This window comes from Caulobacter vibrioides OR37 (genome assembly GCF_000372645.1).
Taxonomy (GTDB): domain Bacteria; phylum Pseudomonadota; class Alphaproteobacteria; order Caulobacterales; family Caulobacteraceae; genus Caulobacter; species Caulobacter vibrioides_E.
In genome coordinates this window covers 1-55795 of the sequence record NZ_APMP01000029.1, presented here as the reverse complement: position 1 = coordinate 55795, position 55795 = coordinate 1, and the positions used below count along the sequence as shown (strand labels likewise).

Sequence of the window (55795 nt, the reverse complement as noted above, 5' to 3'; positions counted from 1 at the left end):
GAGGACGAGGCCTCGCCATTGTGGGCCTCGCGCACCGACAGCAGCATCTTCTTGAGGTCGGATGGGCCGGCGACCGACACCGCGCAGCGATAGACGCCGCGATCCAGCGTGGCGCCGGCCAGGGCCGCGTAACCGCCATAGCTGGCGCCGACGATGCAGACGCGCTTGGGATCGATCGTTCCCTCCTTGGCCAGCCAGCGGACGCCGTCCGACAGGTCGGTCTGCATCTTCTTGCCCCACTCGCCGAAGCCGGCCTTGACGAAGTCCCAGCCAAACCCCTCGGACCCTCGGAAGTTGGGCTGCAGCACCGCGTAGCCGCGCGAGGCCAGGGCCTGGCTCCACCAGTCGAAGCCGGGCGCGTCGCGGCCTTCCGGCCCGCCGTGCGGCAGCACGATCAGCGGCAGGTTCTTGGGATCCCTGCCGCGCGGCAGGGTCAGGTAGCCGCTGATCTCCAGGCCGTCGGCGGCCTTGTATTTGATCGATCGGACGGGGGAGATCAGTTCGGGGGCGAGGTTCTTGTAGACCTGGACCAGGAACTCGGCCTTGCGGGCGTCAAGATCGACCAGGGCGTAGGCGGGGCCCTCGGTCGCGGAATCGGCCAGGACCACCACCTTGCGCCGGTTCTGGGACCACGACGACAGACTGATGCGCTCCGAGCCGAACGCCTTGGCCACGGCGTTCCAGGTCTTTTGAGCTTCCGGATCGAAGAAGGTGTATTTGAGATCGTCGCCCTCGAGCTTGTAGCCGCCCAGAAGCGCCAGGGTCTGAGGGTCATGGATAAGGCCCGACAGATCAATGTCGCTGGGCAGATCCGCGCGCTGGCCGTCCGCGCGATATTCGCGCAGAAGGTCGTTGTTCTTCTCGTCGGTGCGCCAGACCAGGATCGTTTGGCCGTCACGGCCGAAGCCCGAGAGACCATACGAACCCATGGGGGCCTGGGCCTCGTCGACCTTTCGCCAGTTCATCCCGGTGCGGATCTTCAATCCCCAGCGGCCGGAGTTTTGATTGTACAGCGACTGGGCGACGGCTTGTCCCGAGGCGTCGACCAGCCAGCCGTCGGTGTCATTCTCGGACCCGAAATCCAGCATCCGCGTCGTCTGCTTGTCGAGATCGATGCGATACAGCGTGTTACGGCCGTAGTTGTTGACGAAGTGAACGCCTTCCACGAAGGCGAACGGCCGTCCATCGATCATCCGCACCATCGGCCAATCGAGAATGACGTTCATCGATTCGGCTTGGTTGCGCAGCAGGCCGGTCTGCTGGCCAGTCGCGACATTGTAATCCAGCGCCATCAGGTATTCGCGCGAGCGGCCCAGCACGCCGCGGACCTCGGCGGTTCTCGAAGACACCACCAGCAGGTGATCGCGACCCGCCCACTCGACGCCGCGCAGCTTCATCGCGCCGGCATAGATGGTCTTGAGAATTGAACCGCCGATCTGCCGGATGACGACAAAACGTTCGTCGCCATTGGTCGCGACGAAGGCCAGTTTCGTTCCATCGGGCGAGATCTCGACGCTCTCGACGGACGGCAGCTGGCCGTAGATCGCCAGGTCCGGCTTGGCGGCGGCCTGGGCCGTTCCGCACAGCAACGCAAAGCAGGCCGCGCTCGCGGCGATCAAGGTCTTGAACACGCAGGAATCCCCCAGCCCCTCTAAACTCTACCAGAGAGTGCGAAGCTGTCGAGCGCTTGCGGAGCGGGATTTGGAAAACAAAACGCCCCGGTCGCGATGACCGGGGCGCTTGCTGTTCGTCCGGATTGACAGAGCCTAGCGCGGGGCCAGGATCATGATCATCTGCCGGCCTTCCATGCGCGGCTCGTACTCGACCTTGGCCACTTCGTCGAAGTCGGCCTTGACCTTGAGCAGCAGCTTCATGCCGAGTTCCGGGTGGGCCATTTCGCGGCCGCGGAAGCGCAGGGTGACCTTGACCTTGTCGCCTTCCTCGAAGAAGCGGTGCATCGACTTGGCCTTCACTTCGTAGTCGTGAATGTCGATGTTCGGGCGGAGCTTGATTTCCTTGAGCTCGACGACCTTTTGCCGCTTGCGCGCCTCGTTCTTCTTCTTCTGCTCCTGGAACTTGAACTTGCCGTAGTCCAGGATCTTGCAGACGGGAGGATTGGCGTTCGGAACGATTTCCACCAGGTCCAGGCCGGCTTCCTCGGCCGCTTCCAGGGCGGCGGACGTCGGCATCTCGCCTTGCTTTTCGCCGTTCTGGTCGATCAGCAGGACGCGGGGGACGCGGATTTCATCGTTGATACGCGGCCCATCCTTGACGGGCGGCGTTTGCATAGGACGGCGAATAGGGGCGGCTCCGAGGCAGTTGACAGGAATATAGCTGAACGCGTGCGCGCCGCGCTGGGCGCGCCGCGAGAACCCGATATATGACGCGCCGACCGCGTCGTATCAAGCGAAGGCTCTCGGAGAGACGGTCTCCGGGGCTAGTTTTTTCCATCCAGGCGCGCGAAGCGGCGCTTGGCGCGCCTCAGCGCGGCAGCAGGGCCACCGCCGCGCTGGCCACGGTGCTGACGGGCAGGGCCTTCAGGTCCGGTGAGCGGATCACCGCCACATGGCCGCGCGGACCGCACAGGTCGGGGTCCGAGGCGTCCGAGAAAAGGGCGATGGTCGGCGCGCCGGCGGCGGCCAGCAGGTGGGTCGGACCGGTGTCGTTGCCCACGGCCAGGGCCGCCTTGGCGCCCAGCACCGCCAGCTGCGCGAAGTCGGTGCGGCCGGTCAGGTCGCGCGCCCCGCCGACGGCCTTCTGGATTTGGCGGGCCATGGCGCTTTCCTGCGGCCCGCCGATAATCACGATATCCAGCCCGCGCGCCTTCAGTAGCGAACCCAGCTGCGCGTAGCATTCGACCGGCCAGCGCTTCTCGGGCCGGTGGGCCGAGCCGCCGGGCACGAACAGGACATAGGGCTTGGGCGCGGCGGCGCCGGCGACGGGGCGTGGCTCCTTGTGCTTGCGCAGGATCCACGACAGGTCCGGCGGCGGGGCGCTGCCCGGCTCGGTCGGCGCGTCCGGCCAGATCCCCGCCGCGCGCAGCTGATCGGCCTGCCGCTCCAGCGTATGCATCCGCAGCCGGGCCTGCCCCCTCTGGGGCAGGGCGCAGCCGACCGCGATGCCGTTCCACTGCGGCGGGAAGGGGCGCAGCAGCTGGAAGTACCAGTTGGTGCGGCTATTGGTCTGCAGGTCGTAGATCCGGTCGTAGCGCGCCTTGCGGATGCGGCCGATCATGGCCAGCGTCTCGCCGAAGTCGCTGGGCCGACCATCGGTCTCGACGGCGTTGAAATAGGGGCTGAGCTTGGCCAGGGCCTCGAAGGGCGGGGTGGTCAGGAGCGTGATCTTGGCCTTGGGGTGGGCCGCGCGGATCTTCTTCATCGCGGCCAGCGCCAGGACGAAGTCGCCCAGGGCGCCCAGCTTGATCACCAGGACCTTCTTGATCTCCTTGCTCAAGACGAACGCTCCGCAACTCGGGCCCGCAACACGCGCGCATAGACCTTGAGCGTCGCTTCGCACATCGCGTCCACGGAATACAACCGTCGAGCACGTGTTCTGGCCGTCAGGCCCATGGTTTGCCGGCCGGCCGCGCCGGTGTCGCCCGCCCGCGACAGGGCGTCGGCCCAGGCCTCGGCGTCGCCCGGCTTGACCAGCCAGCCCGTCTCGCCGGGCAGCACGGTCTCGCGAGCGGCCCCATGGTCGGCGGCGATCACCGGCCGGGCCATGATCTGCGGTTCCACCGCCGTGCGGCCGAAGGCCTCGGGCTCCAGCGATGGGGCGACGGCCACGTCCGCCAGCAAATAGGCAGCCGGCATGTCGTCGCAATGGCCGACCAGCTTGACCGCGTCTTCCAGGCCGGCCTCGGCGATGGCGGCGGTCAGCTCCGCCCGATAGCCCTTGCGGCCCTGGTCGTCCCCGGCCAGCAACAGCAGCACCCGGTCCTCGCCGCGCGCCTTCAGGATCTTCATGGCCTCGACCATCAGGCCCTGGCCCTTCCAGCGGGTGAGCCGGCCGGCCAACAACACCTTCAGCCGCCGCTCGCCATCGGCCACGCCCCAGGCCTTGCGCAGCGCCTCGACGCGGTCGGCCCCGACCACGCCCGGCTCGAAGCGCGACAGGTCGACGCCGCGCGGGATCGCCACTACCTTGTCGGGCGCGATGTCGTGCTCGCGAATGACGTGGTCGCGCGTGTACTCGGAATTGGCGATGACCAGATCGCCCTTGGTCATGACCGCGTTGTACCAGCGCTTGAGATTGGATCTGGCGTTGTAGACGCCGTGATAGGTCGCCACGAACGGCGTCCCCGTCGCGTGCGCCGCCCACAGGGCGCTGAAGGCCGGCGCGCGCGAGCGGGCGTGGACCAGGCTGACCTTCTCGCGCCGGATCAGGTCGATCAGCCGCGCGGCGTTGCCCAGCATGACCAGGGGGTTCTTGGACTGAGCCGGCATCTGGGCCAGGCGGCCGCCGTCGGCTTCCAGGCGCGAGGCCATGCGGCCGCCCCGGGTCGCGACCAGCGCCTTGCCGCCTTGCGCCACGACCGCGTGGGCGACATCAATCGTCGTCTGTTCCGCCCCGCCGGTTTCCAGTTCGGGGGTGACCTGAAGCAGGGTGAAATCGGCGGGCAGGTCGGGCACATCACTCTCGGCGAAATGAACGCGTTTTAGTTAGCGAAAGGAACGAGGCGACGCCATGACCGAATCCCGGGGCGCCCTGCCGCGCGAAGACGGCTCCAACCTCGCCTTCCGCCGGGTGGAGGGCGAGGGACCAACGGTCGTCTGGCTCGGGGGTTTCCACAGCGACATGACCGGGACCAAGGCCGAGGTCCTGGCCGAGCAGGCCAAGGCGACGGGCGGGGCCTATGTGCGCTTCGACTATTTCGGCCACGGCGAGTCGGATGGTCAGTTCAAGGACGGAACCATCAGCCGCTGGCGCGCGGACGCCCTGGCGGTGATCGACGCGCTCACCGACGGCCCGCTGGTGCTGGTCGGCTCGTCCATGGGGGGCTGGCTGGCGTGTCTGGCGGCGATCGCGCGGCCGGACCGGGTCAAGGCCCTGGTGCTGATCGCGCCGGCGCCGGACTTCACCGAGAAGCTGATGGCGCCCGAGTTGTCGGACGAGGCCAAGGCGGCCATCGCCCGCGACGGCTTCTGGATCCGGCCTTCGGAATACGACGACGGCGGCTATCCGATCACGCGGGCCTTGCTGGAGGACGGCGCGCGGTGGTCGATCCTGCCCGGGCCCGTGCCGATCGACGTTCCGGTCCGCGTGCTGCAGGGCGGGGCCGATCCGGACGTGCCGTGGACCCACGCGCTGGAACTGGCCAACGCGCTGACGTCCGACGACGTCGTCTTCAGCCTGATCAAGGACGGCGACCACAGGCTGTCGCGTCCCCAGGACCTGGAACGCCTGGTCGCGGCGGTGGCCGAGGCGCGAGGTTTGGCCGAGCCGGAGGAGGGCGATCTGGTGAGCCGCCGCCTGGCACGCGCCGCGCGCCTGCGCAACGCGGCCGGTCTGGACGCGGTCGGGATCACGCCAAGGCTGCCGGCGATCGACGACGAGTAGGGGCTCCTAACCCCCCGCCTCCAGCACCGCCGCCAGCCCCTCGCGATAGGTCGGATAGGTCGGCCGCCAGCCCAGCTCCGCCTTGGCCAGGGCGTTCGAGACGCGCTTGTTCTCGGCGTAGAAGCGGCGGGTGGCCGGCGACAGGCCCAGTTCGTTGAAGGGCAGGTCCGGCGGAACCGGGACGCCCAGCAGGCGGGCAGCGTATTCCATCACGTCCTGCGGCGGCGAGGGTTTGTCGTCGACCAGATTGTAGACGCCGCCGGCGCGCGGGCGGTCCAGCGAGGCCAGCAGACCCGAGACGATGTCGTCGACATGGATGCGGCTGAACACCTGGCCGGGCTTGACGATGCGCCGCCCCTCGCCGGCGCGCAGGCGGTCCAGGGCGCTGCGGCCGGGGCCGTAGATGCCGGGCAGGCGGAACACGGCGACCGTCAGGCCCATGCCGGCGCCCACCTGGCGCCAGTCGCGCTCGGCCCCGACCCGACGCGCGCCCTCGATCGACTGGGCCTTCAGCGGCGAGGTCTCGAACACCCAGCGGCCCTCGAAATCGCCATAGACCCCGGTGGTGGACAGATAGCCGATCCAGTCGGGGAAGGCCTCGGCCTGGGCCAAGGCGGGAACCAGGGCGTCGAGCGCCGGGCAACCCTCGGGACCGGGCGGGGCGGTGATCAGGACGGCGTTCACGCCGGCCAGGGCGGCGGCCATGGCCTCGCGGTCGCGCGGATCGGCCGGCGTGATTCCCTGGGCGCGCAACCGCTCGGCCTGACCCTCGTCCCGCGCCGTGGCGGCGATCTCCCAGCCGCGCGCGCGCAAGGCGCGGGCGAACGCCGCGCCGACATAGCCCAGACCGAACACGAAAAGACGCAACGCTTGGAACTCCGCCCCCAGGGAAAAAGCCGATCGAAACCCGTCCGGATCAAGCCTCCGAAAAAACCCGCTTCGCAACCCCTCAAAGGGCGCTTGCAAAGCGCGAAGCGCTCTGCCATAAGCCGCCTCCTCGTCGCGGGGCGCTCTTCGAAGCCCCTCCGATGCGGGCGTAGCTCAGTGGTAGAGCGCCACCTTGCCAAGGTGGATGTCGAGAGTTCGAATCTCTTCGCCCGCTCCATTCCTCCCGGTCTTCGGGATGCGTGGATGAGACCATATCTCGCGAATAGCGCGGGCGTAGCTCAGTGGTAGAGCGCCACCTTGCCAAGGTGGATGTCGAGAGTTCGAATCTCTTCGCCCGCTCCATTCTCGGTTTCTTCCCGAATATTGGACGCCTTACGACGACCGGTCACGCGACCGGCTGCTGTCGATTCGGCTGTCGCGAGACCGGTGACGTTCGCCTAAGCTCCTCGTCCATGACTCACCTCCGCTCCTGGCGCGCCGGTCTGGCCGGCGCTTGCATCGGCGTTTCCCTGGCCGTGCTGGCCGCTTCGGCGGCTTGGGCTTCGCCTTCCGACACCCTGACGGGCCTCGTGGCGCGCTACGAGGCGCTGGGCGATCCGGGCGAGGATCCGGATTCCGGCGGCGCGGCCGACGCCCGCTGGCGTCTGCCCGACGTCTCGCCGGCCGCCGACGCCGACCGCGCGGCGAGGCTGAAAACCATCCAGGCCGAACTCACGGCCATGGGAAGCAAGGGCCTGTCCGACGAGGAGCGGCTGACCCGCGATCTCCTGCTCTACAGCCTGAAAGACCGAATCGAGGCCGCGGCCTTCGACGAGGCGCGGATGCCGTTCAGCAGCGACGGCGGCTTCGACGTGATGATGCTGTACCGCGCCAGCGGCATGACCTTGAAGACCGAGGCCGAGGCCCGGCGTTGGATCGGCCTGCTGAACGCCATGCCCGGCTGGTACGCGGCCAATATCGACAACGCCCGGCGGGGCGTGAAGACCGGCTTCGTCCAGGCCGCGCCGACCGCCCAGGCGGTGCTCGAACGCGCCCAGCGCGCGGCCGCCACGCCGCTGGCCGACGATCCGCTGCTGGCGCCGCTGCGCGCCCTGCCGGCGGGCCTGGCCAACCGCGCCGCCCTGATCGCCGAGGGCGAGAAGGCCGTGACCGACAAGGTCGCGCCGGCCCGCGCCGGCTTCGTCACGTTCATGGCCGAGGAGTACGTCCCCCACGCCGCCAAGAGCCTGGCCGCCTCGGACCTGCCGGACGGTCGGCGCTATTACGCCTTCCTCGTGCGCCGCCACACGACCACCGAGATGACGCCCGACCAGATCCACCAGCTGGGCCTGTCGGAAGTGGCCCGCATCCGCGCCCGGATGCGCGACGCGATGAAGGCCGCCGGTTTCCAGGGCGATCTTCCGGCCTTCATCGCCATGTTGCGCAAGGATCCGCGCTTCTACGCCACCAGCCGTCAGCAGCTGCTGGAAAAGTCCAGCGAGATCGCCAAGCGCGCCGACGATCAGCTGCCGGCCCACTTTGGCGTCCTGCCGCGCCTGACCTATGGCGTGCGGCCGGTGCCGGCCAGCATCGAGAAGGGCTACACCACCGGCCGCTATTTCGGCGGCGACCCCAAGGTCGGCCGGGCCGGCGGGCTGATGATCAACACCTCCGAGCTGGACCAGCGGCCGCTGTACGAACTGCCGGCCCTGGTGCTGCACGAGGGCGCGCCCGGCCACCACATCCAGACCTCGCTGGCCCAGGAGCAGACCGGCGTGCCGGCCTTCCGCCAGACCCTCTATTTCAACGCCTATGGCGAGGGCTGGGGGCTCTATTCGGAGTGGCTGGGCGAGGAGATGGGGATCTATCGCGACCCCTACGAGCTGTTCGGCCGCCTGTCCTACGAGATGTGGCGCGCCTGCCGCCTAGTGGCCGATACCGGAATGCACTGGAAGGGCTGGACCCTGGACCAGGCCCGCGCCTGCTTCACCGACAACACCGCCCTGTCGCCGGTCAATATCGAGGTCGAGCTGAAGCGCTACGTCTCCTGGCCGGGCCAGGCCCTGGCCTACAAGGTCGGCGAGCTGAAGCTGCTGGAGCTGCGCCATCGGGCGGAAGCCAAGCTGGGCGATCGGTTCGACGAGCGGGCCTTCCACGACGCGGTGCTGCTGCACGGCTCGCTCCCGCTGTCGCTGCTGGAGACCCGCATTGACGCCTGGATCGCCGAACAGGGCGGCAAGGCCCGGTGAGCCGGGCCACGGTCTCGCGACCGTGTCGATTCGGTCCGCCGCCTCCTGGGGCGCGACGGCCTCTATGCCCGTCCCGGCTTGGGCGTAAGGCGAGCGATGCGGGGTTAAATCAAAGCCTTAGTCACCCGAGGCATGTCGAGGATAGGAATATCTTCCTCTGTCTGGGAAAATAAACCTATAGTGGCGCCAACCGGGAATACTCGCTGCCCGGAGGAGAGGACGCCATGCTGGTTCAAGCCCTTGAGGACATCTGGGCGGTCACGCCCGATCCCCGACGCGACCGCCTGACGGTCGGCTTCGTCACCCATCTCGTTTCCCTGGCCACCGGCGTGCCGGCCGGCGAGATCAACGCGCCCAAGCGGGTCTCCAACACCGCCGTCCGCGCCCGGCAACTGGCCATCTATCTGACCCACATCACGTTCCACTGGTCGCTGAACCGGGTGGCCTATGCGTTCGGCCGCGACCGCACCACCTGCGGCCACGCCTGCCGCAAGATCGAGGACCTGCGCGAGGACGCCGCCTTCGATCGCCGGCTCGCCGAGCTGGAGGCGTGCCTGCGCCAGGCGCCGATCCATGTCGAGGACCTGCCGTGAGCGCCGCCGCCTTCGAGGCCGAGCTGGAGGCGCGTCGCCAGGCCGAGCGCGCGATGCGGCTGCTGGCGCGCCCCGGGGCCGTGATCGAGGCGCGGGAGACCGGCTACGGCGTGCGCCTGGGCGCTAACCGCCGGCGCGCGGTGATGCTGAGCCTGGACGAGGCGGCCTTCCGGGTCCTGGCCCGCGAGGCGACGCTGAAGCCGCGCGCGCAGGGCGGCTGGACCTTGGTGGCGCGGCCCGAGCCGACGGTCCCGCCCCCGCCGCCCGGGCGGCCCGGCGTGATCGAGGAAACGGTGGCCGCCCCGGCGGGCGAGGGGACCGCGCGGCGCAATCTGGGAGAATCGCCGATCGCCTGGCTGGCCCGCCGACGCGACCGGGAAGGCCGTCCGTGGCTGACCCCGATCGAGGCGGCGGCCGGCGAACGCCTGCGCGAGGATTTCGAGAGCCTGGGAACCCAGGGCCGGATGACCATGGCCTGGGACGCGGGGCCGCGCGTGGAGGGCGGGCGGCCCGGCCTGGCGCCGGCCGAACGCGACACCGCGGCGCGCCAGCGGATCGCCAAGGCCCTGGACGCCGTGGGGCCTGGCCTGCGCGGCATCCTCGAAAACGTCTGCCTGCTGGGCTCGGCCCTGGAGACGGCCGAGCGGTCGCTGAAGCTGCCGCGCCGGGCCGGCAAGACGGTCCTGAAACTCGCCTTGCAGAGCCTGGCGCGGCACTACCGGATGGTTTGAGTTAGCGGGCGCCGCCCGACACGGCGATGATCTCGCCGGTGATCCAGCCGCTGTCGGGCGAGGCCAGGAAGGCGGCGACCGAGGCGATGTCGGACGGCTGGCCCATGCGGCCCAGCGGCGTCATGGCGACCAGGCCGGCCTCCATCTCGCTACCGATCATGCCCATGGCGTGGGTGCCCTCGGTCTCGACGGCGCCGGGCGAGATGGCGTTGACGCGGATCTTGCGCGGCGCCAGCTCCTTGGCCAGCACGCGGGTGATCGAGTCCACCGAGGCCTTGGTCGCCGTGTAGATCGACGACTCCGGCATATCCAGCGTGGTCACGATCGAGCTGATGTTGATGATGTTTCCGCCGTCCGGGCCAAAGCGGCGCGCGGCTTCCTGGCTCGCCAGAAGGACGCCCAGCACATTGGTGTCGAACTGGCGGCGATACTCGGCCTCGGTCACGTCGTTCAGCGCCCGGAAGGCGTAGACGCCGGCGTTGTTGACCAGGATGTCGACGCCCCCGAAGGCCTTCTGGGTCTCGTCGAACAGCCGCGCGACGTCCGCGCCCTGGGCCACGTCGCCCTGGACGGCGATGGCCTTGCCGCCGGCCGCGACGATCTCGGCGACCACCTTGTCGGCGCCCTCGCGGCTGGAGGCGTAATTGACTGCCACCGCCGCGCCCTCGGCGGCCAGCGCCTTGGCGATCGCGGCCCCGATACCCTTCGACGCGCCCGTCACCACGGCGGTCTTGCCCGTAAGCTTGCTCATTGTCTCTCTCCGTTCGGCCGACTGTGGCGAACGGTTAGATATTTAGACAATCGTCGAATTGATTGAAGGGGCGGGGGCGGAATTTCTGGGCTGGAGCTAGCGTTTTGGGATTGGGGCTCACTCGGAAGCAGGCTGGTGTTGCAGTTAGCATTCATTCGGGCGTGATATCGCCATTCGTCTTCGGGAGGCTTCCGTGCCTTGCTTCATCCGCGCCGTGAGTCCACAGAATATGGAAGAGGCTTGGTATATTGATGATGAGATTGCCTACGACATCCTAAATCGCAACGGATTGGCACGTGAGTTTCGAGCGCGTCCAGGTGAGACTGCTCTTGATCGTATGCGGGCAGAAACACCTTGGTTTGAAGACGGAGATCCATTCCATCCAACCCGTCTAGAAATGGGCCAATTCTATAGGCGCATTGCCCGCCCCCTATTTGGAGCGCGCGATGGTGATCGTTCGTGGTGTCCAAGTTTAAACCTGGAGCCTGTGGTTGTGGCTGGCTCACATGGACAAGCTTTATCTTTACTTAGGCAACTTGAGAGGATTTGCCAGACTGTTCATCCTTGTCCTAAAAATCTCTGCACTTTTGGTCACGATATAAGAAACTTGCTTATACTTGCGTGTACTGAAGTGGAGGCTCAATGGCGTGGTGTTCTGACATCTAACGGTGCCCAGAAGAAATCGTTCAGTACAAAAGAATATGTGAATTTGGCTAATATTATGCGGCTTCGTGAGTTTGCCGTCAGTTTTCCCTCCTTTCCCGAATTGGAGCCAATATACCCTTTTAAGGGTTGGGGATTGGGTTCTAACCCTACCGCCGATCTGCTGTGGTATGCTGATTATAATGCTGTTAAGCACAATCGAGAGCAGGAATTCGAACGCGCAAATCTGGATGGCGTATTTCAAGCATTGAGTGCTGTTGCGGTGATGTTAGTGGCCCAATATGGGGAATATGGTCTCGGATATAGGTCTGATCTTTCTCGATTTTTTATAATATCACAGAAGCCAACTTGGCCATCTTTCGAATCTTACATTCCGAACCAAAGTCTATCTATCAGCAATTGGAGTCATGACCTTTTCGCGCCAATTAATCATTCGGACCTTGAAGTTCTAAAGGACAAGTAGAGCTGCTTAGCCGCTTCCCCCTCAAATCTCCCCCAGCCGCGCCAGGTACGCGTTCAGCACGTCCCGCTGGAGCGTCAGATAGGCGAACTTCCCCTGGCGGTTGATCTGGATCAGGCCGGCGGTTTCCAGTTCCTTCAGGTGGTGGGACATGGTCGCCGGGGTGATCTCGTAGCTTTCCAGCAGACCGCTGCACGCGCAGGGCGCCGACTGGGCGCCGACGTCCTTGAGGATCTGGCGGCGGCGGGGCTCGGCCAGGGCCTTGGAGATCAGGTTCACCTGACGCTCGTCGAGAACCATGCGGGGCGCGTGTTCCATGGTCCTCATATGCGGTGTCGCGGCGCGCGACGCAAACGGTCGCGAAAAGGGCGGGACCTCGCGGTCCCGCCCGTCGTAGATTCCGCGCGGCGCGCTTAGTGCTTGAGGGTGTGCTTGATGTCGCGCATCTGGTCGTGGCCTTCCTTGACCGAGGCCCAGGCCTTTTCGATCACGGCGCGGGTCTGGGGCTGGACGTCGCCGTCTTGCAGGGCCTTTTCGTACTTGGCCTTGATGTGGTCCTCGCCGGCCTCGACCTCGTTGATCACGGCCTCGTCGCCCTTGGTCATGGCGTCCTTCAGATTGACGAACACGCGGTGGGCGGCGGCCAGCATCGTGCCGTCGTCCTTGGCCTCGCCGCCCAGGCGGCGGACCTCGTCCTGCAGTTCCGAGGCGATCGAGCGGCGCTCTTGGGCGCGGCGCTGGAAGAGTTCCTTGTAGCGGGCGCCGTCGGCGTCCTTGGCGGCGGTCTCATAGCCGTCGGCGCTGTCGATGGTGGTCTCGACCAGGCCGTTGACGAGCTTGATGTGGTCTTCGTTCGTGTGCATCGCGGGGCGCTCTCTCTTGGGGAGGGGAGCCGGGTCAACGCGAGGCCGCGGCGATGGGTTCAGCTTGACCGCGAAGGTAATTTCGCGCCGACGTGGTCGATGCCCAGCGCCTCGCAATGCAGGGCCTGGCGGTGGCGTTCGGCGGCGCGGGCCTTCTGGTCGTCGGTGCGCTGGTCGTGGCAGGCGGGGCAGGAGACGCCCTCGACATAGAGGCTGGAGGCCTGGCCCTCCGGCGAGACCGGCGCCCGGCAGCCCCGGCACAGCACGTGGGTCCCGGCCGACAGGCCGTGGCCGACCGCGACCCGCTCGTCGAACACGAAGCATTCGCCGCGCCACAGGCTCTCCGGCTCCGGAACCTGTTCCAGATAGTCGAGCACGCCGCCCTTCAGGTGGAAGACCTGCTCGACGCCCTCGGCCTTCAGGAAGGCGGTCGACTTCTCGCAGCGGATGCCGCCGGTGCAGAACATGGCCACCTTCAGCGGCGGGGCGTCGGGGCCGCGCTCGGCCTCGACGGTCTCGCGCCAGTCGCGGAACCAGGCGGGGAAGTCCGAGAAGCTGGCGGTCTTGGGGTCGATCGCGCCCTCGAACGTGCCGACGGCGACCTCGTAGGCGTTGCGGGTGTCGATGACCACGACGTCGGGATCGCTGATCAGGGCGTTCCAGTCGGCGGGCGCGACATAGGTCCCCGCGTCGGTCGGGTCCAGGTCGGGCTCGCCCAGGGTGACGATCTCCTTCTTCAGCCGCACCTTCATGCGGTGGAAGGGCGTCCGCTCGGCCCAGGCGGTCTTGGGCGACAGGTCGGCGCAGCCGGGCAGGGCGCGGATGTGGTCCAGCACCGCCGCGATGGCGGCGTCCTCGCCGGCGATCGTGCCGTTGATCCCCTCGCGGGCCAGCAGCAGGGTGCCCTTGACGCCCAGGCGGTCGCAGAGGGCGGCCAGCGGTCCCTGGATCGCCGCCGGGTCTTCGAACCGCGTGAAGCGGTACAGCGCCGCGACGCGATAGCTAGCCAAGGGCGGACTTCGCGTCGTGCTGGATGCGGGCGACCATCGACTTCAGGCCGTTGGAGCGCTGCGAGGACAGGGCGCCCGAGAGGCCCAGCCGGTCCATCGCGCCCTTGGCGTCGAAGGCGACGATGTCGGCCGGCGCGCGGCCCGAATAGAGGCGCAGCATGATGGCCACCAGGCCGCTGACGATGTGGGCGTCGCTGTCGCCCCGGAACTTCAGCGTTCCGTCGGCCTGGGGTTCGGTGACCAGCCACACCTGGCTGGCGCAGCCGCGCACCTTGTTCTCCTCCGAGCGCTCGGCGTCGGTCAGGGGCGCGAGGTCCTTACCCAGCTCGATCACGTAGCGATAGCGCTCTTCCCAGTCGCCCAGCAACTCGAACTCGTCGGCGAGGTCGTTCAGGGCGGTGTCGATGGCGCCAGGGGAGGAAGTGCTCATGGCGGCCAATTAGGGGGCCGCCCGCGGCTTGTCGAGGGGGAGGGCGGTCCGGCTCCCCGCCTCAGGCCGCCGTCAGGATCAGCCGCGCCAGGAAGCCCGCGCCCAGGCTGGACGACAGCTTCAGGCGTCCGCCCATCGCGCGCGACAGGAGGTCGACGATCGGCAGCCCCAGGCCGACGCCCTCGTGGCCGCGGGTCAGGATGGCGCCGCCCTGCTCGAACGGTTGCAGCAGGCGCGGCAGCTCGGCGCTGTCCACGCCGGGTCCCTGGTCGCGGATGGTGATCTCGACCTCGCCGCCGATGCGGGCGGCGGCGACGTGCACGACTCCCCCAGCGGGCGAGTGGGTGACGGCGTTCTGCAGCAGGTTCGTCAGCATGGTCCGCAGGCCCCGGCTGTCGGCCAGCACGGTGGGCAGGGTCCCCTGGGCGACCACGTGGACGATGACCTCGCGCTGGCGGATCTGGGCGTCCAGGGCGTCGATCACGTCCTCGAACGCCTCGTCCATGTTCTCGGGCGTCATCTCGATGTCGGTGACGTGGCCCTCGAGGCGGGCGATCTCGACGATCTGGTTGACCAGCTTCAGCAGCTTCAGGCCGCTGTCGTGCACGATCGTGGCGTATTCCTTGTACTGCGGGCTTCCCAGCGGTCCGTACAGCTCCTTGGACAGGATCTCGGAGAAGCCGATCACGGCGTTCAGCGGGGTGCGCAGCTCGTGGCTGACCATGCGCAGGAACGCGCGCTTGCGGTCATCGAGCGCTTGGCGTCGACGTTCGATCGCGGCCGTCCGGCGCTCCGCCGGAACGGCATCCGCCAGCGGGCGAAGCGTCGATGCGTCCAGGGACGCCGGTTCTGGCATAGCGGGCTCCCGGACGTTCTATCCGTATGGATCAGGTGCGACACAATGCCAGCTCGCGCTTACGATTCCGTTTCCGTCCACAACGCTTCCACGAGGAAAGGTCGCTTAACGATTGTGCGGCCTTGGAGGGAGCGGTCACTCCGCGTTAAGGTTTGGCGACGGTGACCCCCCGCCGCGCAGAAGTCGACCGCCCTTGGAATTCGAGACGCTTCCAGACCCGATCCGACGTCCCGCCGCCCGCGCGGCCGGGATGGATCCCGCCCAGGCCTGGCGCCTGGGCTGGCTGGCGTCCGTCTGCCTGGCCGCCGCCGCGGCCCTGTTCCTGCGCGACGCCGCTGGCTGGCCCGTCTGGGCGGCCCTGGGCGCGGGCGCGGTTCCCGCCCTGGCCAGCCTGGCCTTCACGCGCGACGACGAGCGGACCCAGTCGATCCTGCTGGTGCTGTGGGCGATGGGCGGCTCGCTGGCCGCCGTGCTGACGGGCGGGGTGTCCGGCGCGATGGCGGCCTGGTGCCTGGCGCCGGTCGCGGCGGCCTCGACCCTGGACCAGCCCAAGCGTCTGGCCGAGGGCGCGGCCCTGGCCCTGATCGGCGGCTGCGTCGCCGCCCTGACCCAGCTGTCGGGCCTGGCGCCGTCGACGCCGGCCGGACCCCTGGCCTTCGTCCTCGGCTTTCTGGCGCTGGTCACCACGGGCCTTGGCCTGGCGGCCGGCCTGCTGATCGGCCATCGCCGGCAGGGCGCGCGCGGCGACCGCTACGCCTCCGAGATCATCGCCCTGGAGACCCTGCTGGACGGCCTGCCCAGCCTGGCCATCGCCGTGCGCGGGCAGGGCGCTGTGACCGCCGTCCGAGGCGCGCCGCCGCCTGGCGTCACGACCGTCGACCTGTTCAATCGCGGCCTGACCGCCGCGGCCGCGCCCGGCGACCGCCAGCGCCTGACCGCCGCGATCGCCCAGGCGCTCCGCGACGGCGCGGCCAGCCTGACCTTCAATCCAGCCCTCGGCGTCGAGCGCGTCGTGGCGCTGGACCTGCAGCGCGTGGCCCCCAACCAGCTGGTCGGCCTGCTGCGCGACGTCACCGCCGAGCGCAACCGCGAGAGCGCCCTGGACCAGGCCCGCGCCGACGCCGAGGCCCTGGCCGCCGGCCGCGCCCGCTTCCTGGCCAATATGAGTCACGAGCTGCGCACGCCGCTGAACGCGATCATGGGCTTTTCCGACATCATGCGCGCCAAGATGTTCGGGCCGCTGACCGACCGCTACGCCGAGTACGCCGAGCTGATCCACGAAAGCGGCGGTCACCTGCTGGACCTGATCAACGACGTGCTGGACATGTCCAAGATCGAGGCCGAGCGCTTCGAGCTGCAGCGCGGCGTGTTCGACGCCCGCGAGGCGGTGCAGGCGGCGATGCGGCTGCTGCGCGTCCAGTCCGACACCGCCGGGGTCCAGCTGCGCGGCGTGCTGCCGCCCGGCGAGCTGGAGGTCGACGCCGATCGCCGCGCCTTGAAGCAGATCGTGCTGAACCTGGTCTCCAACGCCCTGAAGTTCACGCCGCGCGGCGGCCAGGTGACGGTGACCGCGCACGGATATGACGGGGTGCTGGAGATCGTCGTCGCCGACACCGGCGTCGGCATCAGTCCCGAGGATCTGGAGCGCCTGGGCCGTCCCTACGAGCAGGCCGGCGGTCCCGACCAGCGCGCCAGGGGCACGGGCCTGGGCCTGTCGCTGGTCCGCGCCTTCGCCAAGCTGCACGGCGGCGAGATGAGCATCGAAAGCCGCCTGGGCGCGGGCACCAGCGTCTCGGTGCGCCTGCCGGTGCTGCTGGCTCCGCTGAAACCCGCCGAGGCGACCGACGCCGCGAACACCGAGCCGCGCCCCGCGCCGACCGAAGCCCCGAAGCCGGCGGCCAGCCTGGGTGACAACGTCATCGCCTTCGCCGCGCTGAGGCGTGACTGACCAGCTTTCCGAAGCGCGCTGTCCTAACGCAGAAAGGCCCGACCGGCCGCGAAGTCCCCGACCTCGACATAGGCGCGGCGGGTCATTTCGTCGCCGCGTCCGGGAAAGGCGAACTCGACGGTCACGGCCTCGCGGGGGTCCAGCTCCGACATGGCGTCGGCGACAGCCGTGGGGAAGCGGAACGCCAGGCCGGTCTTGGCGCCGACCGGCAGCAGGGTGGCCGGCGCCTCCTCGCGGGTTTCGGCGGTGAAGACCAGGCTGGCGTTGCGCGGGGCGACCTTGGCGCTGAGGGCCCGGCCGCCGCGCGGGTCGATATAGGGGCCCTGGGTGCGATTGGTGTCGCGCACGATGATCCGGGCCGCGTAGGGGCGCTGACCGTTCTCGAAGGTCGCCACGGCGGTCACGGCCTTGGCGCGCCCGGCCAGGCCGAACATCAGCCGATCGGCGCCGAAGGCCGACAGCTGCGACAGACGCCAGACGGGGATGGTCGCCGACACCGCCCGCTCGGCCTTCCAGGAGGCCACGTCGCCCGGATAGGTCATGGTCTGCATCTGGGCGTAGCCCTCGAACGCCTTCTTCACGCGGGTCGCGGCCGTCGTCAGGTCCGGCGAATTGCAGGCCGCGCCGTCGGCCTTGGCTCGGGCGCGCTGCTCGAGGGCCTGGACCTGCTGCTCGCTGGCGCCCGAGCGCAGGGTCGCGCCGCGCGCCTGGGCTCGCGCCGCGTCGAGAGCGGCGGAAATGGCGGGGGCGAAGAGGCGGCAGCGACCGTCGGCGGCCGTCATCAGGGTGCGCTCGTACAGCTGGTCGCCGGCGTTGGCGGCCATCGACGCGGCCGGCGCGGCCAGGGCCGAGAGGCCCAGCGCCGCCGCGATCCAGCGGCGCGCGCGACCTTTATGATGCTGAACGGACGTCATTGGCCTATGGGTGAAGCTCTTCGAGGAAGCGGGTTCTAGACGAGCTCGGGTTGCGGTTCGGTTATCATGCTACTTTCCACGGACATCTGGGTCGGGGCGCTGATCCGCCGGGCCGAGCTGGGCGGCGCCTTCGCCATGGTCGCCCGCAAGGGCGACGCCCGCGCTGGCGCCGTGCTGGTGAAGGTTGTCGACCGACGGGCCGGAACCGCGCGCCTCTACAGCGAGGCCACGCGCGGCGATGGCGAGCGCTTCTGGATGCAGCCGGTTCGGTCGGAATTCGAGCCCGACCTCGACGCCTATGCCCAGCGGGCGGCGCGGATCGACCCCGACCTCTGGATCATCGAGATCGAGGACAAGGACGGCCGTCATTTCCTGACCGAGGCCGTCGAGGCCTGATTCACGTCTTTCAGGTGGAACGCCTGTGGACGGCGCCACCCATGCGCGGCGTTAACTCTGTTCCTACACCGGACCTAAAGCGCGCCGGGGCATTCTGGGCGGGTTCCTGAAACGCGCCCGCCGCGACGCACAGCCAGTCCAGTATCCATCATGCTTTTCCTGATGAATGACGTCGTCCTCAGCTTCGACGCCAACGAACTGACGCCGCCGATGACGCGCGATCGGTTCGCGAAGCTTTCGCTGAACTATGTCTCGGAACTGGGCCGGGAGCTGTTCGCCGCCGAGCCGCTGCTGCATCACAAGGACGTGGAAAAGGTCTCGCGGCTGGCGGCGCTGATGGTGCTGAAGGCGCCGGACATCAACGCGGCGCTGTTCGTCGCGCCCGGACGCGGCTGCCGGGTCGCGGACGTGCAAGTGCGTTACGCCCAGCTCGGCATCGAGGTCATGGGCACGCTGCTAGAGCGCCAGAAGTCCGGCGCCCTGACCAATCTCGAAGCCGATCGGCAGGTCTGGCGGCGACTGGCCGCCTGACGCCGTCGTCCGGCGCTTGCGTTCGATTCGCGCTTACGAGCCGACGAACGTCATCATCCAACTGAGCACGACCGCCAGGGCGGTCAGGCCGGCCAGCGTGAGGCCGATGCACAGGGCGCTGCCGGCTGGGTGTTGCCGGCCGTGAGCACGATGATGGTCAAGCAGGGCCATCTTTCCATTTCCTCCATCCGCTCGACGATCTGACGCCGTCGATACGCGATCCGGGAAGCATGACTCCAAACCCACTCTTCGAATAGGGGGATTTTGACGCATTCCTTGGCGTCGTTTGCCCGCGAAAGCGGCTTGGTGTTCGGAACTTCATCGAACCGTCGCCGATCCGACAAGCACGCTCGTTACCCCGCGCCGAAGTTCAATTGCTCGGGGCGTCCGATGAAACTGTTGTCTACCGTGGCTTGGGGCGTGCTCGCCCTGGCGATCTCCAGCCAAGTCCAGGCCCGCGAAGCCGCTCCGGCCGCCGCGCCCGAGACGGCGGAGACTCAGGTCGACACCATCGTGGTCACCGGCACTCGCCGGGTCGACCGCACCGCCTTCGAATCGACCGCGCCGGTCGACGTGGTCAGCCAGGAGGCGCTGAAGAGCATCGTCTCCGACGAGATCATGGACAAGCTGGCGGCGACGACCCCGTCGTTCAACGTCCAGCGCCTGCCGGCCGCCGATGGCCAGGCCTTCGTGCGTCCCGCCACCCTGCGCGGCCTCTCGCCCGACCAGACCCTGGTGCTGGTCAACGGCAAGCGCCGCCACCGCTCGGCGGTGCTGGGCGGACGCGGTCAGCAGGGCGTCGACCTGGCCGCGCTCGGGACCAGCGGCATCGACCGCATCGAGGTGCTGCGCGACGGCGCCTCGGCCCAGTACGGCTCGGACGCCATCGCCGGCGTCATCAACATCATCCTGTCGGACAAGACCGGCTTCGACGGCTACGCCCAGACCGGCCGCTACTACGCCGGCGACGGCCAGAAGACCGAGGTCGGCGCGCGCTACGGCGTCAAGCTGGGCGACAAGGGCGGCGTGCTGGTCGGCGCGATCGACTACACCAACGCCGACGCCACTTCGCGCACCCGCCAGCGTCCGGACGCCATCGCCTTCCAGGCGGCCAATCCCGGCATCAAGGTTCCCAACCCCGTGCAGCGCTGGGGCCAGCCCGACCGTGAAGTCTGGCGCGGCTCGTTGAACCTGACCCTGCCGATCACCGACGCGGTCGAGGCCTATGGCTTCGCCACCTACAGCGACCTGCACGGCGTCACCGACTTCAACTGGCGCAACCCGTCCAACGACACCTCTTACAAGACCAGCCCGGTCTTCCCCGGTTGGTCGCTGAGCCAGCTCTATCCGGCCGGCTTCTCGCCGAAGTTCGGTCAGGACGAGACCAACGCCTCGGTCAACGGCGGCGTGCGCGGCGACGCGCTGGGCTGGGCGTGGGACCTGTCGGCCGGCTGGGGTCGGGACAAGGTCGACTATTTCCTGAAGAACAGCATCAACGCCTCGTTCGGTCCGCAGTCGCCGACCCGCTTCGACGACGGCTCGCTGATCCAGCAGGAAGAGACGGCCAATTTCGACGTCTCGCGTCCGCTGGACCTGCCGACCCTGGCCAAGCCGGCCAACCTGGCCCTCGGCCTGGAGGCCCGCAAGGAGACCTACAAGATCGAAGCGGGCGACCGCTATTCGTGGGACGTCGGCCCCGGCGCGCCCGCGGGTCTGCCCAGTGGTTCGAACGGCTTCCCGGGCTACGCGCCCAGCCAGGCCGGTTCCTGGAACCAGACCAGCTACGCGGCTTATGGCGATCTCGACCTGCCGTTCAGCGACCGGTTCGACGTCGATCTGGCCGTGCGCCACGAGCACTTCTCCGAGTTTGGCGACACCACCGACGGCAAGGTGGCCGCGCGCTGGGAGTTCGCTCCGGGCTTCGCGTTCCGCGGCGCCGCCTCGACCGGCTTCCGCGCCCCGACGGCGGGTCAGATCAACAACACCCGCACCTCGCAGGGCCTGAACACCACGACCCTGCTGCTGTTCACCTCGGGCCGCCTGTCGCCGGTCAATCCGATCTCGGTCGCGCTCGGTGGCAAGCCGCTGAAGCCGGAGACCTCGCGAAACTATTCGTTCGGCTTCGTCTTCCGGCATGAAGGCGTGACCGGCTCGATCGACTATTACCACATCGACGTCGACGACCGCTTCGCCGTGTCGCCGAACTTCCCGGTGTCGAGCGACCTGCGGGCGCAACTGGTGGCGGCGGGGATCCCCGGCGCCGACAGCCTGACGACGGTCAGCTACTTCACCAACTCGTTCGACACCACCACCCAGGGCGTCGACGCCGTGGTCTCGTGGCGCGGCGCGTTCTGGGGCGGCCATGGCGGTCTGACGGCGGCCTGGAACTGGAACGACACCCAGGTGACCCGCTCCAAGGCCACCGAGGTCTCGCGCCTGGCCCGGATCAACATCCAGGACGGCCTCCCGGAACACGCCGCCAATCTCAGCTTCGACTATGCGCGCGGTCCGATCAGCGGGCTGGTCCGCGTCCGCTGGTCGGGCCGATGGACCGACGCCCAGCAAAACGGCGCGGCCGACCTCATCCAGACCTTCGGGGCCAAGACCCTGGTCGACCTGTCGGTCAGCGCCCAGCTGACCTCGGCGCTGAAGCTGACCGTGGGCGCCGAGAACCTCTTCGACACCTATCCGGACGAAGCGACGTTCCAGGCCTCGCGCGGCCTGATCTACTCGCGCAACGCCCCCTACGACACCGATGGCGGCCTCTGGTACGCGCGTCTGTCGGCCAAGTTCTAAAGGGCCGCGACGCGGCGGAAGGTGACAAAACGGGCGCGGGAAGCTAACCCCGCGCCCATGACCTCTCCCACCGCTCTTCAGGCCGCCCGTCGGCGCACCTTCGCCATCATCAGTCACCCCGACGCCGGCAAGACGACCCTGACGGAAAACATCCTGTTGGCCGGCGGGGCGATCCGGGCCGCCGGCGCGGTGCGCGCGCGGGGCGAGAACCGCCGCACCCGGTCGGACTGGATGAAGATCGAGCGCGAGCGCGGCATCTCGGTCAGCGCCTCGGTCATGACGTTCGACCATGACGGCAAGATGTTCAACCTGCTGGACACGCCGGGCCACGAGGACTTCTCGGAAGACACCTATCGCACCCTGACCGCCGCCGACGCGGCCATCATGGTGCTGGACGCCGCCAAGGGCATCGAGCCCCAGACCCTGAAGCTGTTCGAGGTCTGCCGCCTGCGCGACATCCCGATCATCACCTTCATCAACAAGATGGACCGCGAGGCCCAGGATCCGATCGAGCTTCTGGACGAGATCGCCTCGAAGCTGGCCCTGGATCCGGCGCCGCTGTACTGGCCGGCCGGTTCGGGCGGGCGCTTCAAGGGGATGCTGGACTTGCGCGAGGGCGCGTTCATCCCCTACGCCAAGCGGACCGGCGGCGCGGCCGACGACGAGGGCCATCCCGAGCCGGTCGCCTTCGACGGCAACTCGATCAGCCAGTTCCTGGAAGACGCCGAGAAGGCCGAGCTGGAAGAGCAGGCCGAGCTGGTCGGCGGCGGCTATCCGTCGTTCGACCTCCAGTCGTTCCTGGAAGGGCACATGACGCCGGTGTTCTTCGGCTCGGCCTTGCGCCACTTCGGGGTCAAGCAGCTCTTGGCCGGCATCGGCGCCTACGCCCCCGCTCCCAAGACCATGAAGGCCGAGAAGGGCGGCGAGCCGGCCGAGGTCGAACCCGGCGACAAGGAGGTCTCGGGCTTCGTGTTCAAGGTCCAGGCCAACATGGACCCCAATCACCGCGACCGCATCGCCATGCTGCGCCTGACCAGCGGCAAGTTCACGCGCGGCATGAAGCTGAAGGCCCAGAACACCGGCCGCCAGATGAGCGTCAACGCGCCGATCATGTTCTTCGCCTCCGACCGCGAGCTGGCCGAGGAGGCCTATGCCGGCGACGTCATCGGCATCCCGAACCACGGCGTGCTGCGGGTGGGCGACAGCCTGTCCGAGAGCGGCCTGCTGCGCTTCGCCGGCCTACCCAACTTCGCGCCGGAAATCCTGCGCCGCGTGCGGGTCAAGGACCCGCTGAAGGCCAAGCACCTGAAGAAGGCGCTCGAAGGCCTGGCCGAGGAGGGCGTCACCCAGCTGTTCCGGCCGATGATCGGCAGCGACTTCATCGTCGGCGCCGTGGGCCAGCTGCAGTTCGAGGTCATGGCCGACCGCCTGGCCAACGAGTACCAGCTGGAAGTGATCTTCGAGAACAGCCCTTACGCCGAGGCCCGCTGGCTGGTCGGCGACCGCGCCGACGTCGAGGACTTCGTGAGCAAGCACAAGTCGGCCATGGGCCAGGACATCGACGAGGCCCCGGTCTTCCTGGGCAAGAGCGCCTGGGAGATCGGCTATGTCGCCGAGAAGTACCCGAAGGTCCGCTTCGAGCGGACCAAGGAGCGGGCGTAGGGGGGGCGTCAGCGGCAAGGATCTGGCGCCGGAGAGCGGACGCTTTGAGGGGCGAGGCGGGGGGTCGGGGACGCCCCGAAAGTTAGGCTTGACCGATGAGCGATAAGCCTCGAGGTGCATCGAGGACGGGAGATTTCGCATGGACGCGGCGCTAAAACTACAAACGTTCGCGCGTCGCACCTGCATGGAGCGGTTCGACCATTGGGCCGACATCTATTCGCTGATGGTACGGGGCGACCGTGATCGAGACGGGCCCGACTACACGGATGAGGCCTATGCGGTCTTTCCTCGCTATAATGTCGCACAGACGGTGCTCGACCATATTGAGACGCTAGACGCCGACGCGCTTCCCGACTGCGAACAACTTCGCACGCTTCTCGTCCATCTCGCGCGCAATGCGACCTCGGATCGAACAAGACCGATGGCAAACCCAATCCAGCAACGCGCTATGGCGGACGAGCGCGAGGTCCTGGCGTCGCTCTTCATGAGCGTGACCGCGTCGGAACTGGCCCAGGTGAAGCCGCTATTCTACCGCCGCGTTCTAGATGCTAGGGCGGTCCATCAATGGCGTGAGGCGATCGCAGCGACTTGGGGAGCCCCCGACGGGTATTGGTATCCGCTTTCCGAAAAGACCCATGCTTCCCTTGTGGCCCTAGAGTTGGACCGTGTCGACGACGTTCAATTGCAGGCGCGGATCAAGAAGTTCTTTTCCGCGAACGCCGTTAGGCGGGTGATCGAGCTTCGCGAATACGACGAGAGCTACGAGCTAGACGGAGCGGCGGCAGTGCTCTCCTACACCGGCGCAGAGGGCTTCTGGACCGCTCCTGGAAATGAGTGGATCGTTTACTGTTCGCACGAAGGAACAATCACCCTTGGCGGCGCCATCGCGCGTGAGATCGGACCGGAATATCAGGTGACCCAATACGATCCGTCGCGCTCCCCACATTGGCTCGCGGACAGCCACTAGCGAGAAGTCTAAACGTGCTACCCGGGGGTCGCGAACAGTCTCTCGCCTTTCCCAAAATCCGACCTTCCCGGCGAATGCCGGGATCCAGATCGAGCCCGCCGGTCGCCGTCCGACGCGCGCCGCGCGACGTCGCCTCACCTACAGCCGCCTCAGATGAATCTGGGCCCCGGCATTCGCCGGGGAGGTCGGTCTTTGAAGTATCCGACCAGGGTCGGCTCCCTAAAGAGCCCCTTCTCCCCCTGCGGGAGAAGGTGTCAGCGAAGCTGACGGATGAGGGCTTGAAAGGCCCTTCAGCTGACGCAACGCGCCCCCTCGCGCGGCCCTCCGGGCCACGCAAGGGGAGCGGGATCGAGGCGCGTCGCCCCTACAGCGTCGCGTAATAGTTCAGCTCGGCGTGCTGGACATGGTCGCCCAGCGCCATCGGCTTGGCGGCCATCACCTCTTTGAACGCCACCTTGAACTTGGCCATCTCCTCTGGCGTGCCGACCGAGACGCGGACGGCGTTGGGCCAGATCGGCCAGGTGCGGCCGATATAGACGCCCTTGGCCTTCATGGCCGCGATGACGCCGCGCCCGTCGCGGCCGGTGTCGATCATGAAGCAGTTGGTCCGCGGGTCGCCGATCACCTTGAAGCCGTTCGCCTTTAGCCAGCCCAGGGTGTCGCGGCGGGTGTCGCCGATGATCTTCTTGCGCGTCGCGACCAGGCCGGGCTCCTCCAGCGAGGCGCGGGCGGCGGCCGAGGCGGTGACCGGCATGGCGTTCTGGCCGAACGGCGCCAGCTTGGCCAGGAGGTCGGGCCGCGCCACGGCGAAGCCGCAGCGAATGCCGGCCATGCCGTAGATCTTCGAGAAGGTGCGCAGGACGATCAGGTCCTTGCCCGCCGCCACCAGGTCCAGCGTGTCCGGCGCGTCGGTCAGGTGGATATAGGCCTCGTCGACCAGCAGGATCGCGCCCGCCGGTTTGTTGTCCAGCGCCCAGACGATGTCCTGCTTGGTCGTCAGGGTGCCGGTCGGATTGTTGGGGTTGCAGATATAGATGACGCCGGCGTTCGGATCGGCGGCGACCATCGCCTTGACGTCGTGGGCGCAGTCCGCCGTCAGGGGAACCTTGACGATCTTGGCCCGGCTGGTCATGGCGGCGTACATGCCCGCCTCGTAGGACGGATCGGCCGTGACGAAGCTCTTGCTGGGCGAGGTGAAGGCCAGGACGCTGTAGTGCAGCGGCTCGGACGAGCCGGCATAGACCGTGACGTTCTCGGGTTTGAGGCCGCTCTGGGCCGCGAAGGTCCGCGCCAGCAGGTCCGTCTCGCCGTTGAGATCATAGCGCCCGGCCAGCGGCGCCACGCGCGCGATCGCCTCGAGCGCGGCCTTGGACGGGCCCAGCGGGTTTTCATTGGCGTTGATCAGCACCGAGCCGGGCGGCGGGACGTTCGGGCTCTGGCCGTGCAGGGCCATGCCCGACGGCGGGGCCTTGGTCTCCGCCGCCAGGGCCAGATGGGTTTCGGTCAGGATCGGCGCCGCCGCGGCGACGAAGGCCGCGCCGCGCAGGAAGGATCGGCGTCCCAGCGCCGTTTCGCCAAAGGTTTGCTTGGTCATCGCCCTCTTCCCCTCGTGTTCAAGGCCGGTAGGACGAACCTTCGCCGCGCGCTATGCAAGGGGAGGGGGCGCGGAAAGTCGCGCGCCGCGTCCCGTGCTCAAGTCGCGGGCGCCGCCGGGCGCCCATTATCGCCGCGCGGGCGCGCCTTGACCGCGCGGCCGTCCTGTTTCGGAGTCGTCCATGTCCCGCCCCCTCGCCATCGGTCTCGTGGCCCACGACGACAAGAAGGCCGCCCTGGTCGCCTGGGCCGAGGCGCACGAAGGCTTTTTGAAGGACAAGGCGCTGTTCGCCACCGGCACGACCGGCGGCCGGATCCTGGAGGCGCTGCCGCACCTGAACCTGGTGCGCCTGAAGAGCGGTCCCCTGGGCGGCGATCAGCAGCTGGGCGCGATGATCGCCGAGGGGCGGCTGGACGTGCTGGTCTTCTTCGTCGATCCGCTGTCGCCCCAGCCGCACGACGTCGACATCAAGGCGCTGATCCGGCTGGCGACGCTGTACGACATCCCGTTCGCCTGCAACGCGGCGACGGCGGATCTGATCGTGCGATAGGGGGCTTCAGCCCGGGAACTTCAGCAGGTTCGGCTTGGGGATGGCGGCCTTGAAGCTGCCCCGCGACCGCGAGGTGTCCAGGCCGAACTCGGCCCAGGCGTTCAGGAAACCGCTGGCCGGTTCGCTGGGCGCGGCCGGAACCATCTCCAGCATGGGGCGGGCGGCGACGGCCTGGCGGGCGGCGCTCCAGGCGTCGGCCTCGGCGGTGGCGTAGTGGCCGTGGGCGTCGACCAGGTGGCCGGCCAGGTCCGGATCGAGAAAGCGCAGGGTCACCGAGGCGTCGGCGGGCAGATCCGACAGCGCCGCCAGCGCCTCGGTCAGGGCCGTGAGGCTCATCCGCGCGCCGTTCGTGCGGCGCTCGCCGCCGGCCGCGCCCTTGATCGCCGCCGCGCCCGTCTCGCCCTCGGTCCTGCGCACCCAGGACCAGCCGCCATAGCCCGGATCGGGACGGCAGAGGCTGGCGATCCAGACAGTGACGGCGGCCATGAACAAGCTCCGGACGTGGGCGATGCGCCCGCCTTCTAGCGTGCTTCGCCGGTCAGGGGAGAGCGCCGCGACGATTCGCCCGTGAACGAAAAGTAAACAGAATCCTAAAACTTATGGTTAACGTCATTTTTAGTTCGATGAACAAAGTTCTAACGAACGGAGTTAAAGCGGGGCTTTATCTGTATTGGTCAAAGCAAGAACCGTGCCAGTTCAGCACATCGTCGCCCAAAATGGCCGACCTTGCGGACCGAATGTAAAAATATGGGAAATATTTATGGTTAATGCCCTATAAACACCTGTTAACCACTTGTTAAAATGACTGGCTCCGGTTTTGCTCCTCGAGCGTTGAACCTTCGTCGGACGTCCCGGCGTGGGACGATCCGTGAGCGGAGTGCGCGAAGCGATGTTCGAATTCGGGCGGGACCTGAAGCGACTGTTCGGCGGCGAGGCCGAGGGCGGTTTCAAGGGCGGTTGGCGCGAGGGCCTGACCGGCGGCGACACCTCGCTGCTGGAGCTGCTGGATGTGCGGCTGCTGACCAACGAAGCGCGCTCGGCCGATATCGTCGCGGGCCGGATCGGCGCCAAGGATCGCGGAAGCCGCCTGCTGGAAGCCGCCGTCGTCTGGCGCGAGCTGGCCCGCCGGGTCGGCGACGCGGCCGCGTTGAGAAAGGGCGCCGCCCAGGCCGAGGCGGCCGCCAAGATTCTGGAAGCCGAACGCCGTCACGACCTCCTGGCCGCCGTCCGCTGCGAACAGGCGGTCCTGGCGATGCTGGGCGCGGACCTGTTCGGCGACGAGGGGCTGATCGCCGCCGCGTCGGCGACCCTGGCTCTCACGCCGGCGCAACATCGCGGTCCGCTGTGCCTGGCCCTGTCGGCCGGTCTGGAGGGCCGCGCCGCCCTGGCCGCCAACGATCTCGACCGCGCGCTGAGCGCCCTTCAAGCCTATGAGGCGCCGCTGCGCGCCCTGGCGGCGGCCAAGCGCGTCAAGGGCGGACCGGCGCGCCTGCTGCTGGCCGAGCAGCGCGCGGCCCGCGTCGACCTGATGCTGGCCTGCGCCGCGCGGCTCAAGGACCGCGCCCTGACCGAAACGGCCATCGCCGAGGCCAAGGCCGGCGCCGCGGCGCTGGATCCCGATTTCGAACCCCTGGCCTGGTCGCGGCTGGAAGGCCTGCGCGGCGCGGCCCTGGTCCAGCTGGGCGAGCTGGACGGCGAACTGTCGCGCATCGCCGACGGGATCTCGGCGCTGACCGCCGCCGCCGAATGCGTCACGCCGGACCACAGCCCGATGGACTGGGCGCGGACCCAGGCCGCGTTGGGCGCGGGGCTGCAGGCGCTGGGCGAGGCCTCGACCAATGAGCGCGCCTACGAACAGGCCGTCTCGGCCTATGACCGCGCCACTCACATTCTGAGGGTGCAGCCGGCCCTGGCCCTGCGCGCCGTGGTCGCCAACAACCGCGCCCTGTGCCTCGCGCGCTGCGCGGAACTGACGGCTGACCTCGCCGTGCTGGACGCCGCCGAACTGGCGTTCAAGGCCGAGCTGGCCAGCGCGCCGGGCGGCCGCGATCCGGCCAGCTGGGCCGTGGCCCAGATGAACCTGGCCCGCCTCTACGAGGCTCGGGTCGAGATCACCGGTCGCGACGATGGCCGCCTGGCCCGGGCCGGGGCGGCCTTGGCCGGCGCGTTCGACGTGTTCTCGGAATTGGGCCTGCGCTCGCTGACCGATCTGGCGGCACAGGGCCTGCAGCGTCTCAAGCAGGCCCACGCCGTCTGATCCGAAATGGAACACGCGGCGGGCGGGGCTCGCCGAAAAAAGACAAATAAAGGGATGAACACGTGATCGCTTCGCTCGCTCTCGCCGCCGCCGTCGCCAGCGCCGCGCCGGCAAAGGCCCCGTCGGACCTGCTGACCCCGGTCTCCGAGCCGAAGATCGCCGTCGCCCTGCTGAACTGCTACGTCAAGAATGACGGCCGCCTGACCGCCTGCACGGTCCAGGACGAGACCCCCAACGACCTGGGCGTCGGCCAAGCCGCCCTGTCGATGGCCTCGCAATTCCAGGTCGACCTGCTGGGCCCCGACGGCAAGAGCCGCGCCGGCTCGTACATCCAGGTCCCGGTGCGGATCCGGATTCGCTAGAAGGTCGGTCCCACGGGAGAGGGCGTCTTGCGGACGCCCTCGCGGCCGAGCGTCGCGCCCGGCGTTGGAAGCCGCTCGCGCGTCAAACCCCTAACGCCCTGTTAACCATATTTCGCCCATCTTCCAGCCTCGACTCCACGCGGCCCCCGCGGCTGATTCCAACGAGGCTTTTCATGACGGGCGCCGAGGTTCTTGATGTCGGCCGGGACGCGATCTGGCTGACCCTGCAGCTGTGCGCGCCGTGCCTGATCGTGGGCCTGGTGGTCGGCGTGGCCATCGGCCTGTTCCAGGCCCTGACCCAGATCCAGGAACAGACCCTGGTCTACGCGCCCAAGATCGTCGCCATCTTCGTCTCGCTGCTGATCTTTCTGCCGATGATGGGGGCGCTGATGAGCGGCTTCATGCGCCAGATCGCCGCGCGCATCGCCGGCCTCTAGGCGAAGGCGGGCAGGGGCCTAGCGGTGAACTCCTTCGCCACGGCGTTCCAGGTCTATGTCGCCGCCCTCGTGTTCTCGCGGGTGGGCGCCATGGTCATGACGATGCCGGGCATCGGCGACCAGTCGGTGCCTCCGCGCATCCGCCTGTCGTTCGCCCTGCTGATGGCCCTGATCCTGGGGCCGCTGGTCCAGAACACCGTCCCGCCGATCCCCACCACCCTGGGCGGGCTGGTGGGCGGGGTGATCCACGAGCTGCTGATCGGCCTGATGATCGGATCGGTGCTGCGCCTGTTCATGACCTCGCTGACCACGGCCGGCGAAATCATCTCGATGCAGACGACGCTGTCGTTCGCCCAGAGCGTGAACCCATCGATGACCGGGGCCAGCACCGCGGTCGCCAGCTTCCTGTCGATGCTGGGCCTGACGCTGGTGATGGCCACCGGTCTGCATCACCTGTTCATCGGCGCCATCGTCAAGTCGTATACGATCTTCCCGTTCACCCGCGCCGTGCCCGTCAACGACGCCGTCACCCTGGCGGTGCGGACGGTGGCGCAGTCGTTCTCGCTGGGCGTGCAGCTGGCCGCGCCGGTGATCGTGTTCTCGCTGGTCTTCAACCTGGCTACGGGCCTGGTCGGACGGGTCATGCCGGCCTTCCAGATCTTCTTCGTGGCCTCGCCGCTCAGCGTCATCCTGGGCCTGTCCCTGCTGGCGCTGTCGCTGGGCGGCGTCGCCATGGTCTGGACCGACCGCTACCGCGAACTCCTAGAGATCTTCAGCTAGGGGGCGCGCGTGGCGGACGATACGGATCCCGAGTCGAAAACAGAAGAACCGTCAGCCAAGAAGCTTTCGGACGCGCGCGCCAAGGGCGACGTCGTCAAGTCGGCCGACATCCCGCAGCTGGCCTCGCTGCTGGGCGTGGTGTCGGTGGTGCTGCTGGCCGGCGGCTGGATGACCCGGGACCTGGCCAACGCGCTCGTTCCGTTCATCGCTCACGCCGGCACGACCGACCTGAGCAGCGGCGGGGCGATGGTGGTGATGCGGCGAGCCGTCGACGCGGCGCTGCCGCCGCTGATCCTGGTGATGATCGTGGCGGGCGCCGCCGGCACCGCCGCCAACGTCGCCCAGACCGGCTTCATGCTGACGCCCGAGAAGCTGAAGCCAGACTTCAGCAAGCTGAACGTCTTGCAGGGCCTGGGCCGGATCTTCGGCGTCGATGGCCTGATCCAGTTCGGCAAGTCGGCGGTGAAGGTGCTGGTCACCGCCCTTATCGCCTGGATGGTGCTGAAGCCGCATGTCGGCGAGGTGCGCGATCTGGTCGGCATGGATCCGGCGGCCATGCTGCCCGAGGCCATGAAGCTGGCCAAGTCGGTGCTGCTGGCGGTGATCCTGTTCCTGGCGATCACGGCCGGCTTCGACTGGTTCCTGCAGCGCCAGCGCTTCATGAGCCGGATGCGCATGACCCTCCAGGAGGTCAAGGAAGAGTTCAAGCAGTCGGACGGCGACCCGCACATCAAGGGCAAGCGGCGGCAGATCCAGATGCAGCGATCGCGCCAGCGGATGATGCAGGCGGTGCCCAAGGCGACCGTGGTCGTCATGAACCCGACCCACTACGCCGTGGCGCTGCGCTACGAGCCGGGCGAGACGCCCGCGCCGCTGTGCGTGGCCAAGGGCGTCGACGACCTGGCCCTGAAGATCCGCGCCGTGGCCGAGGAGCACGACGTGCCGGTGCTGGAGGATCCGCCCCTGGCCCGCGCCCTCTACGCCAGCGTCGAGGTCGACGCGGAAATCCCGGTCGAGCACTTCGAGGCCGTCGCCAAGGTCATCAGCTTCATCATGAATGGGAAGAAGCCGCGGGAGCGTCAGACCGCCCGCGCCCGTCCCCTTTAGGCGACAGTCTGGTGAAAACTGACCTAGCGTCGCGAAAAGGCTATCCTTTCTCTGATCGCGGGTGAGTCGCTGACTCGCCGCAACATAGGTATCAAGCCGCCCATGGCCGATTTCCAGCTTCAGGACCGAGCTTCCACCGACGCCCCGCGTCGGCGCCTGGATCCGTGGCTGGTCGGCGCGGCGGTGTTTTTCGTGGCCGCCGCGGCGTTCTCGGCGGCGCCGGCGCTGAAGGCGGGTCCCGCCACGCTGGCCGGACTGCTGCTGCTGCTGGGCGTCGCCGGCGTGGCGATCCTGGGTCTGGTGGCGATCAAGGGCTCGGCCGCGTCCGGCGGCGACGCCGACCAGGCCGAGGGCTTCATCGAGGCGCTGGGCGAGCCGTCGGCCCTGGCCGGCGCCGACGGTCGCCTGCTTGCCGCCAACGCGGCCTGGCGCGAGCTGATGGGCGAGGCCCGCCGCCTGCCCAAGGGCGTGGCCGGCTCCAGCCTGTTCGCGGCCCTGGTCCAGGCCCGCAAGGGCGAGATGGCGCAGGGCGTGCTACGGGCCGGCGGCGTCGATCATACGGCCAAGGTCTCGCGCCTGGCCGGCGGGCGCCTGCTGATCCGCCTGGCCCCGCCCGCCGAGGCCGAGCCCGCCGCGCCCGTCGTCGCCGCCTCGGGGGCCGTCGCCGAGCCGGCCGCCCCGCCGCCCAGTTCGCTGGACGCCTTCGCCGGCGCCTCGCCGTTCGGCGCCGCCCTGCTGGAGGGCCTGGAACCGTTCACGTCGCGCGTGCTGGAGACCAATCCGGCTCTCACCGCCATGACCGGCGGCAAGGCGGGCATGGTGTTCGGCGACCTGATCGATCCGGCCTCGCGCGTCGAGGCCGAGACTCGCCTGAAGGAGGGCAAGGCCGGCCCGTTCGAGGTGCGCCTGGCCCAGGACGCCAGCCGCATCGCCCACCTCTATCTTTACCGCGCCGAAGGCCGTCTAGTGGCCTACATGATCGACGTGTCCGAGCAGAAGCAGATGGAGCTTCAGCTGGCCCAGTCGCAGAAGATGCAGGCCATCGGCCAGCTGGCCGGCGGCGTGGCGCACGATTTCAACAACCTGCTGACGGCCATCCAGCTGCGCCTGGACGAGCTGCTGCACCGCCACCCTGTCGGCGATCCGTCCTACGAGGGGCTGAACGAGATCCGCCAGACCGGGGTGCGCGCCGCCGACCTGGTCCGCAAGCTGCTGGCCTTCTCGCGCAAGCAGACCGTCCAGCGCGAGGTGCTGGACCTGGGCGAGCTGATCAGCGAGTTCGAGGTGTTGCTGCGCCGCCTGCTGCGCGAGGACGTCAAGCTGATCACCGACTATGGCCGCGACCTGCCGCGCGTCCGGGCCGACAAGAGTCAGCTGGAGACGGCGGTCATGAACCTGGCCGTCAACGCGCGCGACGCCGTGCGGGCGGCCAAGGGCGGCGGCGTCGTGCGCATCCGCACCGCGCGCCTGACCCGCGAGGAGGCCGTGCAGCTGGGCTTCCCCGGCGCCGAGGGCGACACCGCCTTCATCGAGGTCAGCGACGACGGGCCGGGCATTCCGCCGGACGTGATGGGCAAGATCTTCGACCCGTTCTTCACCACCAAGCCGGTGGGAGAGGGCACGGGGCTGGGCCTAGCCACCGTCTACGGCATCATCAAGCAGAGCGACGGCTGGATCCACGTCCACAGCCGTCCGGGCGAGGGCGCGGCGTTCCGTATCTTCCTGCCGGTCTATGACGCGCCGGCGGGCGAGCTGCTGGCCGCCGAGGCCGCCGCCGAGCCGGTCAAGCCGCGCGCCGCCCGCGACCTGTCGGGCGCCGGCCGCATCCTGTTCGTCGAGGACGAGGACGCCGTCCGCGGCGTCGCCGCCCGCCTGCTGCGCGCCCGGGGCTACGAGGTGCTGGAGGCCAGCGACGGCGAGGAGGCCTTGCAGATCGCCGAGGAGAACGCCGGCACGATCGACCTCCTGATCTCCGACGTCATCATGCCCGGCATCGACGGCCCGACCCTGCTGAAGAAGGCGCGGGGCTATCTGGGATCGGCGCCGGTGATGTTCATCTCCGGCTACGCCGAGGCCGAGTTCAGCGACCTGCTGGAAGGCGAGACCGGCGTGACCTTCCTGCCCAAGCCGATCGACATCAAGACCCTGGCCGAGCGGGTCAAGCAGCAGCTGCAGGCCGCCTGAGGTCGAGGCCCTCCTCCTCGCGGAGAAGGGCCAGACCTTAGAGCCTGTCCGCTTCAGATGGACTCATTTGAAGCGGATAAACAGGCTCCAGAATCAAATGCTTAGAGCGCGTTAGGTTTAACCGCTCACACTTAAACCTAACGCGCTCTAGCCCCGCGCCGGCAGGAACCTTGGATTACGCAGCAGCGCCGCGCTGACCAGGGTCACCAGAACGCCGACCGGGAAGATTTCCATGAAGGTCTCGGGCAGGCGGTTCAGCGGGTTGGCGTAGTCCTTCTTCATCTGGGCCATCTCGGCCGCCAGCTTGGCGTAGGCCGCGCCGCTCAAGCCCTCGGCCTTCTTCTTGGCCAGGATGTGGCCCGTATAGTCGTCCATGAAGCTGTAGTGGGTGGCCGCCAGATAGACCTCCCAGATCAGCACGTAGGCCAGCGAGGCGACCAGGGCCACGCCCAGGCCGATCAGGAACGCCGGCCAGAACTTGATGACCCCGCCCAGGGCCTTGTCGCGGTGCGACTTGATGGCCAGCAGGACCGTGGACAGGCCGATCAGCATGATCAGATAGCCGACCCACATGTTGTGGCCGGTCGGGAAGACGATGGTCAGGATGATGCCCAGGGCGATGATCAGGCCCGCGATCAGGCCATGAGTCATGATGGTGCGTTGCATGAGAGTCTCCTCCGCGCCGCCCCCTCGCGACGCGTCTCCAGGCTGCCCTGGCCGGTGGCCGCGAGGGTATCACCCGAAAGGGTGAATTCGACCGTTTCGCCCTCTTCGACGACCGTCAAGCGGGGCGTTCAGGGGATCAGCGCCAGCTCCCGCGCCTTGCCGATCGCCTGGGTGCGGCGACCGACCTCCAGCTTGCCGTAGAGGTTGGCGACATGGGTCTTGACGGTGTTGGGCGAGAGGCCGAGGTCGCGGGCGATCTCCTTGTTGGAGCGGCCGGCGGCGAGCCGTTCCAGGACCCGGATCTCCTGGCCGGTCAGGCCCAGGGCGGTCAGGGCGGCGTCGTTGCGCTGGAAGCCGTCCGGTCGAGGTCGCGCGGCGATCTTCCAGCCGACCCAGACGCCGCCGGCGGCGAAGGCGACGCCGATCAGGCCGACATAGGTGCGCCAGGCGAAGTGGCCGATCACGAACTCGTCCTCCAGCCACTGCAGCGCGAAGGCGCCGACGGCCAGAACCAGGGCCCAGACGAGGATGGTGCGGATCATGACCGCGAGGGTGCGCGATCGCCCGGTTTCGTCAACCCAGCCGCGCCTTGGCCTCGGGCGGAGCGATCTGGTCGAACAGGATCCGCAGATGCTGGTCCTTGGCGTGGTCGTTGTGCAGCTCCCACGACAGCGAGACCGGCAGGCGCAGCCGGCCGCCGTCGGGCAGCCGGGCGACCAGGACCCGCCACGAGAAGCCGTCGCCGGGATCGCCCAGCGGGTCCTTGAATTCCAGCGGCGCGGGATCGCGCAGGCGGAAGCGCCGATCGGCTTGGGCCTCGAACCAGGCGCGATCGGCCTCGGCGGCCGGATCCTTGGCGGGAACGAGCTTGGCGGAGATTTTGCGGACCATGGACGGGCTCTAGCACCGCGATACCGGACTGCCCACCGGCAAGTCGGCGTGGAAGCATGGGCGGGGCCGATCGGCGCCGTCTCCAAGCCGTCATCGAACTTCGCCATGATCCGTCCGCATGCATCTCTATCCGCCGTTTGATTTCGCCGTTTTCCTGAAGACCGGCGCCGCCCTGCTGACCGCCTTCATCCTGGGCGGGCTGATCGGTTTCGAGCGCCAGTGGCGCCAGCGCACGGCGGGCCTGCGCACCAATGTGCTGGTCGCGATCGGCTCGGCGGCCTTCGTCGATCTGGGGATGCGCGTGGCCGGGACCGACGGCTCGGTGCGGGTGATCTCCTACGTGGTGTCCGGGATCGGCTTCCTGGGCGCGGGCGTGATCATGAAGGAGGGGACGCAGGTGCGCGGCATCAACACCGCCGCCACCCTCTGGGCCTCGGCCGCCGTGGGCGCCTTCGCCGGCGCGGGTCAGTTCGCCGAGGCCGTGCTTGTCACCGCCTTCGTCCTGTCCGGCAACACCCTGCTGAGGCCGGTGGTGCAATACATCCACCGCCTGCCGATCACGCCGGAGGGCGCCGAGGCCCTGTACCGCGTCCACGTGGTCTGCAGCCCCGAGGACGTCACCGAGGCCCGCGACCTGCTGTTCGAGGAGCTGGAGCGCCACCACTACCCGATCCGCGAGATCGAGACCCTGTCGGAAGGCGACGACGTGGTCGAGCTGGCCGCCATCCTGGTGCCGACCACGGCCAAGACCCAGGACCTGGACGCCATCACCGCCCATCTGGAGCGTCACCAGAACATCGAAAGCGCGACCTGGACGGTCAGCACCGAGAGCTGATCCGGGGCGGCTTCAGCCCTTGGGCCTTTCAGCCGCCGTTGGCGGCGTCCTTCGCGATCGCCGCGACGCTGCCGGTCGGGCAGACGGTCTTCACCGCCGTCAGGGCGTGGGTCGAGTAGTACTGACTGCAGCGCGAGCCGCCGCGAACCACGGTCCAGCGGTCGATCCGCGCCGACGCAAAGAACTCCGCCAGCGTGGTGCGGCCGTCGTCGTTCCAGTCCATCTCATGCCAGCTGTAGTGACGCTGCAGCACGACCAGCGACTGGACGGCGACATAGCCGACGCACAGCGCCGCGAGCGCGCTCAGCAGGACGGGCAGTCTTCGCAACATGGCTTCGTGTGTTCCAGGAGGCCCCGAGGGGGCGAGGTCCGCGTGCTCTCACGTCGATGACGTCGCCGCGCGAGCCGTCCCCCCGTCGGGCCGCGCGCGTTCCATTAGCACGATCGGCGCGCCCTTGTAGTGCGTATGAACCCGGATCTGGAACCCGACCTTCGCGGCCAGGGCGAGGGAGGCGGCGTTCTCGGCGTCGATGATGCACGGCACCCGAGGCGGGGCCAGGGTTTGGTCGATCCAGGCCAGGCCCGCGCGGACCGCCTCGGTCCCGAAGCCCTGGCCGTGCGCCCAGGCCGCCAGCACCCAACCCATTTCGGGGAGGCCCCTCAGGCTGGGCGCGATGTCGCGATGCAGGTCGGCGAAACCGACCTCGCCGACATAGCGGCCGGTCGAGGTCTCGCGCACCGCCCAGTAGCCGAAGCCCAGCACCGCCCAGAGGCCGCGCGCCCGCAGCAGGCGCGTCCAGCTTTCCTCGTCGGTGAAGGGCCGCCCGCCCACGTGCTGGACGACGATCGGATCGGCCCACATGGCGCGGCTGTCGTCGAAGTCCGCCAGGACGGGCGGGCTCAAGGTCAGGCGGGCGGTGGTCAGGGTCGGAGCGGACATGAGACTCGCCGTTTGCGGATCGTATGTCGGGCAAGCTACATCGGCGGCGTCGCCAGAGAAGACCCATGACCACGCCGCAAGACGCCATCGCCGCCCGCCGCAAGCTGACCAACAAGCTGATCGCGGCCAAGGACGCGCCGCGCCTGCGACCGTTCTTCGATCCCCGCGTCACCCTGATCGCCGGCGACGGCTCGTTGCTGCTGGGCGCCGAGGACGTGCTGGCCGCCTTCGCCAGCCAGTTCGCCGACCGGGGCTTCGTGGCCTATGTCCGGTCGACCGAACAGATCGAGCTGAACGCCGACGCAACCCGCGCCGCCGAGCGCGGCCGCTGGGTCGGAACCTGGAAGGACGCGCCGGAGCAGTCCGGAACCTATCTGGCCACCTGGAAGAAGGTCACCGGGCAGTGGGTGATCGAGAACGAACTGTTCGTCACCCTGGGGTGAGTGGCGACACCGCCAGGCATTGTCGGGGAACGCTGGACGCGGGGCGATGACTCGGAATTAAGTCCGCCCTCGGAGTCTTGGGCCGACCGCTTTCGCCTCCGATCACGTCCTCGGAGGAAAAGCCGTGCTCAATCGTCGTCACATGCTGCTGGCCGCCGCCGCCGCGGGGGTCGCCGCCGTCGAGGGGGCGCCGTCCCTGGCCCGGGCGCGGACCGGCGAGGTTGGCCGGCTGAACGCCCTGCTCGACGCGATCATGGCCCAGCAGCTGCGCCTGTCGCCCGAGACGACGACGGGCCTTGGCCTAGACGTCGGCGAGCTGGCCTGGACCAAGAGCGAACTGGGCGACCGCTCGTCCGCCGCGATCCAGGCCGCCGAGCTTCGGAACCGCGAGCAGCTGGCCGCCCTGCGCGCCATCGACCGCGCGACGCTGAAGGGCATGGACGCGGTCAATTATGACACCGTGGCGTTCCTGCAGGCCGTCCAGGACGAGGCCAATCGCAAGTTCAGCTATGGCGGCGGCGCCGTCGGCGCGCCCTATGTGCTGAGCCAGCTGACCGGCGCCTACCAGTCGATGCCGGACTTCCTGGACACCCAGCATACGATCGAGACCAAGGCCGACGCCGACGCCTATCTGGCGCGGATGGAGGGCTTCGCCCGGCTGATGGACCAGGAGACGGCGATCGCCCGCCGGGACATGGCGCAGGGCGTGATCCCGCCCGACTTCGTCATCGACAAGGCCCTGGTCCAGATGAAGGCGTTCGCCGCGACGCCGGCCGCCGACGCGCCGATCGTTAAGTCGGTCGTCCGTCGCGCCAAGGAGAACAAGATCCCCGGCGACTGGGCGGGCGAGGCCTCGCGCATCTACGAGGGCTCGGTGCTGCCGGCCCTGAAGCGCCAGATCGCCCTGCTGGAAAGCGTCCGGGGCCAGGCCACGCACGAGGCCGGCTGCTGGCGGCTGAAGGATGGCGGCGACTACTACGCCGTGGCGCTGAAGAGCTACACGACCTCCAGCATGACGCCGGACGAGATCCACCAACTGGGCCTGGACCTGGTCAAGTCGATCTCGGCCGAGGCCGACAAGCTGTTCAAGACCATCGGCATGAGCAAGGGCACGGTCGGCGAGCGGATGCGGGCGCTGGGTCAGGACATCTATCCCAACACCGACGCGGCCAAGGAACAGCTGATCCAGGACCTGAACGCCAAGGTCGCCTTCATCCAGCAGCGGCTGCCGGCCTATTTCGGCGCGCTGCCCAAGGCGCCGCTGGAGATCCGCCGCGTGCCCAAGGCCATCGAGGCCGGGGCGCCGGCCGGCTACTACAATTCGCCGTCGCTGGATGGAAAACGCCCCGGCATCTACTGGATCAATCTGCGCGACACCAAGGAACAGCCGAAGTTCTACCTTTCGACCCTGACGGCCCACGAGGGCATTCCGGGCCACCACCTGCAAGGTTCGCTGTCGAACGAGGCGTCCCTGCCTCTGATCCGCAAGACGGTGTGGTTCTCGGGCTATGGCGAGGGCTGGGCGCTCTACGCCGAGCAGCTGGCCGTCGAGATGGGCGTCTACAAGACCGATCCGCGCGGCCATCTGGGGATGCTGCACGACGCCCTGTTCCGGGCCGTGCGCCTGGTGGTCGACACCGGGATGCACGCCAAGAAATGGAGCCGCGAGCAGGCCGTCAAATATATGGTCGACACCATGGGCGACGAGGAAAGCGGCGCGATCACCGAGATCGAGCGCTATGTCGTCTGGCCGGGCCAAGCCTGCAGCTACATGATCGGCAAGATCACCTGGCTGCGCGCCCGGGCCAAGGCCCAGAAGGCGTTGGGCAAGGCCTTCGACATCCGGGCGTTCCACGACGCGGGCCTGTTGTCGGGCGCCATGCCGTTGACCGTGCTGGAGCGGGTGATCGACGACTACATCGTCAGCAAGGGCGGCAAGGCCTAACCGGAGGGCGCCAGCTAGCCCCAGCTCTCCGCCGCGCCGGCGCGCCGCGCCGCGGCCTTGACCGGCGCGCTGGGGCGCAGGGCCGGCATCGGCTTGTCCGACGGCTTGCCGTAGAGCCAGCCCTGGGCGAAGTCGACGCCCGCCAGGCGGACGATCTCCTCGACCTCGGTCGTCTCGACCATCTCGGCGACGGTGCGGATCTTCAGGTCGCGGCACAGCTCGACCAGGCGGCGGACCATGGCCCCGTCGCGCCCGTTGTCGGCCAGTTCGCGGACATAGCGGCCGTCGATCTTGACGATGTCCAGGCGCAGCTGCTGCAGATAGGCGAACGACGAGGAGCCCGCGCCGAAGTCGTCCAGACAGACCAGCGAGCCCAGGCTGCGCAGGTTCTGAATGTTCTGGTTGGCGCGCGGCAGGTCGTCGATCGCGGCGGTCTCGGTGACCTCGAAGATCAGCCGCCCCTTGGCCTCGTCATATTTCGACAGCAGGCGGTCCACGTGGTCGACGAAGGTCTCGCTGACGATCGTGCGGCCCGAGACGTTGGCCGCCAGACGCAGCTTGCGGTCCTGGTCGTTGGCCAGCTTCTTGACCGTCTGCTCGATGATCGCGTGGTCCAGCTCCTCGATCAGGTCGAATTCCTCGGCCATGCGGATCAGGGCGAAGGGACTGCCGCCGTCCTCGAAGCGCACCAGCACCTCGTGGTGGTGGGCCAGGCCCGTGGCCAGGGCGACCACCGGTTGGAAGGCCAGGCTGAAGCGGCGCTGGCTGACCGCCACGCCCAGCGCGCCGGCGCGGGCCAGGGTGCGCTTGACCGAGCGGTTCATCGCCTCCGACAGGGTCATCGGCGGCATGTCCTTGAGGCCCTCGCGCAGGAAGTCGTCGAGCGCGTAGCGCAGCGCCCGCAGGGCGCGGGCCGAGCCGCCGCCGGCCTCCAGCGGCACCACGTGGGCGCTAGCCTCGGCGCTGACCATCCGGGTCAGGCGCTTGACCATCTTCTCGCTGCCGTCGTCGCGCGATCGCAAAAGGGCGAAGCGGTCCGACGACAGACGGGTCGCCGCCGCGCCGCCGTGCGATTCCGATCGGATGGCGCCAGCCACCCGCGCGTCCAGGGCGGCCGCTTCCTCGGGCGTCAGGCCCTCGCGCATGGCGCCCAGACCCGCGAACTCGACCATGGCCAGTTCCAGCTCGAGACCGGTGACGCGCGCGGCCTCGAACAGGCCCTTGGCGATGTCGTCGAACGATTCGCGCGGCGGCAGACCGCCGGGCTCCATATGGGCGCTGGTCGCCTGGGCGGCCGTGACGGCGCACGAGATCCGTCCGGCGTTGTCGGGCAGGGCGCGCAGGATGACCCGGACATGGCTCGGTTCGGCGCGCGCCAAGCGCAGCACCACCGGACCCCGGCGCACGCCGTCGTCGGCGCAGGCCAGCATGGCGTCCACCAGCGGCTGGTCGTCGGCGTGGAACAGGTCGCGCCAGCGCCGGCCCATCAGGCTCATCTCGCTCTCGCCCATGACCTTCTGCGCCGCGCCCAAGGCCAGGCGCACGTGGTCTCCATGCAGCTCGACCAGAAGGTCGGCGCTGGCGAAGGCCAAGCCCAGAAGACGGCGCGGATCGATCGGCAAGACGGTAAATCCCCAACGATCCCCGATCGTCGCACGCGGGACTTAAGGAGCCGTTGCCCGCCCCGCGCGCGCACCTCATTTCTGGTTTCGGGGCCTTGGCGAGGACGCCCAGCGCGAGGTGCGTCAGAAACGGTCGTTTCCGGTCAAGGGAACATCTTGCGAACATGGAACAAAGGCGGTACGCATTAAGGGTGTTCCACAGGTCGTTGCGACCAGGCGCGGGAAGCGCCGGGCCAGTGATCGGAATCATGGGATAGAGGGCGGACCAATCATGAGCAGTCAGGCGGCATTGAAACTCGTGGCTAAGGAAGAAGGCGACAAGCAACGCGCGCTGGAGGCGGCTCTCGCCCAGATCGACCGCGCGTTCGGCAAGGGCTCGGTGATGAAGCTGGGCGACAAGGGCAAGGTCGAGATCGAGTCGGTCTCCACCGGGTCGCTGGGGCTGGACATCGCCCTGGGCATCGGCGGTCTGCCCAAGGGGCGGATCATCGAGGTCTATGGCCCCGAAAGCTCGGGCAAGACGACCCTGGCGCTGCACGTCGTGGCCGAGGTCCAGAAGGCCGGCGGCACCGCCGCCTTCGTCGACGCCGAGCACGCGCTTGACCCGTCCTACGCCTACAAGCTGGGCGTCAATCTCGACAATCTGCTGGTCTCCCAGCCCGACAACGGCGAGCAGGCGCTCGAGATCACCGACACCCTGGTGCGGTCGGGCGCGGTCGACATCGTGGTCGTCGACTCGGTTGCGGCGCTGACGCCGAAGGCCGAAATCGAAGGCGAGATGGGCGACAGCCTGCCCGGCCTGCAAGCCCGCCTGATGAGCCAGGCGCTGCGCAAGCTGACCGCCTCGATCAACAAGGCCAAGACCATCGTCATCTTCATCAACCAGATCCGTCACAAGATCGGTGTGATGTACGGCAGCCCCGAAACCACGACGGGCGGCAACGCGCTGAAGTTCTACGCCTCGGTGCGCCTCGACATTCGCCGCACCGGTTCGGTCAAGGCCCGCGACGAGATCATCGGCAACAATGTCCGCGTCAAGGTCGTGAAGAACAAGGTCGCCCCGCCGTTCCGCGAGGTCGAGTTCGACATCATGTACGGCGAGGGCATCTCCAAGCTGGGCGAGATCATCGACCTGGGCGTCAAGGCCGGGATCATCGACAAGGCCGGCTCGTGGTTCTCGTATGGCAGCCAGCGCATCGGCCAGGGCCGCGACAATGTCCGCGAGTTCCTGAAGGCGAATCCCGACGTCGCCGCCGATATCGAAAAAGCCGTCCGCAAGGCGTCGCAGAAGATCGAGGAAGAGCTCCTGGTCGGCGGCCCGGAAGAGGGCGACGAGGACTAGGTTTCACCCGTTTCGCGGCCTTCGCCCGGCTCCGGGCGTCCCCGCCTTCAACACGCCCGCGGCCGGACCGCCGCGAGGGCCGCGATCTCAGGCCGCCTGGACCCCATGCCAGGCGGCCTACTCTTTTGAGGAGTCGAGGCGCGCGGAATCGAAATCCCTCTCCCGGCGAAAGCCGGGATGGGAGGGTGAGGGGCCGCGACGTCCGACGGCGAGCCGGCGCTCAGGCCACATCGAGCCTCCCTGTCCGCCCCGTTTCACCGGGTAGGGGAAGGGGGGCCTGACGACCGAGGCTGAGTGAAAACCCCCGCTGGCCGCAAACACCCTTGGCCACGCCCCTAAAAGCGCAATCAGGCGCTCTGTGGCTCTTGGCGGTGGTCGGGACACCAAAGCGTTCTTTCGCGAAACATCTCAGCTCCGCGTTTCCGAACAGGCTCCACCCATCTCGTAACGTCCTGTCCGCTTCTCGCCCTTTTCCGCGCCCTCGCGCGCCCCCATTTCCGAGTCGGTTTCCACTTCACGAAAAACCGCGCTATGAGCGCCCGACTCCCGGCCGCTCGCCGGGCGCTTAAGACTTGAGACGCTCATGCCCAGCTTGAACGAGATCCGCGGTACCTTCCTCGACTATTTCGGCAAGGCCGACCACGCTGTCGTGCCGTCCGCGCCGCTGGTGCCGCAGAACGATCCGACCCTGCTGTTCGTCAACGCCGGCATGGTGCCGTTCAAGAACATCTTCACCGGCGCCGAGACCCCGGCCCATCCGCGCGCGGCCAGCTCGCAAAAGTGCGTCCGCGCCGGCGGCAAGCACAACGACCTCGACAATGTCGGCTACACCGCCCGCCACCACACCTTCTTCGAGATGCTGGGCAACTTTTCGTTCGGCGACTACTTCAAGGAGCAGGCGATCCACCACGCCTGGACCCTGCTGACCGGCGAATTCAAGCTGCCCAAGGAAAAGCTGCTGGTCACGGTGTACCACACCGACGACGAGGCGGCGGCGCTGTGGAAGAAGATCGCCGGCCTGGGCGACGACAAGATCATCCGCATCCCGACCAACGACAACTTCTGGTCCATGGGCGACACCGGCCCGTGCGGCCCGTGCTCGGAAATCTTCTACGACCACGGCGAAGGCATCCCCGGCGGTCCTCCGGGCAGCCCGGACGAGGACGGCGACCGGTTCATCGAGATCTGGAACCTCGTCTTCATGCAGTTCGAGCAGCTGGCCGGCGGCGAGCGGGTCTCGCTGCCCAAGCCCTCGATCGACACCGGCATGGGGCTGGAGCGGATCGCCGCCGTGCTGCAGGGCCAGCACGACAACTATGACATCGACCTCTTCAAGACCCTGATCGCCGCCAGCGTCGAGCTGACTGGCGTCAAGGCCGAGGGCGCCCAGGCCCCGTCGCACCGGGTGATCGCCGACCACCTGCGCTCGTCGTCGTTCCTGCTGGCCGATGGCGTGTCGCCGTCGAACGAAGGCCGCGGCTATGTTCTGCGCCGCATCATGCGCCGGGCCATGCGCCACGCCTATCTGCTGGGCGCGCAAGAGCCGCTGATGCACCGTCTGGCGCCGACCCTGGTCCGCGAGATGGGCCAGGCCTATCCGGAGCTGCGCCGCGCCGAGGCCTCGATCGTCGAGACCCTGCGCCAGGAGGAAGAGCGTTTCCGCACGACCCTGGGCCGCGGCATGGGCCTCTTGGACGAAGCCACCGCCAAGCTGAGCGCCGGCGGCGTGCTGGATGGCGAGACGGCCTTCAAGCTCTACGACACCTATGGCTTCCCGCTGGACCTGACGCAGGACGCCGTGCGCGCCAAGGGCCTGACCGTCGACACCGACGGCTTCGACGCGGCCATGCAAAAGCAGCGCGAGATGGCCCGCGCCAACTGGGCGGGCTCCGGCCAGCAGGGCGCGGCGGCCGCCTGGTTCTCGATCAAGGAAAAGGTCGGGGCGACGGCCTTCGTCGGCTACGAGACCACCGAGACCACCGGCGTCGTCAAGGCGATCGTGGTCGACGGCCACGAGGTCGAGAGCGCCCGCGCCGGCGAGACCGTCGAGGTCCTGCTGGACCGCACCAGCTTCTATGCCGAGAGCGGCGGCCAGGCCGGCGACACCGGCGTGCTGGAGGCCAACGGCCGCGAGAACCGCGTGCTCGACACCCAGAAGCAGGCCGGCGACCTGCACGTCCATCGCGTAGAGCTGTCGGGCGACCTGAAGGTCGGCGACGCGGTCGTGGCCTCGGTCGATGCCGAGCGCCGCCACACCACGCGCTCGAACCACTCGGCCGCGCACCTGGTGCATGCGGCCCTGCACCACGTGCTGGGTCCGCACGTCGCCCAGAAGGGCCAGATGGTCGACGGCGAGCGGATGCGCTTCGACTTCAGCCACGGCGGCCCGCTGACCCCCGAGGAGCTCGACAAGATCGAGGCCGAGGTCAATGCGGTCATCCGCCAGAACGTCCCGGCCGAGACCCAGGAAATGGCGCCGCAAGAAGCCATCGAGGCCGGCGCGGTCGCCCTGTTCGGCGAGAAGTACGGCGACAGCGTCCGGGTGCTGACGCTGGGCAAGTCGCTGACCGACCAGGCCAAGGCCTATTCGGTCGAGCTGTGCGGCGGCACCCACGTGGCCCGCACCGGCGACATCGCCCTGTTCAAGATCGTCTCGGAGCAGGGCGTCGCCGCCGGCGTGCGCCGCATCGAGGCCCTGACCGGCGAGGCGGCGCGACGCTTCCTGCTGGACCAGGCGGGTGTGGCCAAATCGCTGGCCGACCAGTTCAAGACCCCGGTCGCCGAGGTCGCCTCGCGCGTCGACGCCCTGATCGCCGACCGCAAGCGCCTGGAGAAGGAACTGGCCGAGGCCAAGAAGCAGCTGGCCCTGGGTGGCGGCGGCGCGGCCTCCGGTCCGGAAGACGTCAATGGCGTGGCCCTGATCGCCCGCGTCCTCGATGGCGTCGGCGGCAAGGAGCTGCGTGGCGTGGCCGAGGAGTTCAAGAAGCAGCTGACCAGCGGCGTCGTCGCCCTGGTCGGAACGTCGGACGGCAAGGCCGCCGTCACCGTCGCGGTGACCTCTGACCTGACGACCAAGTTCAGCGCCGCCGATCTCGCCAAGGCCGCGGTGATCGCCATGGGCGGCCAGGGCGCCGGCGGCAAGGCCGACTTCGCCCAGGGCGGCGCGCCCGACGACAGCAAGGCGCAAGAGGGCCTGGCGGCGGTGAAGGCGGCGCTGGCTGGCTGATCGTCCGTAGCGATCCTCTTGGATTGGAAAAGAGGCCCGCCGCGACCCACGCGGCGGGCCTTCGTCTTAGGGCGCCTCGATCATCGCCTAGCGCTGGGTCAGGACTTCAACACCAGCGCCGCCACCGCCAACGTGATGGCCGAAAGCGCTGTCGTCAGGGCCACGATCCGCGCCGCGCCTCGGGGGAAGACGCCGTAGGCGCGGGTCTGGATGAAGGCGCTCACCGCCGTAGGCGCGGCCGCCAGCAGGGTGGCGCCGGCGCGGAAGGCGGCGGGGGCCGGGGTTAGGCCGACCGCCAGCCAGACCATCAGCGGAAAGGCCGCGAGCTTGGCCAGGGCGGCCAGAAGCACGGGCCCGGCGGCGGGAGCGGCCTCGCCGTCGCTTTCGCCCTCGCGCAGGCCCAGGGCGGCGCCCAGGGCGACGAGGCCGACGGGACTGCCGGAAACCGCGGCCATGCCGATGGCCCGGTCCAACGGCTCGGGCAGGGCGAGGTCCAGCAGGGCCAGGCCGACACCGGCCACGGCCGCGGCGACCACCGGGTTCTGGAAGGCGTGCAGGGTGGACCGACCGACCGAGCGGCCCGCCGCCCAGCCCAGTAGCCCGACGCCAGCCGCGCTCAGCACCACGAAGTCTGCGGCCAGAACACCGGCGACCAGTCGCGCGGTTTCGGCGCCCAGGACGACGGCCGCGATCGGCAGGGCCAGGAAGGCGCTATTGCCGACGCTCCCCGCCATGGCCGCTCCGGCGGCCTCGGCCCGGGTCCAGCCCATGAGGCGGCAGGCCAACACGATGAGCGCCATCAGCACGAGGCCCGCGCCGGCATAGGCGGCCAGGCCCGCCAGCAGGTCGGGCGAGGGGCGTCCCTGGCGCGACAGCGAATGGATCAGCAGGGCCGGAAAACCGATCCAGTAGACATAGGCTGAGAGGCCCTGGGCCATCCGCCCGTCCAGCAGGCGCAGGCGAGCCAGGGTCCAGCCGGCGCCGACCAGCAGGAAGAAGGGCCAGACGCGGCCGACGACGTCGAGAACCAGGGCGATCACGATGTCAGCGTCAGCCTTGGCGCTCGTCGCCCGGAAGCCGGATATGCACCAGCCGCCAGGTGAACAGCGCCCTGCGCTCGAAGGTGAAGATCGTGACCTTGCCGCTGCCGTCGGGCCGCTTGACGGCGATGCGCGCGCGGTTGGGGTCCCAATAGGCGATCTGGGGGAAGGGGCCCTTGACCATGTCCTTGATCCGGCCGCTGGCCGTGACGTCCTGGGTCGAGGCGGGCGGAGCCTTGCCGGGAGCGTAGCCGCGCGTCAGGGCCGCGACGCCGGCCACGGTCAGATAGCGATCGACCTTGGGCTCGGGCGGGGCGATCGGCTCGACGGCCTGCTTGAAGACGCTCAGCGGATCGCGCCAGATCGACGGCGGTTCGGGCTGGCTAGCCGGGGCGGCGGGAACCAGCTCGGCGGTCAAGCTGCGCCGCACGGCCGGGAAGTCGACCAGTTCGCCGATCGCCTGGACGTCCTCGTACTGGGCGGCCGCCTTCAAGGCGCGGAAGGCGAACCACGGGGCGGTGGCGAAGGCGGCGGCGAAGACGAAGATCGCCAGCACGATCAGGTCCCAGATCCGCTTCTGCAGGGTCATGCCGCCTCCGAAAGGTTAACGCGGGATAGACCAGCTATCGTCCGTCCTCGCAAGAGCGCTCGCCCGGCGCGGGCGGCGCCCCTGGAACGCGAAACGCCCCGGGGACGGATCCCCGGGGCGTCGCGAGACTTAGGTTCGTGGGACCATGGCCCCGCGAGGAAGTCTTAGGCCATGGCCTTCTTCAGGTTTTCGTCGATCTTGTCGAGGAAGCCTTCGGTGGTCAGCCAGCCTTGCTTCTCGCCGACCAGCAGGGCCAGGTCTTTGGTCATGTAGCCGCTCTCGACGGTGTCGATGCAGACCTTTTCCAGGGTGGCGGCGAACTTGGCCAGCTCGGCGTTGTCGTCCAGCTTGGCGCGGTGGGCCAGGCCGCGCGTCCAGGCGAAGATCGAGGCGATCGAGTTCGTCGAGGTGCTCTCGCCCTTCTGGTGCTGGCGATAGTGGCGGGTGACGGTGCCGTGGGCGGCTTCGGCTTCCACCGTCTTGCCATCCGGCGTCATCAGCACCGAGGTCATCAGGCCCAGCGAGCCGAAGCCCTGGGCGACGATGTCCGACTGCACGTCGCCGTCGTAGTTCTTACAGGCCCAGACATAGCCGCCCGACCACTTCAGGGCCGAGGCGACCATGTCGTCGATCAGGCGGTGCTCGTAGTGGATGCCCTTGGCCTTGAAAGCCTCGGCGTATTCGGCGTCGTAGATCTCCTGGAAGATGTCCTTGAAGCGGCCGTCATAGGCCTTGAGGATCGTGTTTTTCGTCGAGAGATAGACCGGATAGCCGCGGTTCAGGCCGTAGGCGAACGAGGCGTGGGCGAAGTCGCGGATCGACTCATCCAGGTTGTACATGCCCATGGCGACGCCCGAGGACGGGGCCTGGAACACTTCGTGCTCGATGGTCTGGCCGTCGTCGCCGACGAACTTGATCGACAGCGTGCCCTTGCCGGGGAACAGGAAGTCGGTGGCCTTGTACTGGTCGCCGAAGGCGTGGCGGCCGACGATGATCGGCTGGGTCCAGCCCGGCACCAGGCGCGGCACGTTCTGGCAGATGATCGGTTCGCGGAAGATCACGCCGCCCAGGATGTTGCGGATCGTGCCGTTCGGCGACTTCCACATCTTCTTCAGATTGAATTCCTTCACGCGGGCTTCGTCCGGCGTGATGGTGGCGCACTTGACCGCGACGCCGTGCTTCTTGGTCGCGTTGGCCGCGTCGATCGTCACCTGGTCGTCGGTGGCGTCGCGGTTCTCGACCGACAGGTCGTAGTAGTCGAGCTCCAAGTCCAGGTATGGGAAGATCAGCTTGTCCTTGATGAGCTTCCAGATGATCCGGGTCATTTCGTCCCCGTCCATGTCGACGACGGGGTTGGCGACTTTGATCTTGGCCATTGCGGAGAGGTTCCTCTGGACGGTGGCGCGCCTGTGGCGATCTGGCGCACAGGGCCAGGAAGCGGCGCGGACGTGGTGGCTATAGACTGTTGTGTCGCGAGGGAAAAGCCGATCGGTGGGACGTCGTTAACAAGTTAAGCTTCAGCATAACGTGGGGATCCGAGGAATCAGCGGGCGAGGGCCCAGAGGCCAGGCCATGGAGGGGGTTTGAACAACAGTCCGGAAGCGGTCGCGGGGGCGACGGCGCCGCTGGCGCGTCGGCTTCTGACGATGGTGGCGATTCTGTCGATCGCCGTGACCGGGGGGGCCACGGCGACGGCCTTCGTCTTCGTGCGCAGGAGCGCGGCCGACGCCCAGACCCTCCACCTCGCCCAATATGTGAGCGCACGGGTCAAGATCGAGGACCGCCTGTTTTCCGATCTCGTCAAGGTGCATAGCGCCGCCAGCGAAGCCCTGACCCGGCGCCTGTCCCTTGAGAGCAATACCCAGGGGCGCGCCCAGTTCGACAGAATGTTCCCGGAGAAGGGCGATGGCACCCGCCGCTCGGCGCCCTCGCTGTTCAATGGCGAGCGCACGGACAGCGGTTACGTCTACGGCATCGGCGCCTACCTGTCCCGGGCCGACGACATGACCGAGGCCGAGCGCGACCTGTTCGTGGGCGCCACGGACGTGGTGGCCGCCACCGGCGAGAGCGAACTGCATCGCTACGACAACTTTTATTTCTTCACGCCGCGCACCCGACTGGTGATGTTTGGCCCGCGACGGTCGGACAAGCTTTCGTACTACCGCCAGACGGCGCCGGCGGACCTCAGCATCGCCAGCGAGGAAATGACCCAGCTGAGCCTGCCGGCGAACAACCCGTCGCGCGCCATGAAATGCACCAAATTGCGGCGGCTGGTTTCGGACCCTAGCGGTCGCGCGATGAACGTGGCCTGCGTCACGCCGTTCTACTACCAGGGCCAATTCATGGGGGCCTGGGGCACCACCCTGCCGCTGAACTCCTATCTGATGCGCGCGGTCGGCGAGGGGCTGCCGGGCGGGCGCAACCTGATCGTCGGCGACGACGGCGGATTGGTGTCGGGTCAGGGCGTGACGAACGACGGCGCGGTCGACGCCGAGCAACTCCGCAAGTTCGAGACCCAGAACGACCTCAAGCGTCTGATCGCCGCCATTCGCGCCCAGAAGCGCGACGTGGGCGTCATTCTCTCGCCGAAGGGCGATCGCCTGGTGGCCTATGGCCGCCTGGTCGAGCCCGGCTGGTGGTTCCTGATGACCTTCCCGTCCAGCGACATCGTCTGGTCGTCGCTAAAGACGGCGTCTTGGGTGCTGTTGTTCGGCTTTATCGGCGTCGCGCTGCAGGTGATGCTGCTGTACCGCCTGATCAACCACATGGTGGCGCGGCCGCTGGAGGCGCTGGCCGAGGCCCAGCGCGTCGGCGATCCCGCCGCGGCGGCGCCGATCGAGGTCCGCAACGACGAGATCGGCTCGCTCGCCCGGGCGCTGCGCCGCCAGCGCGACCGCAACGAGGACCTGCGCCGGTCGCTGGAGGATCGCGTGGCCGAGCGCACCGCCGAGCTGGAGCGCGCCAACCAGGCCAAGTCCGTCTTCCTGGCCAATATGTCTCACGAACTACGCACGCCGTTGAACGGCGTGATCGCCATCGGCGATCGCCTGGCCGGCGAGGCGGATCCCGAGGTCCGGCGCGAGATGGCCGCCCTGGTGACATCGTCGGGCCGGCTGTTGGAGCAGGTGCTGAGCGACATTCTGGACGTCTCCAAGATCGAGGCCGGCCAATTCCAGCTGTCCATCGCGCCGTTCGACCTGACGCAGCTGGTGCGCGGCATGGCCGAACTGCACGCCGCCGCCGCTCAGGCCAAGCGCCTAGAGTTCCGCTGGTCGGTCTCGCCGGACGCCGCCGGAACCTATGACGGCGACGCCGGCCGGATCAGCCAGATCCTCTCCAACCTGTTGGCCAACGCGGTGAAGTTCACGTCCAAGGGCCAGGTGCGGCTGGACGTCGACCGCGTCGGCGAGGATGTGCGCCTGGTGGTCAGCGACACCGGCGTCGGCTTCGACGAGAGCGTGCGCGAGCGGCTCTTCAAGCGCTTCGTCCAGGCCGACCAGTCGATCACCCGGCAGTTCGGCGGCACCGGCCTGGGGCTGTCGATCTGCGCGGCGCTGGCCGAGATGATGGGCGGCGGCATCAGCGCCCAGGCCACGCCCGGCGAGGGGGCCCGGTTCGAGGTGCTGCTGCCGCTGAAGCGCTGCGAGCCGTCGGCCGCGCTAGACGAACCCGAGCAGGATGGAGAGGTCTCGCTGGAGGGCTTGCGGGTGCTGGTGGCCGAGGACCATCCGACCAACCGAAAGGTCGTCGAGATCGTGCTGAAGCCGTTCGGCGTCGACCTGACCATGGTCGAGGACGGCCAAGCGGCGCTGGACGCGCTGGAGGCGGCCAGCTTCGACGCGGTGCTGATGGACATGCAGATGCCGGTGATGGACGGTCTGACCGCGACCCGCGTGCTGCGGGCGCGAGAAGCCGCCGCCGGAGCCGCGCCCGTGCTGGTGATCATGCTGACCGCCAACGCCATGGAGGAGCACGTCGCCGCCGCCAAGGCCGCCGGCGCCGACCTGCACTTGGCCAAGCCGCTGCATCCGGCTCAGCTGCTGGAGGCCCTGGCGCGGGCTCATTAGGCCTTGCATCCGGCGTCGCCTCGGCGGCAAAGGGGGCGGATGACCGAAGACCTCAAGCCCCAGGCCCCCGACATCACACCGCCGTGCGTCATCCTCAACGAGCCTCAGCTGGCCGAGAATATCGGCTCGGTGGCGCGGGTGATGGCCAATTTCGGCCTGTCGGAGCTGCGCCTGGTGCGGCCGCGCGACGGGTGGCCGCAAGAGCGAGCCTGGGCCAGCGCGTCGGGCGCGCACTGGCCTCTGGACGACGCCAAGGTGTTCGACACCCTGGAAGCGGCGATCGCCGACCTGAAGCTGGTCTACGCGACCACGGCCCGGCCGCGCGAAACGCGCCTGCCGGTCTATACGCCGCGCGAAAGCGCCGGCCACCTGGCCGACGAGGTCGCCCAAGGGCGCAAGGTAGGCCTGCTGTTCGGCGGCGAGCGCGCCGGCCTCGAGACCCACGACATCGCTCTGTGCCAGGCCATCGTCTCGATCCCGATCGACGAGCGCTTCCGCTCGCTGAACCTGGCCCAGGCGGTGTCGATCAACGCCTACGAATGGAAGATGACCCAGGACGATCGACCCTGGAAGAAGTTCGAGCTGAACGTCGAGGAACCCGCCGATCAGGCGACCCTGATGGGTCTCTACGAGCACCTTGAGGACGAGCTGGACAAGGCCGGCTTTTACCATCCGCCGGAGAAGAAGCCGTCGATGGTCCGCAATCTGCGCGTCCCGCTGGCCCGCGCCCGCCTGACCGATCAGGAGGTCAGAACCTTCCGGGGCGTGATCACCGCGCTGAGCAAGGGACGCGGCCGGGTGCTGGCCAAGCTGGCCGAAAAGGCGGCCAAAAACAAGGAATAGGCTCCTTAAGGAGGCTCCGCTAAGGGCGCGCGGTCGACCTCGGTTTTGACTTCGATCATCCGCTCTCGCGCGGGGCGAGCGCACGGTGCCGGCGAGGTCAAGCAAGGAGTTCCGGATGACCCCTGATGCCACAACCCTGGTCGTTGTCGCCGATGGACACCGCGCCCGGCTGCTGGAGCAGCCGCGGATTGGCGGCCCGCTGCATGACCGCCCCGAATGGCTGGCGGGCCTGAAGGAGCATCACGACCACGACGGTCCCAGCCACATCACCCACGCGGGCGACCTGCGCGACCGGGCCGAGAAGGCGTTCCTGCGCGACTTGGCCAAGCGTCTGGATGACATCAACGCCCGCCATGGCTTCGATCAGGTGATCCTGGTGGCTCCGCCCCGGGCCCTGGGTCATCTGCGCCGGAGCCTGTCGATCACCGTGGCGCGCAAGATCGTCGGTTCCGACGCCCACGAGCGCGTCGATGCGACGATCATCACGCTTCAGAGCGTGGTCCAGGCCGCGCGCCTGGCCAGCGCCGCCTAGCCTCTCTGGCTTGAAAAACGAGGCTGGACGTCGGTCGCCCCTGTCGCGCTTCAGCCTTGTTGGGGGTGGGGAAGGCCCGGGCGCCTTCCCCATTCCGCGCCCCCATTCCACGCCTTGCATCCGACGCGGATCGCGCGTTCACTCCGTCCAAACAAATGTTCGGGGAGAGCGAGATGAACCGTCGAGATCTGTTGGCGATGGCCGGCGCGCTGGGCTTCGCGCCCGGGTTCGCGGCGAGGTCCGCCTTGGCGGCCGGAGACCCGATCGCCGCCCGCGACGCCTACCTCTACGCCCTGCCGTTGATCGAGATGGCCACCACGCGCGCCCGCCTGCTGAAGGCGCCCGGCGCGGCGGTCAACAAGCTGACCCACACCCGCGCGCTGTCGGATCACACCGCGCGCTGGGTGACGACGCCCAACAACGACACGCTGTACTCGCCGGCCTTCCTGGACCTGACCAAGGGGCCGGTCACCCTCGTCATACCGCCCATGGGCAAGCGCTACTATTCGGCGGCGGTGATGGACATGTTTACCAACAACAACGTGGTGCTGGGGACGCGCACCATCGGCGGCGAGGGCGGGACCTTCACCCTGGTGGGGCCAGGCCACGCCTCGACCGGGCCGAACCCGGTCCGCATCGCCACGCCGCACGCTTGGCTGCTGATCCGCGTGCTGACCGATGGCGGCGAGGACCTGGCGGCCGCGCACCAGGCGCAGGACGGCTTCAAGCTGAGCGGACCCGCCGGCGGGCCTGTCGCGGCCTACGCCGCGCGCGACGCCAAGCCCGAGGACTATTTCGCGACCGCGCGAGCCTTGCTGGCCAGCGATCCGGCCCCGGCGACGGACCTGCGGATCCTGCGCCGCTCGGCCGCCTTCCTGGGGGCGGGCCCCTATGACGCCGCCGCCGCGGCCGACGGCGTTCAGCAGGCCAAGATGATCACCATCTTCGCCAAGGGCCGCCAGGTGTTCACCGGCGGCTGGGCCTATCCGCGCCCGACCCTGGGCGATTACGGTCAGGACTACATCTATCGCGCCATTGTCGCTCTTCAGGGCCTGGGCGCGCTGCCGGTGGCCGAGGCGATGTACCTGAAGGCGGCGGGCGACGACGGGGCTGGAGTGTTCACCGGCGACGGTCCCTATCGGCTGACCTTGCCCGCGCAACTGCCGCTGGACGGCTTCTGGTCGCTGTCGATGTACGAGGCCACCGCCGATGGCCAGTTCTTCTTCACCGACAATCCGCTGAAGCGCTACACGATCGGCGACCGCACGGCGGGGCTGAAGCGCAACGCCGACGGCGGGCTGGACATCTGGATCGGCCGCGCCGACCCGGGCGGCGACAAGACGGCGAACTGGCTGCCGGCCCCTAAGAGCGGACCATTCGCCCTCTATCTGCGCGCCTATCTGCCGAGGCCCGAGCTGGTGGACGGCCGCTACCGGCTGCCGCCGGTGGTCAAGGTCTAGACGTCCACAGCTCCTAGCCGGCCACGGCCAGGCTGCGCTCCAGGTGCTCGACCAGCAGGCGGGCCTTGGCGGGCAGCAGGCGCAGGTGCGGATAGACGGCCCAGACGCCCTCGTCGGCGGGGCGGTGGGCTTCCAGCAGCGGGACCAGCTGGCCGCTGGCGATGGCGGCGTCGACATAGAAGTTCGGCAGTTGGCAGATCCCCAGGCCCTGCAAGGTCGCGTCCAGCACCGCCTGGCCGCTGTTGCAGCGCCAGCGCCCCCGCGGCTTGAAGGCGATCTCGCGCTCGCCGTCGGGGCCGTGCTCCCGCAGCGGCCAGGTGTCGACCGCGCCCAGGACGCAGGCGTGCCGCGACAGCTCGTCGATCGTGCGCGGCGCGCCGGCGCGGGCCAGATAGGCGGGCGCGGCGCAGAGCCGTCGGGTGCGCGAGGCTAGGCGCTTGGCGATCAGCCGGCTATCGGTCAGGCGGCCGAAGCGTATGGCCAGGTCGAAGCCCTCGCTGACGATGTCCCGCACGGCGTCGTCCAGCTCGATCAGGATCGACAGCTTGGGGTGGTTCAGCATGAAGCTGTTCACCGCCGGCGCCACGAACCGCTCGCCATAGGCCGTCGAGCAGGTCATGCGCAGAAGGCCCTTGAGTTCGCCGTCCTCCTCGCCGACGGCCGCCAGGGCCTCGTCGCGGTCGAGGATCAGCTGGCGACACCGGGCCAGGAACGCGCGGCCGGCGTCGGTCAAGCTGACACGGCGCGTGGTGCGATAGAGCAGGCGGGTCTGAAGCCGCTCCTCAAGTCCCGCCACGGCCCGGCTGACCCCCGAGGTCGACAGGCCCAGCCGCAGGGCGGCCTTGGAGAAGCTCTCGGCCTCGGCCGTGGCCACGAACTCGTCGATCCCGTCCCATCGGCTCATGCGTCCATGCGATGCGCCTATTGTCCTCTTCAAGCAACAATGTTTTGCGCTCAGCGGGATTATCGATGAGAGCGACGCGGCGTACCAAAAGCGCGTACATCTCCAGGGAGCCCCGCCATGAAGACCCGCGCCGCCGTTGCGTTTGAAGCCAAGAAGCCGCTGGAGATCGTCGAGGTCGACCTGGAAGGGCCGAAGTTCGGCGAGGTGATGATCGAGATCAAGGCGACGGGGGTCTGCCACACCGACGCCTACACGCTGGACGGCCTGGACAGCGAAGGCATCTTCCCGTCGATCCTGGGCCATGAAGGCGCGGGCGTGGTGGTCGAGGTCGGCGCGGGGGTGACCAGCGTGGCGGTCGGCGACCACGTGATCCCGCTCTACACGCCCGAATGCCGCCAGTGCAAAAGCTGCCTCAGCGGCAAGACCAACCTCTGCACGGCCATCCGCGCCACCCAGGGCAAGGGGCTGATGCCCGATGGGACCAGCCGCTTCTCGTACAAGGGCCAGCCGATCTACCACTATATGGGCTGCTCGACCTTCTCGAACTACACGGTGCTGCCCGAGATCGCGGTGGCCAAGATCCGCCGCGACGCGCCGTTCAAGACGTCGTGCTACTGCGGCTGCGGCGTGACCACGGGCGTGGGCGCGGTGACTAACACCGCCAAGGTCGAGCCGGGCTCGAACGTCATCGTGTTCGGCTTGGGCGGCATCGGCCTGAACGTCATCCAGGGCGCCAAGCTGGTCGGCGCCAACATGATCATCGGCGTGGATCTCAACCCCGCCCGCGAGGAATGGGGCCGCAAGTTCGGCATGACCCACTTCGTCAACCCGACCAAGGTCGAGGGCGATCTGGTTCAGCACCTGGTGGCCCTGACCGACGGCGGCGCCGACTACACCTTCGACGCCACCGGCAACACCGGCGTGATGCGCCAG

General features: G+C 68.5%; 53 protein-coding genes and 2 tRNA genes (1 of these 55 cut by a window edge). 30 read left to right on the top strand and 25 right to left on the bottom strand.

Features of this window, described 5'->3' with window-relative positions; genetic code table 11:
• The 4 genes from OR37_RS17480 to OR37_RS17465 all read right to left on the bottom strand — a co-directional run.
• Positions 1-1631: the 5' portion of an alpha/beta hydrolase family protein gene (locus tag OR37_RS17480; protein WP_004622865.1), read on the bottom strand. Its footprint begins 304 nt before the window's first position; the window shows 1631 of its 1935 coding nt (coding positions 1-1631); it begins with the start codon at positions 1629-1631; the stop codon falls past the left edge of the window.
• 135 nt (positions 1632-1766) lie between these two features.
• The gene (infC, locus tag OR37_RS17475) at positions 1767-2288 is read right to left on the bottom strand and encodes a translation initiation factor IF-3 (protein WP_004622863.1); all 522 of its coding nucleotides are present in this window, start codon (positions 2286-2288) and stop codon (positions 1767-1769) included.
• A gap of 193 nt (positions 2289-2481) precedes the next feature.
• The gene (locus tag OR37_RS17470) at positions 2482-3453 is read right to left on the bottom strand and encodes a glycosyltransferase family 9 protein (protein WP_004622861.1); all 972 of its coding nucleotides are present in this window, start codon (positions 3451-3453) and stop codon (positions 2482-2484) included.
• Positions 3450-4631 carry a glycosyltransferase family 4 protein gene (locus OR37_RS17465; RefSeq protein ID WP_004622858.1) on the bottom strand — a complete coding sequence of 394 codons (1182 nt, stop codon included), beginning with the start codon at positions 4629-4631 and terminating at the stop codon, positions 3450-3452. The genes OR37_RS17470 and OR37_RS17465 overlap by 4 nt, the downstream gene beginning before the upstream one ends.
• A gap of 55 nt (positions 4632-4686) precedes the next feature.
• Here OR37_RS17465 and OR37_RS17460 point away from each other — a divergent pair, with 55 nt between their 5' ends.
• Positions 4687-5559: an alpha/beta hydrolase gene (locus OR37_RS17460; protein ID WP_004622856.1), complete on the top strand. Its 873-nt coding sequence runs from the start codon at positions 4687-4689 to the stop codon at positions 5557-5559.
• Positions 5560-5565: 6 nt separating this feature from the next.
• Here the strand turns inward: OR37_RS17460 and OR37_RS17455 are convergent, their stop codons facing one another.
• Positions 5566-6426 carry an SDR family oxidoreductase gene (locus OR37_RS17455; RefSeq protein WP_004622854.1) on the bottom strand — a complete coding sequence of 287 codons (861 nt, stop codon included), beginning with the start codon at positions 6424-6426 and terminating at the stop codon, positions 5566-5568.
• Between the two features lie 163 nt (positions 6427-6589).
• Between OR37_RS17455 and OR37_RS17450 the strand changes: the two genes are divergently transcribed.
• From OR37_RS17450 to OR37_RS17430, 5 genes are all read left to right on the top strand, one after another.
• Positions 6590-6664, top strand: a tRNA-Gly gene (locus tag OR37_RS17450).
• A 50-nt stretch (positions 6665-6714) separates the two neighbouring features.
• Positions 6715-6789 (top strand) — tRNA-Gly (locus OR37_RS17445).
• 110 nt (positions 6790-6899) lie between these two features.
• Positions 6900-8675: a DUF885 domain-containing protein gene (locus OR37_RS17440; RefSeq protein WP_004622852.1), complete on the top strand. Its 1776-nt coding sequence runs from the start codon at positions 6900-6902 to the stop codon at positions 8673-8675.
• A gap of 224 nt (positions 8676-8899) precedes the next feature.
• Entirely contained in the window at positions 8900-9268 is a 369-nt protein-coding gene (locus OR37_RS17435) for a helix-turn-helix domain-containing protein (RefSeq protein ID WP_004622851.1), read from the top strand.
• Positions 9269-9321: 53 nt separating this feature from the next.
• Entirely contained in the window at positions 9322-9999 is a 678-nt protein-coding gene (locus OR37_RS17430) for a DUF6456 domain-containing protein (protein ID WP_054508582.1), read from the top strand.
• Position 10000: 1 nt separating this feature from the next.
• Here the strand turns inward: OR37_RS17430 and OR37_RS17425 are convergent, their stop codons facing one another.
• Positions 10001-10750 carry a glucose 1-dehydrogenase gene (locus OR37_RS17425; protein WP_004622849.1) on the bottom strand — a complete coding sequence of 250 codons (750 nt, stop codon included), beginning with the start codon at positions 10748-10750 and terminating at the stop codon, positions 10001-10003.
• A gap of 193 nt (positions 10751-10943) precedes the next feature.
• Here OR37_RS17425 and OR37_RS21720 point away from each other — a divergent pair, with 193 nt between their 5' ends.
• A complete protein-coding gene (locus tag OR37_RS21720; RefSeq protein WP_004622848.1) occupies positions 10944-11876 on the top strand; it encodes a hypothetical protein in 933 nt (310 codons plus the stop codon).
• A gap of 21 nt (positions 11877-11897) precedes the next feature.
• On the opposite strand, the gene OR37_RS17420 is transcribed toward OR37_RS21720, so the two are convergent.
• The 5 genes from OR37_RS17420 to OR37_RS17400 all read right to left on the bottom strand — a co-directional run bounded on the left by OR37_RS17420 (position 11898) and on the right by OR37_RS17400 (position 15032).
• Positions 11898-12191 carry an ArsR/SmtB family transcription factor gene (locus tag OR37_RS17420; protein ID WP_004622847.1) on the bottom strand — a complete coding sequence of 98 codons (294 nt, stop codon included), beginning with the start codon at positions 12189-12191 and terminating at the stop codon, positions 11898-11900.
• 95 nt (positions 12192-12286) lie between these two features.
• Entirely contained in the window at positions 12287-12736 is a 450-nt protein-coding gene (locus tag OR37_RS17415) for a PA2169 family four-helix-bundle protein (protein ID WP_004622846.1), read from the bottom strand.
• Between the two features lie 59 nt (positions 12737-12795).
• Complete coding sequence (gene trhO / locus OR37_RS17410; RefSeq protein ID WP_004622845.1) at positions 12796-13746, bottom strand: oxygen-dependent tRNA uridine(34) hydroxylase TrhO; 951 nt, start codon at positions 13744-13746, stop codon at positions 12796-12798.
• Positions 13739-14176, bottom strand: a complete 438-nt coding sequence (locus tag OR37_RS17405) for a SufE family protein (protein ID WP_004622844.1) — start codon at positions 14174-14176, stop codon at positions 13739-13741. Before OR37_RS17405 ends, trhO begins: the two co-directional genes overlap by 8 nt.
• Before the next feature lie 61 nt (positions 14177-14237).
• On the bottom strand, positions 14238-15032 hold the full coding sequence (locus tag OR37_RS17400; RefSeq protein ID WP_004622843.1) for a sensor histidine kinase: 795 nt from the start codon (positions 15030-15032) through the stop codon (positions 14238-14240).
• A 193-nt stretch (positions 15033-15225) separates the two neighbouring features.
• Here OR37_RS17400 and divJ point away from each other — a divergent pair, with 193 nt between their 5' ends.
• Positions 15226-16980: a cell cycle sensor histidine kinase DivJ gene (divJ, locus tag OR37_RS17395; protein ID WP_004622842.1), complete on the top strand. Its 1755-nt coding sequence runs from the start codon at positions 15226-15228 to the stop codon at positions 16978-16980.
• A gap of 23 nt (positions 16981-17003) precedes the next feature.
• Here divJ and OR37_RS17390 read toward each other — a convergent pair whose 3' ends face one another.
• On the bottom strand, positions 17004-17894 hold the full coding sequence (locus OR37_RS17390) for a hypothetical protein (protein WP_004622841.1): 891 nt from the start codon (positions 17892-17894) through the stop codon (positions 17004-17006).
• A gap of 66 nt (positions 17895-17960) precedes the next feature.
• Between OR37_RS17390 and OR37_RS17385 the strand changes: the two genes are divergently transcribed.
• Both OR37_RS17385 and OR37_RS17380 read left to right on the top strand, forming a co-directional pair.
• Positions 17961-18290 carry a DUF1491 family protein gene (locus tag OR37_RS17385; RefSeq protein WP_004622840.1) on the top strand — a complete coding sequence of 110 codons (330 nt, stop codon included), beginning with the start codon at positions 17961-17963 and terminating at the stop codon, positions 18288-18290.
• 150 nt (positions 18291-18440) lie between these two features.
• Positions 18441-18821 (top strand): hypothetical protein, encoded by a 381-nt coding sequence (locus OR37_RS17380; protein WP_004622839.1) that lies wholly within the window; start codon positions 18441-18443, stop codon positions 18819-18821.
• A 33-nt stretch (positions 18822-18854) separates the two neighbouring features.
• Here the strand turns inward: OR37_RS17380 and OR37_RS21510 are convergent, their stop codons facing one another.
• A complete protein-coding gene (locus tag OR37_RS21510) occupies positions 18855-18992 on the bottom strand; it encodes a hypothetical protein (protein WP_004622838.1) in 138 nt (45 codons plus the stop codon).
• A gap of 219 nt (positions 18993-19211) precedes the next feature.
• Here OR37_RS21510 and OR37_RS17375 point away from each other — a divergent pair, with 219 nt between their 5' ends.
• From OR37_RS17375 to OR37_RS17365, 3 genes are all read left to right on the top strand, one after another.
• A complete protein-coding gene (locus tag OR37_RS17375) occupies positions 19212-21617 on the top strand; it encodes a TonB-dependent receptor plug domain-containing protein (protein WP_004622836.1) in 2406 nt (801 codons plus the stop codon).
• 57 nt (positions 21618-21674) lie between these two features.
• Positions 21675-23279: a peptide chain release factor 3 gene (locus tag OR37_RS17370; RefSeq protein WP_004622834.1), complete on the top strand. Its 1605-nt coding sequence runs from the start codon at positions 21675-21677 to the stop codon at positions 23277-23279.
• Positions 23280-23418: 139 nt separating this feature from the next.
• A complete protein-coding gene (locus OR37_RS17365; RefSeq protein WP_004622832.1) occupies positions 23419-24246 on the top strand; it encodes a hypothetical protein in 828 nt (275 codons plus the stop codon).
• A gap of 364 nt (positions 24247-24610) precedes the next feature.
• Here OR37_RS17365 and OR37_RS17360 read toward each other — a convergent pair whose 3' ends face one another.
• Positions 24611-25840 carry a pyridoxal phosphate-dependent aminotransferase gene (locus OR37_RS17360; RefSeq protein WP_004622830.1) on the bottom strand — a complete coding sequence of 410 codons (1230 nt, stop codon included), beginning with the start codon at positions 25838-25840 and terminating at the stop codon, positions 24611-24613.
• A 181-nt stretch (positions 25841-26021) separates the two neighbouring features.
• Here OR37_RS17360 and OR37_RS17355 point away from each other — a divergent pair, with 181 nt between their 5' ends.
• On the top strand, positions 26022-26390 hold the full coding sequence (locus OR37_RS17355; RefSeq protein WP_004622828.1) for a methylglyoxal synthase: 369 nt from the start codon (positions 26022-26024) through the stop codon (positions 26388-26390).
• Positions 26391-26396: 6 nt separating this feature from the next.
• On the opposite strand, the gene OR37_RS17350 is transcribed toward OR37_RS17355, so the two are convergent.
• Positions 26397-26876, bottom strand: a complete 480-nt coding sequence (locus OR37_RS17350) for a hypothetical protein (RefSeq protein WP_004622826.1) — start codon at positions 26874-26876, stop codon at positions 26397-26399.
• Positions 26877-27267: 391 nt separating this feature from the next.
• On the opposite strand from OR37_RS17350, the gene OR37_RS21185 reads away from it, so the two are divergent.
• The 6 genes from OR37_RS21185 (at position 27268) to cckA (ending at position 33517) form a co-directional block, all read left to right on the top strand.
• The gene (locus OR37_RS21185) at positions 27268-28647 is read left to right on the top strand and encodes a hypothetical protein (protein WP_081612984.1); all 1380 of its coding nucleotides are present in this window, start codon (positions 27268-27270) and stop codon (positions 28645-28647) included.
• 62 nt (positions 28648-28709) lie between these two features.
• On the top strand, positions 28710-29009 hold the full coding sequence (locus tag OR37_RS17340) for a hypothetical protein (protein ID WP_004622823.1): 300 nt from the start codon (positions 28710-28712) through the stop codon (positions 29007-29009).
• 173 nt (positions 29010-29182) lie between these two features.
• Entirely contained in the window at positions 29183-29446 is a 264-nt protein-coding gene (gene fliQ / locus OR37_RS17335) for a flagellar biosynthesis protein FliQ (protein WP_004622821.1), read from the top strand.
• 24 nt (positions 29447-29470) lie between these two features.
• Positions 29471-30226: a flagellar biosynthetic protein FliR gene (fliR, locus tag OR37_RS17330; RefSeq protein ID WP_004622819.1), complete on the top strand. Its 756-nt coding sequence runs from the start codon at positions 29471-29473 to the stop codon at positions 30224-30226.
• A gap of 9 nt (positions 30227-30235) precedes the next feature.
• Positions 30236-31333: a flagellar biosynthesis protein FlhB gene (gene flhB / locus OR37_RS17325; protein ID WP_004622817.1), complete on the top strand. Its 1098-nt coding sequence runs from the start codon at positions 30236-30238 to the stop codon at positions 31331-31333.
• A 102-nt stretch (positions 31334-31435) separates the two neighbouring features.
• Positions 31436-33517, top strand: a complete 2082-nt coding sequence (gene cckA / locus OR37_RS17320; protein ID WP_004622814.1) for a cell cycle histidine kinase CckA — start codon at positions 31436-31438, stop codon at positions 33515-33517.
• Between the two features lie 147 nt (positions 33518-33664).
• Here cckA and OR37_RS17315 read toward each other — a convergent pair whose 3' ends face one another.
• The 3 genes from OR37_RS17315 to OR37_RS17305 form a co-directional block, all read right to left on the bottom strand.
• Positions 33665-34183: a DUF4199 domain-containing protein gene (locus OR37_RS17315; RefSeq protein ID WP_004622813.1), complete on the bottom strand. Its 519-nt coding sequence runs from the start codon at positions 34181-34183 to the stop codon at positions 33665-33667.
• 128 nt (positions 34184-34311) lie between these two features.
• On the bottom strand, positions 34312-34725 hold the full coding sequence (locus OR37_RS17310) for a response regulator transcription factor (protein WP_004622811.1): 414 nt from the start codon (positions 34723-34725) through the stop codon (positions 34312-34314).
• A gap of 31 nt (positions 34726-34756) precedes the next feature.
• Positions 34757-35074, bottom strand: coding sequence for a hypothetical protein (locus OR37_RS17305; protein WP_004622809.1), 318 nt, complete (start codon positions 35072-35074; stop codon positions 34757-34759).
• Positions 35075-35192: 118 nt separating this feature from the next.
• Between OR37_RS17305 and OR37_RS17300 the strand changes: the two genes are divergently transcribed.
• Positions 35193-35909: an MgtC/SapB family protein gene (locus OR37_RS17300; RefSeq protein ID WP_004622808.1), complete on the top strand. Its 717-nt coding sequence runs from the start codon at positions 35193-35195 to the stop codon at positions 35907-35909.
• A 28-nt stretch (positions 35910-35937) separates the two neighbouring features.
• Here OR37_RS17300 and OR37_RS17295 read toward each other — a convergent pair whose 3' ends face one another.
• Both OR37_RS17295 and OR37_RS17290 read right to left on the bottom strand, forming a co-directional pair.
• Complete coding sequence (locus OR37_RS17295) at positions 35938-36240, bottom strand: hypothetical protein (RefSeq protein WP_004622805.1); 303 nt, start codon at positions 36238-36240, stop codon at positions 35938-35940.
• A 48-nt stretch (positions 36241-36288) separates the two neighbouring features.
• A complete protein-coding gene (locus OR37_RS17290) occupies positions 36289-36849 on the bottom strand; it encodes a GNAT family N-acetyltransferase (RefSeq protein WP_004622804.1) in 561 nt (186 codons plus the stop codon).
• Positions 36850-36914: 65 nt separating this feature from the next.
• Between OR37_RS17290 and OR37_RS17285 the strand changes: the two genes are divergently transcribed.
• Together OR37_RS17285 and OR37_RS17280 are read left to right on the top strand one after the other, a co-directional pair.
• On the top strand, positions 36915-37292 hold the full coding sequence (locus OR37_RS17285; RefSeq protein WP_004622802.1) for a nuclear transport factor 2 family protein: 378 nt from the start codon (positions 36915-36917) through the stop codon (positions 37290-37292).
• Between the two features lie 124 nt (positions 37293-37416).
• Complete coding sequence (locus tag OR37_RS17280) at positions 37417-39237, top strand: DUF885 domain-containing protein (protein WP_004622799.1); 1821 nt, start codon at positions 37417-37419, stop codon at positions 39235-39237.
• A 14-nt stretch (positions 39238-39251) separates the two neighbouring features.
• Here OR37_RS17280 and OR37_RS17275 read toward each other — a convergent pair whose 3' ends face one another.
• On the bottom strand, positions 39252-40859 hold the full coding sequence (locus OR37_RS17275; protein ID WP_004622797.1) for an EAL domain-containing protein: 1608 nt from the start codon (positions 40857-40859) through the stop codon (positions 39252-39254).
• Positions 40860-41130: 271 nt separating this feature from the next.
• Between OR37_RS17275 and recA the strand changes: the two genes are divergently transcribed.
• Entirely contained in the window at positions 41131-42201 is a 1071-nt protein-coding gene (gene recA / locus OR37_RS17270; protein WP_004622795.1) for a recombinase RecA, read from the top strand.
• A 583-nt stretch (positions 42202-42784) separates the two neighbouring features.
• Entirely contained in the window at positions 42785-45427 is a 2643-nt protein-coding gene (gene alaS, locus OR37_RS17265; protein ID WP_004622793.1) for an alanine--tRNA ligase, read from the top strand.
• A gap of 98 nt (positions 45428-45525) precedes the next feature.
• Here the strand turns inward: alaS and OR37_RS17260 are convergent, their stop codons facing one another.
• The 3 genes from OR37_RS17260 to OR37_RS17250 form a co-directional block, all read right to left on the bottom strand.
• A complete protein-coding gene (locus OR37_RS17260) occupies positions 45526-46467 on the bottom strand; it encodes an AEC family transporter (RefSeq protein WP_004622791.1) in 942 nt (313 codons plus the stop codon).
• A 10-nt stretch (positions 46468-46477) separates the two neighbouring features.
• Positions 46478-47056, bottom strand: a complete 579-nt coding sequence (locus OR37_RS17255; RefSeq protein ID WP_004622789.1) for a DUF2939 domain-containing protein — start codon at positions 47054-47056, stop codon at positions 46478-46480.
• Positions 47057-47220: 164 nt separating this feature from the next.
• A complete protein-coding gene (locus tag OR37_RS17250) occupies positions 47221-48432 on the bottom strand; it encodes an NADP-dependent isocitrate dehydrogenase (protein WP_004622786.1) in 1212 nt (403 codons plus the stop codon).
• 207 nt (positions 48433-48639) lie between these two features.
• On the opposite strand from OR37_RS17250, the gene OR37_RS17245 reads away from it, so the two are divergent.
• The 4 genes from OR37_RS17245 (at position 48640) to OR37_RS17230 (ending at position 53958) form a co-directional block, all read left to right on the top strand.
• The gene (locus OR37_RS17245) at positions 48640-51123 is read left to right on the top strand and encodes an ATP-binding protein (RefSeq protein WP_004622785.1); all 2484 of its coding nucleotides are present in this window, start codon (positions 48640-48642) and stop codon (positions 51121-51123) included.
• A 39-nt stretch (positions 51124-51162) separates the two neighbouring features.
• Positions 51163-51966, top strand: coding sequence for an RNA methyltransferase (locus OR37_RS17240; RefSeq protein ID WP_004622782.1), 804 nt, complete (start codon positions 51163-51165; stop codon positions 51964-51966).
• A 115-nt stretch (positions 51967-52081) separates the two neighbouring features.
• Positions 52082-52498, top strand: a complete 417-nt coding sequence (locus tag OR37_RS17235) for a host attachment protein (RefSeq protein ID WP_004622779.1) — start codon at positions 52082-52084, stop codon at positions 52496-52498.
• Between the two features lie 173 nt (positions 52499-52671).
• Positions 52672-53958: a DUF1254 domain-containing protein gene (locus OR37_RS17230; protein ID WP_004622777.1), complete on the top strand. Its 1287-nt coding sequence runs from the start codon at positions 52672-52674 to the stop codon at positions 53956-53958.
• A gap of 13 nt (positions 53959-53971) precedes the next feature.
• Here OR37_RS17230 and OR37_RS17225 read toward each other — a convergent pair whose 3' ends face one another.
• Positions 53972-54862 (bottom strand): LysR family transcriptional regulator, encoded by an 891-nt coding sequence (locus OR37_RS17225; protein ID WP_004622775.1) that lies wholly within the window; start codon positions 54860-54862, stop codon positions 53972-53974.
• A 117-nt stretch (positions 54863-54979) separates the two neighbouring features.
• Between OR37_RS17225 and OR37_RS17220 the strand changes: the two genes are divergently transcribed.
• Positions 54980-55795: alcohol dehydrogenase catalytic domain-containing protein (locus tag OR37_RS17220; protein ID WP_004622773.1), on the top strand; the 816-nt coding region annotated here is incomplete at its 3' end.

What these genes read in the sequence shown, in the direction of transcription:
- OR37_RS17365 (WP_004622832.1), top strand. Translation starts at nt 23,419, where the DNA reads ATGGACGCGGCGCTAAAACTACAAACGTTCGCGCGTCGCACCTGCATG.
- OR37_RS17305 (WP_004622809.1), bottom strand. Translation starts at nt 35,074, where the DNA reads ATGGTCCGCAAAATCTCCGCCAAGCTCGTTCCCGCCAAGGATCCGGCC.
- recA (WP_004622795.1), top strand. Translation starts at nt 41,131, where the DNA reads ATGAGCAGTCAGGCGGCATTGAAACTCGTGGCTAAGGAAGAAGGCGAC.
- OR37_RS17240 (WP_004622782.1), top strand. Translation starts at nt 51,163, where the DNA reads ATGACCGAAGACCTCAAGCCCCAGGCCCCCGACATCACACCGCCGTGC.
- OR37_RS17230 (WP_004622777.1), top strand. Translation starts at nt 52,672, where the DNA reads ATGAACCGTCGAGATCTGTTGGCGATGGCCGGCGCGCTGGGCTTCGCG.
- OR37_RS17225 (WP_004622775.1), bottom strand. Translation starts at nt 54,862, where the DNA reads ATGAGCCGATGGGACGGGATCGACGAGTTCGTGGCCACGGCCGAGGCC.
- OR37_RS17435 (WP_004622851.1), top strand. Translation starts at nt 8,900, where the DNA reads ATGCTGGTTCAAGCCCTTGAGGACATCTGGGCGGTCACGCCCGATCCC.
- OR37_RS17255 (WP_004622789.1), bottom strand. Translation starts at nt 47,056, where the DNA reads ATGACCCTGCAGAAGCGGATCTGGGACCTGATCGTGCTGGCGATCTTC.
- OR37_RS17235 (WP_004622779.1), top strand. Translation starts at nt 52,082, where the DNA reads ATGACCCCTGATGCCACAACCCTGGTCGTTGTCGCCGATGGACACCGC.
- OR37_RS17460 (WP_004622856.1), top strand. Translation starts at nt 4,687, where the DNA reads ATGACCGAATCCCGGGGCGCCCTGCCGCGCGAAGACGGCTCCAACCTC.
- OR37_RS17310 (WP_004622811.1), bottom strand. Translation starts at nt 34,725, where the DNA reads ATGATCCGCACCATCCTCGTCTGGGCCCTGGTTCTGGCCGTCGGCGCC.
- OR37_RS17360 (WP_004622830.1), bottom strand. Translation starts at nt 25,840, where the DNA reads ATGACCAAGCAAACCTTTGGCGAAACGGCGCTGGGACGCCGATCCTTC.
- OR37_RS21510 (WP_004622838.1), bottom strand. Translation starts at nt 18,992, where the DNA reads ATGGCCCTGCTTGACCATCATCGTGCTCACGGCCGGCAACACCCAGCC.
- OR37_RS17440 (WP_004622852.1), top strand. Translation starts at nt 6,900, where the DNA reads ATGACTCACCTCCGCTCCTGGCGCGCCGGTCTGGCCGGCGCTTGCATC.
- OR37_RS17295 (WP_004622805.1), bottom strand. Translation starts at nt 36,240, where the DNA reads ATGTTGCGAAGACTGCCCGTCCTGCTGAGCGCGCTCGCGGCGCTGTGC.
- cckA (WP_004622814.1), top strand. Translation starts at nt 31,436, where the DNA reads ATGGCCGATTTCCAGCTTCAGGACCGAGCTTCCACCGACGCCCCGCGT.
- OR37_RS17380 (WP_004622839.1), top strand. Translation starts at nt 18,441, where the DNA reads ATGCTTTTCCTGATGAATGACGTCGTCCTCAGCTTCGACGCCAACGAA.
- OR37_RS17350 (WP_004622826.1), bottom strand. Translation starts at nt 26,876, where the DNA reads ATGGCCGCCGTCACTGTCTGGATCGCCAGCCTCTGCCGTCCCGATCCG.
- OR37_RS17390 (WP_004622841.1), bottom strand. Translation starts at nt 17,894, where the DNA reads ATGACGTCCGTTCAGCATCATAAAGGTCGCGCGCGCCGCTGGATCGCG.
- OR37_RS17315 (WP_004622813.1), bottom strand. Translation starts at nt 34,183, where the DNA reads ATGCAACGCACCATCATGACTCATGGCCTGATCGCGGGCCTGATCATC.
- alaS (WP_004622793.1), top strand. Translation starts at nt 42,785, where the DNA reads ATGCCCAGCTTGAACGAGATCCGCGGTACCTTCCTCGACTATTTCGGC.
- OR37_RS17385 (WP_004622840.1), top strand. Translation starts at nt 17,961, where the DNA reads ATGCTACTTTCCACGGACATCTGGGTCGGGGCGCTGATCCGCCGGGCC.
- OR37_RS17425 (WP_004622849.1), bottom strand. Translation starts at nt 10,750, where the DNA reads ATGAGCAAGCTTACGGGCAAGACCGCCGTGGTGACGGGCGCGTCGAAG.
- OR37_RS17375 (WP_004622836.1), top strand. Translation starts at nt 19,212, where the DNA reads ATGAAACTGTTGTCTACCGTGGCTTGGGGCGTGCTCGCCCTGGCGATC.
- OR37_RS17405 (WP_004622844.1), bottom strand. Translation starts at nt 14,176, where the DNA reads ATGAGCACTTCCTCCCCTGGCGCCATCGACACCGCCCTGAACGACCTC.
- infC (WP_004622863.1), bottom strand. Translation starts at nt 2,288, where the DNA reads ATGCAAACGCCGCCCGTCAAGGATGGGCCGCGTATCAACGATGAAATC.
- OR37_RS17370 (WP_004622834.1), top strand. Translation starts at nt 21,675, where the DNA reads ATGACCTCTCCCACCGCTCTTCAGGCCGCCCGTCGGCGCACCTTCGCC.
- OR37_RS17420 (WP_004622847.1), bottom strand. Translation starts at nt 12,191, where the DNA reads ATGGAACACGCGCCCCGCATGGTTCTCGACGAGCGTCAGGTGAACCTG.
- OR37_RS17415 (WP_004622846.1), bottom strand. Translation starts at nt 12,736, where the DNA reads ATGCACACGAACGAAGACCACATCAAGCTCGTCAACGGCCTGGTCGAG.
- OR37_RS17290 (WP_004622804.1), bottom strand. Translation starts at nt 36,849, where the DNA reads ATGTCCGCTCCGACCCTGACCACCGCCCGCCTGACCTTGAGCCCGCCC.
- OR37_RS17355 (WP_004622828.1), top strand. Translation starts at nt 26,022, where the DNA reads ATGTCCCGCCCCCTCGCCATCGGTCTCGTGGCCCACGACGACAAGAAG.
- OR37_RS17400 (WP_004622843.1), bottom strand. Translation starts at nt 15,032, where the DNA reads ATGCCAGAACCGGCGTCCCTGGACGCATCGACGCTTCGCCCGCTGGCG.
- OR37_RS17285 (WP_004622802.1), top strand. Translation starts at nt 36,915, where the DNA reads ATGACCACGCCGCAAGACGCCATCGCCGCCCGCCGCAAGCTGACCAAC.
- fliQ (WP_004622821.1), top strand. Translation starts at nt 29,183, where the DNA reads ATGACGGGCGCCGAGGTTCTTGATGTCGGCCGGGACGCGATCTGGCTG.
- OR37_RS17430 (WP_054508582.1), top strand. Translation starts at nt 9,322, where the DNA reads ATGCGGCTGCTGGCGCGCCCCGGGGCCGTGATCGAGGCGCGGGAGACC.
- OR37_RS17300 (WP_004622808.1), top strand. Translation starts at nt 35,193, where the DNA reads ATGCATCTCTATCCGCCGTTTGATTTCGCCGTTTTCCTGAAGACCGGC.
- OR37_RS17250 (WP_004622786.1), bottom strand. Translation starts at nt 48,432, where the DNA reads ATGGCCAAGATCAAAGTCGCCAACCCCGTCGTCGACATGGACGGGGAC.